A 56,829-nucleotide genomic window follows, 5' to 3' on the forward strand; every position below is an offset into this window, starting at 1 on the left:
ACAAGGACATCCTCGATCATTGCTGTGACGCGTGGAACAGGCTCACCGAGCAGCCCTGGACGATTATGTCCATCGGCTTGCGCGACTGGGCACACGGGTTCTGATCACCAGGACGTGGTATAAGTTCGCACTTCCGGCCATCGCAGCGTAAACTGGTCTGCTAGCAGCACGCTTTAGTCTCGCACTGCCTCACACGGGAAACCTGGCATGCAGCGCCGACTGACCGCGATCATGGTGGCAGATATCGTCGGATATTCCTCCCTGATGGAAGCCGCCGAAGAGCAGATGGCCGACCGTCTATCTGGCTGCCATGAGCTCGTCCGGGAGAAGGTGTCCTGCCTCGACGGCAGGGTATTCAATTCCTCCGGCGATTCATGGCTTGCCGAGTTCTCCAGCCCGATCAACGCCCTGCGCTGCGCGTCCGAGATCCGGAACTCGCTCGCCGGCAGCTCCGTCTCCGAGGGCGACCCGCTGCACCTGAGGTTCGGTCTCCACCTCGCCGATGTGGTCATCCATGGCGAGGATCTGATCGGCGACGGAGTGAATGTCGCGGCGCGCATTCAGCAGGACGCGGAATCGGACACCATCTGCGTCAGCGGCGTGTTCTTCGACAACATCCGCCGGAACTCCCCCTTCGCCTTCGACGATCTGGGTGAGCGACATCTCAAGAATCTGTCCGAACCGATCCGCATCTACCGGCTGCGGGACGAGATCAACCGGTTCCGCCTGCAATCGGCACCGACCCGCGTACAGGCCGCCAGTGAGAAACGACCCTGCTCCATCGCAGTCATGCCCTTCCGCGTCATGGGCGGGGACGCGGACCAGCTCTTCCTCGCGGAGGGCCTGACCGATGAGCTGATCGTCGAACTCGCGCGCTTCCGGCGTCTCTTCGTCAGCTCGCGCACTGCGAGTTTTGCCATCAGCGGGAACGGATTGGACCCTGTCAGGGTCGGCGAACTTCTCGGCGTCCGCTATGTTCTGGAAGGTCAGGTCAGGAAGATCGCGGACCAGATCCGGATCAATCTCACGCTCACGGAGACCGAAGGCGGTTCGGTGGTATGGAGCGACAAGATCGCCCGGCCTTTTGCCGAGCTCCTGGATTGGGTCGACAAGACGGTGGCGACGATTGCGGCAACGGTGTTCGGGCGCATGGAAGATGCGAGCATGATCACGACCCGACGCAAGCTTCCCGAGAACATGAACGCCTTCGAGTGTCTGCTGCGTGGGATCGACTGTCATCGGCTCGGCGGTGTGCTCGAGGGGTATTCCCGCGAGGCGGTGAAATGGTTCACCCGGGCCATCGAGCTCGATCCGAATTACGCGGCTGCCTATGCCTGGCGGGTCTGCGCCGCATCGGATCTTCCGGAGTTCAGCTTTCCCGAAAGCGAGCCCGATATCCGTCACGCTCTCGAACTGGACCCCTGCGACGCCGAAGCGAACCGGATCGCCTCCTTCTTCGAACTCCTCAAGGGCGATTTCGATCATGCGGCGACGCTGATGCGACGCGCCATGGAGTTGAACCCGTCGGACGCCTATATCAAGGCGCGCTGCGCTGCCGTCTCGACCTTCATCGGCGAGGCCGAGGGATCTTTAAAGCTGCTCGACGAAGCCGAGGCCCTCGATCCGCTCCTTCCCGTGTGGTGCATCGAAGAGCGCGGCATCGCCCATTACTCGCTGGGGAGCTACGACGAGGCGCTCGCCGCCCTAGGCAAGCTCGTCTTCCAGACCTTCCGCTCCCGCCTCTACCGCGCAGCCGCACTGATGGCGCTCGACAGGCCGGACGATGCGGCTCCACTCGTGAAGGAGGCCATTGCGAGCAAGCCGAGCCTGACCGTGTCCCGATTTCTGTTCCAGGAGCGTTATCGCGACCCGGCGCTGCGCCAGCAATTGCGCCGGCGGCTGGAAGATGCCGGTCTCCCTTCGTGAAGCTCAAGGCCCGATTACGGCCCCTGCAGACTCGACCAGATCTCTTCCAGATGGCGCGGGCCCAGCACGGCGCCGGAGGCGGCCCGGATGACCGTCTCCATGCCGGCGGGCGGCTCATTGTTCATGGCCCAGTGAACGGCCTCGCGGAGGGTGGTAAATTCCCTTACGTCACTCGGATGGCCCTGGCCGGCCGTGCCGATCGGTTCGTATTGCAGATGGGCCGGGGCATCCAATTCGGCTTTGGTGAGCATGTCGCGGTCCTGCCTCGTTCGGGATGTCTTGAGCAGGACAACGTTCTTCAGGCTTCAGACGTTTCAGCCCTGTGCTCCTCGCGCGCCGCCTCCCAAACCTCGCGCGCGGCATCGGCATTCATCGCCGCTATGGCAAGACCGACGATCAGGTCCGGCCAGGCCGAGAGCGTGGCGGCCGTGACCAGTCCCGCTCCAACGATGGCGGCATTGGCGATGGCATCGTTGCGGGCGGACAAGAAGGCCGCCTTCGTCAAGCTGCCGCTGTGGTGGCGGTAACGGGCGAGAAGAAAGGCGCAGGTGAGGTTGACGATCAAGGCCCCTGCCCCGGCGAGCGTCAGCGGCACCGGATCGGGCGCGACCGGTTCCCAGAACTTCTCCCAGGCTGTCCAGAGGGTGGCAAGGCCCGGTACGAGGATGATCCCCGCCAGCACCATCCCGACCCGTGCCCGCATCCTCGGTCCCCAGCCGAGGGCCGCGAGAATGAGAAGGTTGATCGAGGCATCCTCCAGGAAATCGACGCTGTCGGCGAAGAGCGACACCGAACCGATGGCGAGCGCGACCGCGAACTCGATCCCGAAATAGCCCAGGTTCAGGACCGCCACGATGGCAACGGTTCGCCGGAGGGCTTGGTCATGAGGCGGATGGTCCATGGCATTCCTGTCTTCAGGGCTGGTCGCGTCGAGCCCGTTTATCGGCAATTCCATTGCGGCAAAGCAGGCGCGACCACAAGGAATGGCAAATTTTCTTGCAACTCGCGCAATTTCAGTTGAACAAGGCCCCAAAGCTCAAGGGGAAACCATGCCAGCCTATCGTTCTCGCACCACCACCCACGGCCGCAACATGGCGGGCGCTCGCGGCCTCTGGCGCGCCACGGGCATGAAGGATTCCGATTTCGGCAAGCCGATCATCGCCGTCGTGAACTCTTTCACCCAGTTCGTGCCGGGCCACGTCCACCTCAAGGATCTGGGCCAGCTGGTGGCGCGGGAGATCGAGAAGGCAGGCGGCGTCGCTAAGGAATTCAACACCATCGCGGTGGATGATGGCATCGCCATGGGCCATGACGGCATGCTCTATTCCCTACCCTCGCGGGAGCTGATTGCGGATTCTGTCGAGTACATGGTCAACGCCCATTGCGCGGACGCGATGGTCTGCATCTCCAACTGCGACAAGATCACCCCCGGCATGCTGATGGCCGCCATGCGCCTCAACATCCCGGTGGTCTTCGTCTCGGGCGGGCCGATGGAAGCGGGCAAGGTCGTGCTCAACGGCGTGACCAAGAAGCTCGACCTCGTGGACGCCATGGTGGCCGCCGCCGACGACAAGATCGCGGACGAGGACATCAAGGTCATCGAGCGTTCCGCCTGCCCCACCTGCGGCTCGTGCTCGGGCATGTTCACGGCCAATTCCATGAACTGCCTTACCGAAGCGCTCGGTCTGTCACTGCCCGGCAACGGCTCGACGCTCGCGACCCATGCCGACCGCCGCCGCCTCTTCGTGGAAGCCGGCCACCTCATCGTCGATCTCGCCCGCCGCTATTACGAGCAGGACGACGAGACCGTTCTGCCGCGCTCCATCGCCTCCTTCGCGGCCTTCGAGAACGCCATGACCCTCGACATCGCCATGGGCGGCTCGAGCAACACGGTGCTGCATCTCTTGGCCGCGGCATATGAGGCGGAAGTCAATTTCACCATGGCCGATATCGACCGCCTGTCGCGCCGCGTGCCTGTGCTCTGCAAGGTCGCGCCTGCCGTTGCCAACGTGCACATGGAAGACGTGCACCGCGCCGGCGGCATCATGGGCATCCTCGGCGAGCTCGACCGCGCGGGCCTTCTCGACACCTCGGTGCCGACTGTCCATGCCAAGACCATGAAGACGGCGCTCGAGCGCTGGGACGTACGCCGCACCAACTCCCACGCTGTGCATGAATTCTTCAGCGCCGCTCCCGGCGGCGTGCCGACGCAGGAGGCCTTCAGCCAGGAGAGCCGCTACGACAGCGTCGACACGGACCGCGCCGCCGGCACGATCCGCGACGCAGAGCATGCCTTCTCGAAGGATGGCGGCCTCGCCGTGCTGTCCGGCAATCTCGCGCTCGACGGCTGCATCGTGAAGACCGCCGGTGTGGACGAAAGCATCCTGGTGTTCTCCGGCCCGGCCATCGTCTTCGAGAGCCAGGACGACGCCGTCAGCGGCATCCTCAACGGCAAGGTCAAGGCCGGCGACGTGGTCGTCATCCGATACGAGGGACCGCGCGGCGGGCCCGGCATGCAGGAGATGCTCTATCCGACCAGCTACCTGAAGTCGAAGGGTCTCGGAAAGGCCTGCGCACTCATCACCGACGGACGCTTCTCCGGCGGCACCTCGGGTCTCTCCATCGGCCACGTCTCGCCGGAAGCGGCGGAGGGCGGCACCATCGGCCTCGTACAGGACGGCGACCGAGTCGAAATCGACATACCGAACCGCCGCATCCACCTCGCCGTGGCCGAGGCCGAGCTGGAGCGCCGCCGCGCCAAGCAGCAGGCCAAGGGCTGGCAGCCGACCGCGCCGCGCAAGCGTAAGGTCTCGGCGGCCCTGAAGGCTTATGCGATGCTCGCCACCAGCGCCGCCAAGGGCGCCGTTCGGCAGATCTGATCTTAAGTTTATTGAAAGACAAGCAGGGGCCGGGGAGGTATGAGCCTTCCTGGCCCTGTTTTCATTCCAGCCCGGCCTATTCGCACCTCTCTTCAGCAAGAAGAAGAAACCTATACTTGCCTTAGTCAAGTATAATTTGACGCGCGAATAAGACTCGTCCGTTCGTTATCAAGGGCATGTCGAGCAAAATATTTCTTCTTTGCTTTGCCATTTCCCCTCTAAACGTAGAGTAGCCCGCCAGCCCGCCCTTCCTAACTCGAAACGTTATCCTGTTTCGAACAGGGAGGAAGCGCCATGCATAGTAATCATTTCAAGAATGGTTTTATTGCGGTTCGGCCGGACAGTCCTGGCAGTCGCACGGGTCATCTGCGGATCCCATCGTTTCAGTTCCGGCCGATTTCCGCCATCCTGGCTCTCGCGATTGTCGCGACCATCTCCCTTCTCGGCACTGCCCGTGCGGATTGCACGTCGAGCATCTCCGGCGGTCAGACACGGGTAGTCTGCTCAGGACCGACGACCAATCATTACTGGTCGCGGGAAAACACACCATCCTCGGTCGATGTCCAGGCGGGCACCACCATGCAGACAAGCGGCGCGGCGATCCGTGTAGAGGGCGACAGCAGCGTCACGATCGCAAACGGCGCCACAATCACCGTGACCGGCGGCAATGCGGATCAAGCCTATAACGCGATCTATGCCGAAGATGATGGAAGCACCCTCACCAATAACGGCTCGGTCTCGACGCGGCAGAACTCCGTCGACGGATTGGAAGCGACGGGCAGCAGGAACACGCTCGTCAACAACGGAAATGTCTCGACACAAGGGACTTCGTCGGAAGCGCTGATCGCGCGCGGCCACAACAACACGCTGCGCAACAGCGGCACCATCGAAACATCGGGCTCCTCCGCCCGCGGCATGATCGCAGAAGGCAACAACAACAGCTTCGTGAACACAGGCGCGATCCGTACCACGGGTGCTGGCGGTGAAGGTATCCGCGCCGATGGGGGCGGCACGACGAACCCCGCCTTGAACGCTACGATCACCAACAGCGGCACGATCACGACGAGCGGCTATACCGCTGACGGCATCCGTCTGATCGGGAACGATGGTACGATTACGAATGACGGAACGATCACCGCCTCAGGCCTCGAAGGGCGCGGCATCAAGGTGGAAGGCAACGGGAACCGGGTGGAGAATCGCGGCACCGTGCAAGGCACAGGGAGCGAAGGCGAAGGGCTCTACATCATCAGCAATGCGGGCCAGACCAACAGCGTCATCAACCGGGAAGGCGGTAGCATCATCGGCCGCGACGAGGTGGCGATCCGCGGTCGCTTCGGTTCGGAAGCGATCGAGAATTTCGGACTGATCCAAACCCATATGGCTGGCGGTGCCGCCGTCGATCTTGGAAGCGGCAACGATTCCTTCCTCATCGGAGCAAGCTCGAACATCCAGGGCTTCGTCAATGCCGGGGCCGGTGCGGATACGTTCAAGCTCGGTGGCTCGACGAACGCCACCTTCGATGTGAGAGAGATCGGCACGAGCGCCAAATACCGCTCGTTCGAGCAGTTCGAAAAGGTCGGAACCTCCACCTGGACCACGGAGAACGACAACAACGGCACCATGCCCTGGGCTGTGCGCGAGGGCACGCTCCTGGTAACAGGAAGCATGGGCGGCTCGGACATGACGGTGTATCGCGGCGCCACTCTCGGCGGCACAGGCACCGTCGGCAGCATCGATGCGCTCTCGGGCAGCATTCTCTCTCCCGGCATCGACGGAGCCTCGAACCGTGCAGGTGTCGGAGACATACGGACCCTCAACGTCAGGGGCGATGTGAACATCGCCGCCGGCACCACGTATCGGGTCGATCTCAACAACAGGTTCGAGAGCGACCGGATCGTCGCCGGGGGGCAAGCGACCATTCGTGGCGGTACGGTCGAGGTCCACGCAGAGCAGGCCACCTATGCGCCAGGCCGCTGGACCATCCTGACCGCTCAGCGGGGCGTGACCGGCCAGTTCAGTGATGTGGACGATCTGATCTTCTTCCAGCCGATCCTGACCAAGGACAGCAACAACGTCTATCTCGAATTGCTGCCTATCTTTCCGGAAACAGATCCGGATCAGGATCCGATAGATCCTGGAACGGATCCGAGGCCGAGACCTGTGCCTCCCCTGCAACCCGAGACCACGCCACCGGTCACGATCCTGCATCACGAGAATCTGTTCCGGGCCGCGATCCTCTGCCGTCTGCGCTGCTCGTCCTCTGATGCCATGGGCGCCGTGCCCTCCTTCGTGGCGATCGATTCCGTGCCTGTGTCATCCGCGGCGGATCATCCGGCACGTCGCGCAGCGGCTGCTCCCGTCGAGGCGGCACCCTCCACTCAAGGAACCGGCTGGGGGATCTGGGGGAAGGTCCTCGGCTCCATCGGGCGCACCGATGCCACGCCGACCTCAGCGGCCATGGAGCGGAACACGGGCGGCATCGTGGTCGGCGTCGATGGCGGCCTCGGCACGCCCTATCGCCTCGGCATCGCGGCCGGCTATCTGGCGACCGCCTTCGACATCGATGCGGTGGCCGCATCCGGCGACATCGACAGCTTCCACATCGGCGCCTATGGCTCGGCCGCCTTCGGAGCCTGGAATTTTCGCGGTGGCGTGGCCTATGGCCATCACGAGATCGACCTCTCCCGCGGCTTCGTCGCCGGGCGCTTCCGCGGCGGCGATACGAACACGTCGGCCGATTCACTCCAGGTCTTCGGAGAAATCGGCTACACGTTCCTGCTCTCGGAGCGTGTCACCCTGGAGCCTTTCGTCGGGCTGGCTCATGTGCATGTGAGCGGCCACGACGTAGTGGAGAACGCCTCGCCGTTCCAGGCGACCGGCGAAGTCGCCTCGTTCGACACCACCTACTCCACCCTCGGCGCCCGCCTCGTCGCATCGATGCCGACCGAGGCCGGTCTCATCACCTTCAAGGGCGTGCTCGGCTGGCGCCATGCCTTCGGGGACGTGGCGCCCGAGGCGCGCTTCACGGTCAACGGCTTCCCAGCCCCATTCCTCGTGGTTGGTGCCCCCATCGACCGCGACAGCCTCGTGGTGGAAGCAGGCGTGAACTGGCAGGTCAGCGAAAAGGTGACCATCGGCCTCATGTATGACGGGGCCATCGGGCAACGGGACCAGGAACACACCCTTCGCGGCAGTCTGAGCGTTCGGTTCTGAACGGCCAGAGCATTAGATGGAAAACCGGGTCCATTTTTCGCACGATGTGCCAGCGCCGCAGCGGCAGGCAAAAAAATCTGCCGCTGCCAAAGGTCCCAGCCGGGCTGTCAAGCCTTGACGAAACACTGTCTCCTGGAGTCCAGTCGGGGAAAGCCCAAATCAACCACAGGATCCTTGATGCCCCGCTTCGCCTTGACCGTCAGCTTCCTTCTCCTTGCCAGCCCGGGTTTCGCTCAAGGAACCCCGGAGGGCAAGGCTCTCCAGCTGACCGTCCGGCCGTCCGGCTACGAGGCACAGGCCAACGAAGCCACGGAGCGGCAGCAGAAGCTGCTCAAGCGGCTTGAGCAGAGCAATCACATGATGCGGTCGATCTGCATCAATTGCGGCGACGGGTGGAAGCACCAGATCTACGCCCCCTTCAATCCCCTCGCGTCGCTGGGGCGCTCCGGCCAGCCCTCGGAAGAAGCCGGTAACTAAGCCGACAAACAGACTTTTGGCCGCGCCTGCCGCATATTGAGAAGCTTTTCCGCTCCCTCTATATTCAGAGGGGTGAGGACGACCTCGCGCCTTCATGACACCCGGTAGGGACGGCCCTGCCAATGACGGAGGTCCTGTCATGGCATGGACTTGGCTCGGTCTTGCCGGCTTGTTCGAGATCGGCTGGGCAATAGGCCTGAAATACACCGACGGTTTCACCCGCCCCATTCCTTCGCTTCTGACCGTCTTAAGCATGGTCGTCAGCATCGTGCTGCTCGGCCTGGCTCTGAAAACCTTGCCCGTGGGAACGGGGTATGCGGTCTGGACCGGGATCGGCACGGTCGGTACGGCGCTCTTGGGAATTTATCTCTTCAGCGAACCGGCAACCGCGATGCGCCTCACCTGCATCGGGTTGATCGTATCCGGAATCCTTGGCCTGAAGTTAGCCTCAGGCTAGCCCCGGCAGTTATGGTTGGGGGGTCATGACTGCATTCGCTCACATCAGGCCGAAATCCGCGGCACGAGGGCTCAAGGCCTTCGTCGTCGTGGTCTGCCTCGTCATCCTCGGCCTGGGGGGCTGGCGTGACTGGAACGAGCGGAAGCAGGAGATCGCCAGGATCAACGCCGAAACGCTGAACCTGGCGAAATCTCTCGTCCAGCATGCGGAAGATACCTTCGAGGTGGCGGACGCCCTTCTGGTGGATGTGGTGGACAGGGTCGAGATGGGCGGCATTGTCCCCGACGCTGCGAGACGACTCGACGCCTTCCTCGTCGAGCGGGTGCAATCCCTGCAGCGCATAAAGTCCATCTCGGTCTATGAAGAGGATGGATTTCTCCTGACGAGTTCCCTGCCCGGCCACCGAGGCAAGGTGAACGCCAAGAACCTGGCTTTCTTCCAACACCATAAAACATCCCCCAGCGGCGACTGGTTTTTCGGCCCCCTGATCCGAGATCCGCTGGGCGGCGATTGGGTTCTCACCCTCTCCCGCCGCATCGACAAGCCGGACGGAAGTTTCGGCGGTGTCGCTCAGGCCAGCATCCCGCCTCGCTATTTCGCCAATTTCTTTGGCCGCTTCGATGTTGGAACCCAGGGCAGCATCACGCTCATTCACAAGAATGGGACACTCCTGTCACGCTACCCTTACATCGAGCGCGCCATTGGGGCCGATATCTCGAATGAACCAAGCTACCAGAGCGGAAGAGGCTCGGGCTCCTATGAATACCTCTCCCCCGTCGACCAGGTGGCGCGTATGGGCGGCTACCATCGCAATCATATCTTTCCCATCGGGGTTCTTGCATCCGTAGGCCGGGACGAAACACTGGCGGATTGGAATAGGGGGTTTGTCTTCCGCACAGTGGTCATGAGCCTGCTCGTCGCCACGATCGCCGCTTTGGGCTGGATCCTGTCGGCGGAGTTGCGCCGTCGTGAGGAAGCGGAGGCCGAACTTTCGGTGCTCGCCGTCATCGATGGCCTGACGGGTCTCGCCAACCGGCGCCTGTTCGACAAGCAGCTCGAGACGGAATGGCTCCGGGCTTCTCGGGAGAAATCACCGGTTTCCCTGCTCCTCGTCGACGTGGATCAGTTCAAGGCTTACAACGACATCTATGGGCATCAGGCCGGCGACGAATGCCTGCGTACCATCGCCAAGACGATTGCGAGCGCGGCCCGCAGACCGGGCGATCTGGTGGCGCGCTATGGCGGCGAGGAGCTTGTAATTCTTCTGCCGGATCTCGACGAGGTCGGCGCGGCGGCCGTAGCCGAGAACATCCGCGCGAAAGTTGAAGCGCTCTGCGTGCAGCACGAAGCCAACATTCCCTCGCGCACCCTGACCGTCAGCATCGGCAGCGCAACCTGCATTCCGAGCTTGGACCGATCCCGCAATGGCCCGGAGAGCCTGATCACGCTCGCCGATGCGGCCCTTTATCGGGCGAAACAGGGCGGCCGCAACCGGGTTGCGGCCGCTAAAGCTGCCTGAGCCGGAACAGATCCCGCCCAAGCAGCCAAGATTCAGAACGCGTATTCCTTGAAAACGGGCATCACCGAGCCGTTCCATCGCCCGTGATAGAGTTCCAGCAAACGCTCTGCAGGTGCCCGGCCTGAGGCGACGATCTCCTCCGCATAGGCGAGATGCACCGTCTCATCGCGGCCTGTCTCGTCGCGATACGCGCGGCCCGCGAGACCGGCCCGCGAGAGGGCCAGCACATCGCGGGCGATATCCTGCACGGAACGGCCTGCGATGCCGGCCCTGAGCGCCTGCTTCGGCACGTCGGCGCGCAGCTGCTCGCGCTGTTCGGCGCTCCAGTTCTTGACGAGCTCCCAGGCACCATCGAGCGCCGTCTCGTCATAGAGCAATCCGGTCCAGAACGCGGAGAGAGCGACGATGTGTTCGAGATTGCCCACATCCGCGCCGCGCATTTCGAGATAGCGCTTCAGGCGCACTTCCGGAAAGACGGTGGAAACGTGGTTCGCCCAATCCGAGCGCGTGGCGCGCTCACCCGGCAATCGAGGATGCTTGCCGGCAAAGAGGTCGCGGAAGGAGGAGCCCGCCACGTCATGATAGGTCGAGTCGCGCTTGACGAAATACATGGGCACGTCGAGCACCCAGTCCACATAACGCTCGTAGCCGAAACCATCCTCGAAGGCGAAAGCCATCATGCCCGTGCGGTCGCGATCCGTGTCGCGCCAGATCTCCGAGCGCATGGAGAGATAGCCGTTGGGCCTGCCTTCGGTGAAGGGCGAGTTGGCGAAGATCGCAGTGGCGACCGGCTGCAACGCGAGAGACACGCGCAGCTTCTTCACCATGTCGGCTTCGGACCCGTAATCCATGTTCACCTGCACGGTCGACGTGCGATACATCATGTCGAGGCCGAGCGAGCCGACCTTCGGCATGTAGTTCGTCATGATGCGATACCGTGCCTTCGGCATCACGGGCGTTTCGGCCTGCGTCCAGAGCGGGCTCATGCCGAGCGTGAGGAAGCCGAGCCCGAGCTTTTCACCAACCGCCTTTGCATCAGCGAGGTGCTGCGCCGTCTCGCGGGCGGTCTCGTGCAGTGTCTTGAGCGGCGCGCCCGAGAGCTCGAACTGTCCGCCTGGTTCGAGCGAAATCGCTCCGCCACCGGTCTCGTCCGCAAGACCGATGGGATGGTCGCCCTCCATGATCGGCGCCCAGCCGGTGCGCTCCTGTAATCCCTCTAAGAGCGCACGAATGCCCCTGCCCCCGTCGTAGGGAACGGGCGAGGCATCAGCCTTGTAGAACGGAATCTTCTCGTGTTCGGTGCCGAGCCGCCAAGTCTCGCGCGGCTTCTCGCCGGAGGCGATCCAATCCACGAGCTCCGACCGTGCACCGATGGGGGTCGTATCGGATACGTCCCGCGCCATGCATCACCTCATCAAAAAGCGCGTTCAAGGCGCGCCGACTCAGGGTCGGGACTCAATAAGGGGCTTAAGGCCAAGGCGCAATGAGGACGAAGCTACAAAACGGTGGGGCGTTGCCATCTCCCTTCAGTGCCGGATCGCCGTTTCTCCCATCGTCTCCGCACTGAGCCAGTCGACCACGCCGGCCAGGGCATCCCGGTTCGGCAGGCCGCGGCCGACCGCTTCAGTATAGAGCGTCAGCTGCTGATCGGCACTGGTGCCGCGGGCCACGATCCAACGGGCCAGATCCAGCTCCCGCTGGCAGCCGAGGACCTTGGCGTCGTCAGCGACGAGATCCAGGGTCTCGGCGAGGAGTTCCCGCACCGGCTTGGCGGTGCGCGTCTTCTCGTCGACGAAGCTCCCATGGATGCCATAACGCTGCGCCCGCCAGCCATTCTCATCGTTGATGGCACGCGAGGCGCCGGTCTGCCCGGCATTGAGCGTGGTGTCCAGGCTGAGGCGGCGGACGAGGCAGCGATAAAGGGCTGCGATTGCGATGGTGTCGTCGAGCCGGGTGCAGCTATCGGCCACGCGCAGCTCAAGGGTCGGGTGCTTCAGCGATGGCCTGATCACCCACCAGACATAGCTCGAATTCTCGATGGCGCGGGCGGCCACGAGGGTGTCGATGTAGCGCTGATAATCCTGCGCGCTCTCAAACAGATCGGGGAAACCGGTACGCGGCAGCTCGCGATAAGCCGCAAGGCGATAACCGAGAAGACCCGTGCGCTGCGCCTGCCAGAAGGGTGAGGAGGTCGAGAGTGCGAGCAGCAGCGGCAGATAGGGCTGGATCCGGTTCATGATGTCGACGCGCATGTCCAGATCCGGCACCTCCACATGGACATGCATGCCGCACAGCACATTGCGGCTGCCCAGCATCTGCAGATCGTGCATGACCTTGCCGTAGCGCGGCTGCGCCGTGGGACGCACGCGCGACCAAACGGCGAGCGGATGGGTGCCCGAGGCCATGATCGACAGGTCGTAGTCGCGCGCGACGGCTCCCACCGAAGAGCGCAGCTCGGCGAGCTGCGCACGGGCGTCGGAGAATTCAACTGCCGGCTTACTCGCGATCTCGATCTGCGGCTCGAGCATTTCGGGCTGGATATCGCCTGAAACCTTGTCCCGGCAGGAGGCAAAGAATTCCTTGATTTTCCCCTTGGCGATATCCCGTTTCAGCGCATCGTTGACGAAGTACTCTTCCTCGATGCCGAACTTGAAGTCCCAGCTCATTTCCCTGTCCCTTTTCTTATTCAGAAATGGCCCTTCGCACATGCGGACCGGCCTGCAGCGACCGGGCCCAAACTCCGGCTCAATGGGGCCAGAATGGGGCGAATCGACGCGAAACTGCTAAGCTTTTGAAGCTAATGGTGGATCGGCTTAAGTCGCTGTCGGGCGCTGAGGTCAGTTCCAATCGCCGAGCACGGACTGAACGACCGCCAACGCGGCCACAGCGGCTGTGTCAGCTCGCAGGATTCGCGGACCCAACGATACGCAAACACATCCTTCGCGGGCAGCGACAAGCGCTCTCTCCTGATCGGTGAACCCCCCTTCGGGGCCCACGATAACGGCCAGACCAGCTTGTTTGTTCCCAAGCTCGGCCAGAGCCTTCACCGGGTTGGAAACGGGCGCATCCTCGTCGCAGAAAACGACCAGGCGATCTTTCTCCAACCCCTTGAGAAAGCGCTCCAAATTCTCTTCTTCGCGCACCTCCGGGATCGACAGGATCCCGCATTGCTCCGCGGCCTCTATGGCGTTGCTGCGCATGCGCTCGAGGTTGACCCGGGAGGCCTGGGTCCGGCGCGTCAGGATGGGCTGGAGAACGCCCGCCCCCATCTCCACTGCCTTCTGAACCATATAGTCGAGGCGGGCATGCTTGAGCGGCGCAAAAGCATAGACGATGTCGGGCGCGGCTGTCTGCTCGCGGGTCCGCTCCACGCAGACGAGATCGGCGGCCTTGCGCCCTTCGACCGAGATCTCGGCCCGCCATTCGCCGTCCCGCCCGTTGAAGATCAGCACGGACTCCCCTGCCTTCAGGCGCAGGACATTCAGCAGGTAATTGGCCTGTCCTCGGTCGAGGACGATCCTGGTTCCAGCCTGGAGGGGCGCATCGACGAAGAGGCGGGGAGCGTTGAAGTCGTATTCGGCCATAGCAACCTTCTGAATGGCCTCCCCTGTAACAAGTTCCTCCGCCCCGAGGGAGAGGGTCAGCCATCTTGGTCACGTGAAATTCAGGTGCGATAAGGCACAGCTTATGCTTAAGGCGACTATTCGCCTCTTGGCCTCAAGGCTCTGAACCTGTTAACAGAACGCAGGCGCGCGAGACGTCGCGTGCTTTATGAGGGAATTTGGGCATGACGCATATCCGTTCGCACATCCTGGCTGCGTTTGCCATCGCGGGCATTTTCGTGACGGCTCCTGCCTTTGCGCAGTCGAGCGCCTGCCAGGAAGGACAGAAGATTCTGCAGGAGCGGCAAGGCCTGATCCAGCAGGTCAACAAGCTCACCAATGGCGGCAAGAACAAGCAGATCGACCCACGTGCGGCCTGCGCCATCTTCACCAAGCTCGTGACGAACGGCTCGGCCGGTCAGAAGTGGATGACCGACAACAAGGATTGGTGCCAGGTTCCCGATCAGCTGGTCGAGAGCTTTGCCGAAGACCACAAGCGTTCCCAGCAGTTCAAGGGCCAGGCCTGCGGCGCGGCCGCGAAGATGGCCGAGATGGAAAAGCGGGCTAAGCAGCAGGCTCAGCAGGGTGGCCCAGCCGGCAAGATGGGCGGAGGTTTGACCGGCACCCTGAGCGTTCCGAAGGGCGCCCTCTAAGCCAGGCCATTTGAGCGATGGAGCGTCCTGCAGCGCCGTCTCTGCCCGATGCCGTCAAGGGCCATTGGGCTGAGCGATGGGCGCCGGCCGGTCTCAAGCCTTACCTGCGCCTCGCCCGTATCGAGCGACCCATCGGCTGGTGGCTGCTCCTGCTGCCCTGCTGGTGGTCGGCGGCGCTCGCCGCCATTGCAGCGGGACAGCCCTGGCCGAACCCGATTCATTGCCTTCTCTTCCTGGTCGGCGCCGTGGCCATGCGCGGGGCCGGATGCACCTATAACGACATCGTCGATCGGGACCTCGACACCCGCGTCGAGCGCACCCGGCAGCGCCCCCTGCCCTCAGGCCAGATCACGCTGAAAGGAGCCCTGGCCTTTCTCACGCTCCAAGGCATAGTCGGTCTTCTGGTCCTGCTCCAGTTCAACGCCTTCGCGATCGCGACTGGCTTCGCCTCGCTGGGCGTCGTTGCGCTCTATCCCTTCATGAAGCGCTTCTTCTGGATGCCGCAGATCGTGCTCGGCCTCGCCTTCGCCTGGGGGGCCCTGATGGGCTGGGCAGCCGCCTTCGGGTCTTTGGGCTGGGCCGCCATCCTTCTCTATCTCGGCAGCATCGCCTGGGTGGTGGGCTACGACACGATCTATGCTCTGCAGGATATCGAGGATGACGAGATCGCCGGGATCAAATCTTCGGCCCGTTTCTTCGGCGAGAACGTGAGGGTCGGCGTCGGCATCTGCTACGCCCTTACCATCGTCTTCATTACAGCATCTCTGGTTCTGGCAGGAGCAGGCTTGCCATCCTTTGTGGGCTTAGGCCTCTTTGCCCTTCACCTGGGCTGGCAGGTGGCACGCATCGACCGGGCAGACGGCGCCGGAGCGCTGCGTCTTTTCCGCTCGAATCGGGATGCGGGCCTGATCCTGTTTGCGGCCATGGCGCTCGATTGCTTCATCTAGAAAGGCCGGTCTTTCATAAAACGAGGTTTAGGCCTGAGGGATATGGTATCTCCTCCCAATGGCCCCCATCTCACATTCGATGCTGTCACCTTCATCCGCCCCAGTCGCCGCCCTCGCACCTGCCGTGCATGATGCCGCTCGCCGAGCAGGAGAATTGGCCCTGCCCTATTTCCGCGCCGGAGCGCAGACGGCGGCCAAGCTCTGGTACAAGGGGCATAGCTCCCCTGTGACGGAGGCAGATATCGCCCTCGACATCTTCCTGAAAAGCCATCTCTCCGCGTTGTTTCCGCAAGCCGGCTGGCTCTCCGAGGAGACAGCGGACGATCCGGCACGGCTTGAACAGAGCTATGTCTGGATCGTCGATCCCATTGACGGCACCCGAGCTTTTGCCTCGGGCCATCCGGATTGGGCGATTTCCATTGCACTGGTGAAGGACGGAAGGCCTGTTCTCGGCATCCTCCATGCCCCGATCCACGAGCGACTTTATGAAGCAAGAATCGGTGAAGGCGCCTGGTGCAACGGCGAAAGACTGCAGGTATCCGAGGCCGAAGATGTCCCTCACGCCCGGGTTGCGGGTCCCAAGCCCCTCATCGACCGGCTCGAGCGCCACATGGGTCCGGTCGAGCGCCTACCCAAGGTGCCATCCCTGGCGCTCAGACTAGCGCGAGTGGCGGAAGGCTCCATCGATATCGGCCTCGTCTCCGCCCATTCCCAGGATTGGGACATCGCCGCTGCCGACCTCATTCTGCACGAGGCGGGCGGCCGCCTGACCGGGCTCGACGGTTCGACCCCGACTTACAACAAACCACAACCGTCCCATGATGAGATGATTGCCGTTGCGTCACGGTTGCATCCTCGTGCTATTGGAGCCATGAGAGCCTGAACACAGTTGGCTCGCATCAGCACCGACCCTTCCAACCCTCTTCAGAAGAGCCCTATCATCATGACCGATACGCCTGGCAAGCAACTCCTTCATCTGGTTTTCGGCGGCGAGCTTAGCAGCCTCGAATCCGTCGATTTCAAGGATCTTTCCAAGCTCGATATCGTCGGAATCTTCCCGAACTATGCCAGCGCTCATGCGGCCTGGAAAGGCAAGGCTCAGGCCACCGTGGACAATGCGCAGATGCGCTATTTCATCGTCCACCTTCACCGCCTGCTGGATCCGCAGAACGGCTGATTCTTTAAGTCACGATGGGTCTCATAAAGCGCATCACCCGATCGCGAGCGGTCCAGGAAACCTTGGGCTTTCTTGTCGCGGGCTATCTCAAATTCGTGCAGCGCACGAACCGGTTCGTCATGGAACCGGCGGAGGCCTATGAGCGGATCGAGATGCCGGTGATTGCCGCCATGTGGCACGGGCAGCATTTCATGATCCATTTCGCCAAGAGACCGCAGGATCGGGCCGCAAGCCTTGTCTCCCGCTCGGGAGACGGAGAGTTCAATGCCATCGCGCTACGCCATCTGGGGGTGCGGGCCATCCGCGGCTCAGGTGCGCGCGGCCGTGACATCCGCAAGAAGGGCGGCGCCCAAGCCATGCGGGCCATGTTGCGGGCCTTGAGCGATGGCGAGATGGTGGTGATGACCGCCGACATCCCGAAGATTTCGCGGATCTGCGGCCAGGGCATCGTCACCCTGGCTCAGCTGTCCGGCCGGCCCATCGTGCCCGTTGCCGTGGTCACGAACCGCCGGATCGACTTCGACAGCTGGGACAAGGCCAGCATCGGGCTGCCTTTCGGCCGTGGGGCGATGGTCCTCGGCGAGCCGATCCATGTGCCTCGCGAAGCGGACAACTCGATCCTGGAATCCTTGAGGAAGACCGTCGAGCGGGAACTCGACCGGGTGCACGAGCGGGCCTATGCTCTGGTCGGATCGAGGGATCCGGGCGCCAAGCCCAGCCCCGTGCTCATGGGAGGCTCCCGGGCATGAGCTTCCCAATCATCTTCAAGACTTATCGCACGGTTGTGTCCGTGCTGGAGCCGGCCGTGCTCGGCCTTCTCTACTGGCGCCAGCACAAGGGGCGCGAGGACAAGACCCGTCTCGGTGAGCGGCAGGGCTATCCGAGCCGGCAGCGGCCCAAGGGCCACCTGATCTGGGTCCATGGCGCCAGCATCGGCGAGACCCTGTCCCTGCTGCCGGTGGTGGAGCGCATGACTCAGCGCGGCCTCGCGGTCCTGGTGACGTCGGGCACGAAGACGTCCGCCTCTCTGATCGCCCGCCGGCTGCCTCCCGGCGCAGTCCACCAGTTTGTCCCACTCGATGTGCCACGTTATATAAAGCGCTTCCTCGAGCACTGGCAGCCTGATTTGGCCCTCATCGCGGAATCGGAGATCTGGCCGAACACCATCATGGCATTGGCCGAGCGCGACATCCCGCTGGTCATGGTCAATGGCCGCATGTCAGATCGCTCGTATCAGCGCTGGCAGAAGATGCCTGGGATCATCAGGGGCCTTCTCGAACGTTTCGCCCTCTGCCTCGCGCAAACCTCGGAGGATGCCGAACGGCTGGCGCGGCTCGGTGCCCCCCGGGTGATCGTGACAGGCAACATCAAGTTCGACGCGGCTCCCCCGCCGGCCGATCCACGGGTGGTGGCGCATCTCTCGGGACTGATCGCGGGGCGCCCGGTCTGGCTTGCCGCCAGCACGCACCCCGGCGAGGAGAGTGCGATCATCGCCGTGCATCGCGCCCTGACAAAGCGTTACCCTCATCTGCTTACCATCATTGCCCCCCGGCATCCGCACCGCGGGCCGGAGGTCGCTGCCCTTGCCGGGCAGGCTGGCCTGCGTGCCAGCCGCCGCTCCGAGGGCATCCATCCGGACCGGGCGACGGACATCTATGTGGTCGATACGGTGGGCGAGATGGGCCTGTTCTATCGCCTCTCCCCCATCGTCCTGATGGGCGGCACGCTCGTCGCGATCGGAGGGCATAACCCCATCGAGCCGGCCAAGCTGGGAGCCGCCATCCTGCATGGACCGCACGTCCATACCGCGACCGAGATCTACGATGCTCTCGACCGGTCGCGCGGTGCCGTGATGGTGAAGGACAGCGCTACCCTGGCGCGCGCGGTCAATGAATTGCTGAACAACGCAGCTCTCACCCGCGACATGGCCCGCAAGGCGGGAGAGGCGGTGCAGGCGCTGGGAGGCGCTGTGGATCGCACCATGCAATCGGTCGAGCCATTCATCGTGCAGGCGAAACTGGGGGCGCGCCGCTGATGCGCGCGCCGCGCTTCTGGTGGGAGCCTTCGCCGTCGCTGCAGGCGAGCCTGCTGCGTCCGGCCGGCATCCTCTACACCTCCATCGCCGCGCAACGGATGCGGCGACAGGGCGAGAAGGCCGACCTTCCCATCATCTGCATCGGCAATTTCACCGTGGGCGGCGCCGGCAAGACGCCGACCGCTCTTGCCGTCGCCAAAATGCTCGAGGCGGCGGGGGAGAGCCCGGCCTTCCTGTCGCGAGGCTATGGCGGCCGCCTGCGCGGCCCGGTGCAGGTGCGGTCGAAGCACACAGCCTTCGATGTGGGCGACGAGCCCATCCTCCTCTCGAAAACTGCTCGGACCATCGTCTCCCGCGACCGTCCGGCCGGAGCGCGACTGGCCTACGAGATGGGATCCACCATCGTCATCATGGATGACGGTCTTCAGAATCCTTCGTTGATCAAGGATTGCGCCATTGCGGTCGTGGATGGGGGAACCGGGATCGGCAATAGGCTGTCCTTGCCAGCAGGTCCCTTGCGAGCCCCCATGGAGGCACAATGGCCGACCGTCGATGCAGTGATCGTCATCGGTAACGGCGAACCGGGACGGCAGATGGCCGAGGAAGCAGCACGGCACGGCAAGCGTGTGTTCGAGGCCAGGCTGGAACCGCCCGTGGAGGCCGCGAAAGCCCTCGAGGGCAAGAAGGTCCTGGCCTTCGCAGGCATCGGACGGCCGGAAAAATTCTTCGACAGCCTGCGCGCCTGTGGCGCCGTCATCGAAGCGACACACGCTTTCCCCGACCACCATCGCTACAAGACCGCCGAGCTCACGACCTTGCGACAGGAAGCCGAGACACGCGGGCTTCTGGCTATGACGACGGAAAAGGATCTTGCAAGGGTCGCAGCGGTGGAGGATGCGCAGCCCTGGTCGGACCTGACGGTATTGCCCGTGCGACTTCGGATCGAGAACGAGGCGGGCTTACGCAACCTGCTCCTGCGCCGCATCAACGAAAGGCGACTGCGCGTCGCCTGAACAAGGACCTTACTTTCCGGGTACGCTCTGTCCCGTAATGCGCATCATCACCGCCTCGGGCGAGGCATAGGCCTCCTGCCTTTCGACGCTCCAGTATTTCAACTCGTCAAGCGGAATCTCGACGCCGGTGACGGCGCAGCGCACATAAGCCCCGGGCTTCACGACCCGGAGATTGCTGTCGAGATATTGCACGACGGCTTCGCCGCCGCTGCGATCGATCTTGTTCAACATAGATGACATCAATGAATGCGTTGCCCTGCCCTTCACATAAGCCGGCTAGATGAGGATTTCCAATCCTCAATCAAAACAAGGCACCCTGCTCTTCCGCCGCCACAAGCTTCGGCTTGGCCACCCTGGGCCGCGTCCCGATCCGTCCGCCGGTCGCATCCGCCTTGCCATCGGCGAACTCGAGCACGAGGGCTTGGCCATCGAGCACCGCCTCGGCCGAGTTGAGCGGTTGCCCATCCGCATCGCGGACGAGAGCAAAGCCACGCTTGAGGACGGATTTGTAGTTCAGGCTGTCGAAGAGCTTGGCTACCGCGTCCAGCCTGTCGGCCTTGCGGGCGAGCTGACCCTGCAGCGCCGGCACAAGGCGCTCGGCCACGCGCTTCGTGAGTTCATGTCCTTGAGCAATGCGCGTCCGCTCGGCACGCAGCAGCGTCTCGCGTGACACCACCAGCCGGCGACCAATCTGCTTCAGGCTCTCCTCGCGCAGCAGGACGGAACGGCAGACCGCATTGTAGGGCCGCGGCCCCACCGCATCGAGCCTTGCGCGCATGCGGGCGACATTCGCCACCGGCGACACATGGGCGAGCTGGCGCGCCACCTTGAGCAACCGCTCCTCATGGCCACGGGCGTTGCGGGCGAGCGCCGGGTAGAGCTTGGTGGCGGCAAGATCGAGGCGCTGCCGCTTAGGCGAGAACAAGGCCTCCGGGCTCGGCAGGGCGCGGGCCGTGGCGCGCAGGTCAGACCGGCGGCGCTCCACGAGGCGAAGAGTGGCTTCCATATGGCGGCGAGAGAGATCGTTGACGGCCGCCATGAGCTCGACCCGCACCGGCACCACCATCTCGGCGGCACCTGTGGGCGTGGGAGCCCGCCGGTCGGAAGCATAATCGATGAGCGTCGTGTCGGTCTCGTGCCCGACCGCCGAGACGAGCGGGATCACGCTCTCGGCGGCAGCCCGCACCACGATCTCCTCGTTGAAGCCCCACAGATCCTCGATGGAGCCGCCACCGCGGGCGACGATGAGCACATCCGGACGCGGGATCCGACCACCCGGCTCAAGGGCATTGAAGCCCCGGATGGCGGCAGCGACCTCCGCCGCACAGGTCTCACCCTGCACGCGCACGGGCCACACCAGCACCCGGCGCGGGAACCGATCCTCCAGGCGGTGGAGGATGTCGCGGATCACGGCTCCGGTCGGCGAGGTGACGACGCCAATGACCTGGGGCAGGAAGGGCAGAGGCCGCTTGCGCTCCTGGGCGAACAGCCCCTCCGCATTGAGCTTGCGGCGGCGCTCCTCGAGCAGCGCCATGAGCGCCCCGATGCCGGCAGGCTCGAGCGTATCGATGACGATCTGATATTTGGACGAGCCCGGGAAGGTGGTGATGCGCCCGGTGGCGATGACCTCCATCCCCTCCTCGGGGCGGATCTTCAGCTTGGCGAAGGCCCCTTTCCAGATCACCGCATCGATGCGGGCATTCTGGTCCTTCAGGGAGAAATAGGCGTGCCCCGACGAATGAGGCCCGCGATAGCCCGACACCTCACCGCGCAGGCGCACATGGCCGAACGCATCCTCCAGGGTACGCTTGAGAGCGCCCGCGAGATCGGACACCGACCATTCGGGAGCATTCGAAGGAGCTTTTTCTGCGAACATGAGGTGAACCTAATCCGCTCAGCCACGCCCTGCCAAGGGCGGCGGCGCAACAGGCGGCAAGTTCGGCAAGCTATCCCCTGTGCATTTCGCCGCGGCTCCCGGGGAACGCGTTCCGCTCAATTTTCCGGTAGGCGCAAAAGCTCATAGCCGCTAAGAGCCCAGGCAGCACAGGGAGGCTTTGCTATGAACATTCTTCTCATCGGGTCCGGCGGACGGGAACATGCTCTGGCGCGGAGCCTCTCGGCGAGTGCCCTGTGCGACAAGCTTCTCATCGCTCCCGGCAATCCCGGCACGGCGCAGCATGGCACCAATGTGGTGCTCGACGTGACGGATCATCAGGCAGTGATCGATCTCTGCCGGGTAATGAAAGTCGATTTCGTCGTGGTCGGGCCGGAAGCACCCTTGGTGGCGGGCCTCGTAGACGATCTCACGGCCGCGGGAATCAAGGCCTTTGGGCCCAGCAAGGCCGCCGCCCAACTCGAAGGCTCGAAGGCCTTCACCAAGGATCTCTGCGCCGAGTTTAACATTCCGACCGCCGCCTACCGGCGCTTCACCGATGCGGAAGCGGCCAAAACCTACGTGCGCAATTACGGCGTGCCGATCGTCGTCAAGGCGGATGGTCTTGCCGCCGGCAAGGGCGTGGTGGTCGCCACCTCCTTCGAGGAAGCGGAGGTAGCGATCGACATGATGATCGGCGGCGGCCTGGGTGCTGCCGGCGCCGAGGTGGTGATCGAGGCCTTTCTCGAAGGCGAGGAAGCGAGCTTCTTTGCCCTCTGCGACGGTACGCATGCGATCCCCTTCGGCACGGCGCAGGACCACAAGCGCGTGTTCGACGGCGACCAGGGTCCGAACACCGGCGGCATGGGCGCCTATTCCCCCGCCGCCGTGATGACGCCCGACCTCCAGGCCCGCGCCATGCGGGAGATCATCGAGCCGACGCTCGCCGGCATGAGGGCGCGGGGCACGCCCTATACGGGCATCCTCTATGCAGGACTGATGCTCACCAAGGACGGGCCGCAGCTCATCGAATACAATGCCCGCCTCGGCGATCCGGAAACGCAAGTTCTTCTGCCGCGCCTGAAATCCGACCTCGTGACGGCGCTGCTCGCCGCCTGCGACGGCGTTCTGAACAGCATCTCCCTGCAATGGTCGGAACAGGCGGCCCTCACCGTCGTCATGGCCGCGAAGGGCTATCCCGGAGCGGTCGAGAAGGGATCCGAGATCAAAGGCATCGACAGGGCCGAAGCGCTGGACGATGTCATCGTCTTCCACGCCGGCACGAAACAGGACGGCGACAGGATCGTTGCCAATGGCGGACGCGTGCTCAATGTCACGGCCTTGGGACGCACGATCTCCGAGGCGCAAAGGAAGGCCTATGAGGCTGTTGCCAGGATCGATTGGCCGGAGGGATTCTGCCGGAAGGATATCGGCTGGCGTGCAGTGGAGCGCGAGCGGAGCTGAGCATCGTGTACTTCCATCGAATGATGACGTAACGGAAGAAATTTCTCGTTTGAGTTGCACCGCATTTTCCTGAAGGGCCTGATCCACTTTGGGAAGAAATGCTCTACCTTCGTGAGGCGTCCTTTCTACAACCAGCGAGCGGCCGTCGATGAGCGACGATCTCTTTCCCGATTTCGAAAGCCACTGGATCGACACGGAGGTTGGGCGCGTCTTCGCCCGTTCGAAGGGCGATGGGCCGCCATTGGTCCTGCTACACGGTTTTCCGCAAACCCACGCCATGTGGCACCACCTCGCACCGACGCTCGCAGAAACCCACAAGGTCGTGTGCATGGACCTGCGCGGCTATGGTTGGTCCACGGCGCCTAAGGGCGATCCGAAGCACGAGATCTATTCCAAGCGCGCCATGGGCCGTGACGTGATCCAGGTCATGGGAGCGCTGGGCCATGTGCAATTTGCCGTCGTCGGACATGATCGCGGCGCGCGGGTCGGCTACCGACTTGCCCTCGACCATCCCGGCCGGGTGGAGCGACTGGCTCTTCTCGACATTCTGCCGACCTACCATGTGTGGGAGCAGATGAAATCGGGAAAGATCCCGGAGGTTCACTGGGGCTATCTTTCGCAAGTCTATCCGAAACCGGAGGAAGAGATCGGCCGCGATCCCATTCCCTATTTCGAGGGCCTGATGCGGCAATGGTCGGCGGCCGGCGACCTCAGCGCCTTCGATTACCGAGCGCTTCATTCCTACTGGCAGAGTTGCAACGAACCCAGCCGCATCCATGCCTTCTGTGAGGATTACCGGGCTGGCGCGACCCGCGACATCGAGGCCGACGAGGCGGATCTTGCTGCCGGCAAGACGATCCTGTGCCCGACCTATGTGATCTGGAGCGATTATTACCTCGTCAGCGGACCGGTCGGCGACCGCAAGCAGCCGCTCGAGGTCTGGCACCAGAGCTTCGCCCCCAAGGCAACCGGCATCGGCGTCACATCAGGGCACTTCGTGGCGGAAGAAAACCCGAGCGCGACGCTGGAGGCGCTGCAGGCATTCTTGAAATCATAAGCGTCATCCCGGGGCTGCGCCCCGTCCGGGATGACGGAATTCCTTACCGCCTCTCCTCAAAAAACTCCTTCAGCAGCGCTGCCGCCTCGCTCTCGCGAATGCCGCCATAAACCTCGGGAGCGTGGTGGCAGGTGGGCTGGTCGAAGAAGCGCACGCCATTGTCGACCGCGCCGCCTTTCGGATCGTAGGCCGCGTAATAGACCCGTCGGATACGGGCGAAGGAAATCGCCGCCGCGCACATGGTGCAGGGCTCCAGCGTCACGTAGAGATCGCAGCCGGAGAGACGTTCGTCGTCCAAAGCCTCGCAGGCAAGGCGGATGGCGAGCATCTCGGCATGGGCGGAGGGATCACGCAGCTCGCGCGGGCAATTGCCCGCAGAGGCGACGACTTGCCCGTCCTTGACAATGGCGGCGCCGACCGGCACCTCCCCGCGCGCGGCGGCGGCGCGGGCCTCGTCGAAGGCCACGCTCATGGGATCCTGCCGGCCCGGATCAAGCGGCTCTTGATTGGCGTTATCCGTCAATCGGTTCGTTCCTTAATCCTCGCTTCTCTGACACTCCTCTGCTATCAGGCTCCCATGACCGACAGCAACGACGATAATCGTAGGGGCCGTTCCTCCGGACGCTCCGACCGTGGCCGCACCTCTGGTGACAGGCCCTTCCGCAAATCCCGCGAGGGCAGCGAGCGCCCCTTCCGCGCCCGAGGCGACGACGACCGCCCGCGCAAGCCGCGTGAGGCAGGCGACCAGCCTTTCCGTAGCCGCGATGGTGATAAGCCGTTCCGCCCGCGCGGAGAAGGTGGCGAGCGCCCCTTCCGCAGCCGGGACAAGGATGAGCGCCCTCGCCGCTTCGAGGGTAGTGAAAAGAAATCCTTCCGCCCCCGCGGCGAGGGTGGCGATAAGCCATTCCGCGCCCGCAGCACAGGCGACAAGCCGTTCCGTGGCCGCTCGGGCGACGAGCGCCCGCGCCGCTTCGACCGCTCGGCCGAGGATCGTCCGCGCCGCGCCCGCGAGGAGCGCCCTGAGGTCCAGGCCGAGCCGCTGGAGCCCGCCGAGGACCGGATCGCCAAGGTGATCGCCCGTGCGGGCGTTGCCTCCCGCCGCGATGCGGAGGTGCTGATCGCGGAAGGCCGCGTGACCCTCAACGGCAAGGTGCTGGACAGCCCCGCCATCAACGTGACGGCGGCCGACACGATCACCGTGGACGGCGAGCCTCTGCCCGCCAAGGAACGCACGCGCCTGTGGCTCTTCCACAAGCCGCGCGGTCTCGTGACCACCGCCAAGGACCCGGAGGGACGCCCCACCGTGTTCGAGAGCCTGCCCGAGGACCTGCCGCGCGTGGTGGCCGTGGGCCGGCTCGACATTAATACGGAAGGTCTGCTGCTGCTCACCAACGACGGCGGGCTTGCCCGCGTCATCGCTCATCCGGATACCGGCTGGCTGCGCCGCTATAAAGTCCGCGCCCATGGCGAGGTGAACCAGGCCGATCTCGACAAGCTCCGCGACGGCATCAGCATCGACGGAATCGATTATGGTCCCATCGAGGCGCGCCTCGACCGGCTGCAGGGCGATAATGCTTGGATCACCATGGGTCTGCGCGAAGGCAAGAACCGCGAGATCAAGCGCATCCTCGAGCACATGGGCCTGCAGGTGAACCGCCTGATCCGCATGTCCTTCGGCCCGTTCCAGCTCGGCGACCTCGAAGTCGGCCTCGTGGAAGAAGTGCGCACCAAGGTGCTGAAGGATCAGCTCGGCGAAGCGCTCGCGCTTGAAGCCGGCGTCGATTTCGAAAGCCCCGTGCGCGAGCCCATCGCGCCCTTCGGCTCGTCGAAGAAGCAGGATCGCGACGAGCGCGAAGAGCGCCCCTCGCGCTTCGGCCGCGACCGTGATGGGGACCGCCCACGCCACCGCCGTAGCGATGACGATAAGCCCTTCCGCGGCCGTGGCGCCGAGCGCTTCGAGCGCGAAGAGGAGGAACCCAGGAAGCGCCCCTCGCGCCTCGATGTGAAGACAAGCGTGTGGCGCGCCGGAGAGACCGATGAGGATGCGCCGCGCCGCAGGTCTCCCCGCCGCGGTACCGATCCGAAGGAAGCGCGTGTGGCGAGCGGGGAACGCCAGCGCGAGCGCGTCGGCGCGATCTCGTCGAGCGAGGGTCGCAAGGTCGTGGTGGAGCGCCTTGTGCGCCAGCCCCAGGAAGAAGAAGCGCCTGCACCACGCGGGCGCCGTGGCGCTGCTAGTGGCGAGGATCGTCCGCGCCGTCGCGATGATCGCGATGCGGCTCCGGCCCGCCGTGGCCGCGAGGGCGGAGAACGTCCGCGCCGTGATGACGAGCGCCCGCGTCGCGCGACCGGTGATAGGCCGTTCCGCGCTCGTAGCGGAGAAGGCGAGGATCGCCCGCGCAGGCCCCAAGGAGACCGTCCTTTCCGCTCCCGCGAAGGAAGCGACGACCGCCCACGCAAGTCACAAGGGGATCGCCCCTTCCGGGCCCGTGGCGACGATGATCGGCCCCGTCGCGGCCCCCCACGCGGCGATGGTCCGTCCCGCGGTGGCCCGAAGGGCAGCGGTTTCAAGGGTGGTCCCAGGGGTGCCTCCAAGGGCGGAGCCTCGAAGGGCGGCTTCAAAGGCGGTTCCAAGGGCGGCCCGCGCGGCCGCCGTTGATAGGAGCTAATCCATGAGAATCGTGGGCGGGCGCTGGCGCGGCCGCTCGCTCAAGGGGCCAAGCTCGGACGCGATCCGTCCGACCTCGGATCGCCTGCGCGAGACGCTCTTCAACATCCTCCAGCACGGCTATGACGATCCCATCGAGGGCGCACGCGTGCTCGATCTCTTCGCCGGCACCGGCGCCTTGGGATTGGAAGCTCTTTCGCGCGGCGCCGCCTTCGCGCTCTTCGTCGACGACGGCGCGCAATCCCGCGGCATCATCCGCGAGAACGTGGAAGCCCTCGGCGCCGGCGGCGCCACCCGCCTCTTCCGCCGCGACGCCACCCGCATGGGCGAGGCTGCACCGAACGCCCCCTTCTCCGTCGTGTTCTGCGATCCTCCCTATGGCAAGGATCTCGCCCCCAAAGCCCTGCGCTCCTGCGCCGAAGGCGGTTGGCTCACGCCCGATGCCCTCGTGATCGTGGAAGAGGCGCAAGGCGTCGAGGTCACGCTGCCGGAACGCTTCGAGGAGATCGAGCGGCGGGATTACGGGGAAACGAAGGTGGTGTTCGGGCGGTATCGATCCTAATTCTTCTTCGATCCTCAGGTGCCGCCTACGATTGATCCCCCATCACCCGCCCGCTATACCGCCCCTTCCCTGTCGGTCCTGAAGGTAGACTCCCATGAAAGCGGTTCTCTTCGAGCAGTTCGGTCAGCCGCCGCGCGTGCAGAACGTGCCGGACCCATCACCTTCCTCGGAAGGCGTGGTGATCAAGGTCGAGGCGACGGGCCTGTGCCGGAGCGATTGGCATGGCTGGATGGGACATGACCCCGATGTGGTCCTGCCGCATGTACCGGGGCATGAGCTCGCGGGCACGGTTCTCGCAACCGGAAAACAGGTGACGCGCTGGAAGAAGGGCGATCGCGTCACGGTGCCGTTCGTCGGCGGCTGCGGGCATTGCCATGAATGCCATTCCGGCAACCATCAGGTCTGCGAGCAGCAGTTCCAGCCTGGATTCACAGCCTGGGGATCGTTTGCGGAATATGTGGCGGTCGATTACGCGGACACCAATCTCGTTGCGCTTCCCGACGAACTCGACTTCGCCACCGCCGCGAGCCTCGGCTGCCGCTTTGTCACCTCGTTCCGCGCCATCGTCGACCAAGGCCGCGTGAAGCCCGGAGAATGGGTGGCGGTGCATGGATGCGGCGGTGTGGGATTGTCAGCAATCATGATTGCAAGCGCCATGGGCGCGAATGTGATCGCCATCGATCTCACCGATGAGAAGCTCGCATTCGCGAAAGCGATGGGCGCCGTGGCGACGGTCAATGCACGCGACGCTGCCGATGTGGCCGGCGCGGTGAAGGAGATCACCCAGGGCGGCGCGCATGTCTCCATCGATGCGCTCGGCCATCCTGCGACCTGCTTCAACTCCATCGCAAATTTGCGCCGCCGCGGGCGTCACGTGCAGGTCGGCCTGATGGTGGGCGAGCATGCCCGCGCACAAGTGCCGATGGCACAGATCATCGCGCATGAGCTGGAAATCTACGGCAGCCACGGCATGCAGGCCTTCCGCTACCAGGACATGATGGCGATGATCCGCACCGGAAAGCTTGCGCCGCAAAGGCTCGTCGGTAAGCATATCAGCCTTGACGAGGCGCCCGTCGCTCTCATGGCCATGGACCGGTTCGAGGGTCTTGGCATCAGCGTCATTACGCGCTTTGCTTGATGGACTGGATTTGGCCGCGCATCCAGCGCCGACAATAATCTCCGGAGGAAAAGATGGCCTACCTGCCCGCTGAGAACCGCTATGACGAGATGATCTACAACCGATGCGGCCACAGCGGATTGCTGCTGCCGGCGATCTCGCTCGGGCTCTGGCACAATTTCGGCGAGGACAAGTCGGCGGCGACCGCGCGGGAGATCTGCCGCACCGCCTTCGATCTTGGCATCACCCATTTCGATCTCGCCAACAATTACGGCCCACCTCCCGGCTCGGCGGAAACATTATTCGGCGAGATCCTGCGTAACGATTTCCACGGCCTGCGCGACGAGCTGGTGATCTCCACCAAGGCCGGCTACCGCATGTGGCCGGGCCCATATGGCGAATGGGGCAGCCGCAAATATCTCCTCTCCAGCCTCGACCAGAGCCTCAAGCGGATGGGGCTCGATTATGTCGACATCTTCTATTCCCACCGCTTCGATCCGAACACGCCGCTGGAAGAGACCATGACGGCGCTGGACTCCGCCGTGCGGCAGGGCAAGGCGCTCTATGTCGGCCTCTCCTCCTATAACAGCCAGCGAACCCGCGAGGCGCTGGCCATCCTGCGCGAACTGAAGACGCCCTGCATCATCCACCAGCCGAGCTATTCCATGCTCAATCGCTGGGTCGAGGAGGACGGGCTGCTCGATGCCCTTGAGGATCTGGGCCTCGGCTCCATCGTGTTCTCACCCTTGGCGCAGGGCATGCTGACGACGAAGTATCTCGACGGCATTCCCGGCGAGAGCCGCGCGGCCCAGGGCAAGTCCCTGCGCACGAGCTTCCTCAGCGAGGAGAATATCACCCGCATCCGCAGCCTCAACGGCCTCGCAGAGCGGCGCGGCCAGACCCTGGCCCAGATGGCCTTGGCATGGGTTCTGCGCGGCGGACGCGTTACCTCGGCGCTCATCGGCGCGAGCCGCCCGGAGCAGGTCGTCGACTGCGTCGGCGCGCTCAAGAACCTGTCTTTCACGGCCGAGGAACTTGCCGAGATCGACCACTTCGCCGGCGAAGGCAACCTGAACATCTGGGCAGCCTCGGCGGAGCGGAAGGGCCCTTCCCGGTAAATCACGGGAAAAGCCTTAGCTTTTAGGCGAATACTCCTTCGGAGGGACTTGAGAAGTCGGTTAACAAGTGGTTAATGCCAAGCTTGAGTGCTATCTGACCCAAGGTCATCTCCATGGTTTCCGTCACCACCAGCGACAATCGTCGGCAAGCCAGGCGTTTTCCCACGCATCACCCGGCACAGATCATGCTGGGTCCGGAGGCGATGATCTCTTGCACGGTAAAGGATATCTCAACCGGCGGGGCCAAGATCGCGGTCAAGCGGCACATGGACCTGCCGGAAAGCTTCGAGCTGTATATTGCAGCCCACGACCTGCAGGTTCGCCGCGCACGGGTATGCTGGCGCCATGGCGACTTCGCAGGCGTGGCGTTCAGCGCCGAGGAGACAGACTCGACCCCGGCCATGCCTGTGCCCGAATTACTGCAGTTCGAGGATTGCCTCGCCCAGGCCGCCATGCCGGCCCATCTTGCGGCAACTCCGGCGCGCAAGAACCTCAAGCTCTATCGCACCACCGTCTGATCGATCGCCGTTCGCATCGTCCCGGCGGGTGAGTTTGCTGCGCTCTCGTATCGAGTCGGCGCTTCACGGCAACAACTGACCGTCCGCTGACGATCAGTTGCTTGCGATGCCGTTCAAGTGACCGGCGTGATGTCGATCTTGAACCACTTCTCGGACAGCTTCTTGACGGTCCCATCCGCGATGGCAGCCGCAATCGCGTCGTTGAACATGGCCTTCAGGTCGGTGTCTTCCTTGCGAAGACCGGTACCGACGCCGGGGCCGAGCAGGCCGCCGGTAATCGAAGGACCGACAAGCACGAAGTCCTTGAACTCGGGCTTGCGCAGGGTTCCGCTCAACGCCGTCGCATCCGCCAGAACTGCATCGATGCGTCCGGCGGCGAGATCGAGATCATGCTGCTCCGTCGTCTTGTACTCGCGGATTTCGGCGACGTCCTTGAGGTACTTGTCGGCGAAGTTCGAATGGATCGTCGAGGTCTGCACGCCGATGGTCTTGCCCTTCAGGAGTGGCTTCAGGTCGGCGATGGCCTTCTCGGCTGCGGCCTGCTGGGTCGACAGATTGAAGGCCTGGCCCGTGCCCGGCATCTTGGCGAGGGGCGAATCCTTGGGAACGAGGAAGCCGTTGGGACCGGCGGCGTAAGGACCGGCGAAGTCGATGGTCTTCTTGCGCTCGTCGGTGATGCTCATGCCGGCCATGATGGCATCATATTTCTTGGCAGTGAGCGCCGGGATGATGCCATCCCAGTCCTGAGCCACGATCTCGCAGGTGACGTTCATGCGCTTGCACAGATCGTTGGCGAGGTCGATTTCGAAGCCCTCGAGCTTGCCGCCCGCACCCGTGAAGTTCCACGGCTCATACGCACCTTCCGTGGCAATCTTGACGGTTTCCCACTTCTTGCCTTGGGCTGCTGCGCCGCCAACCGCCAGCGCGGCGCCGAGGAGAGATATACCAACCATCGTCGAGATCTTCATCGCCATTCTCCTGCTTTCAGGGGTTGGTCTGAGTTCCGGTCCCGCTGTCTGCAATAGCCGAAGCGCATCGGCACAGGCCCCGAGAGGAAGACAGACAGCACGGCCCGGGAGCAACGCCCAGTGAAAGTCAATTAGCGCACCGTACTGAGAAGTGGACCCGTTCTTCCTGTTCCGAACGACGCGCTGCGACCTCACGCAGTGGCGGCCCAATGGACCTGAAAAGCAAAGGTAGTTGACGAAATTACATTACCATGATTGCTTTTTGCTTAAGGCCAAGGGGGAAAATAAAATGTCTTATCTTCGAAAGATTTTGCTTCTCTTCGCCGCCCTTGGAGTCTTGCAGCTTGCCCCCGTAACCGCGTCATCCGGAGCCGAGAAGGCGATCAGGAAGCAATCCGATTGCACGCGGGTTGGTGGGAAGCTAAGGCCCAGCGGCTTCAAACCCAGCGACAATCTTCCCTTTGTCTGCACCTATTCCGATACATATGACCGAAGGTGCCAACAGCAGCTGAAAGACCCACTGGCCTACTACGATATCGCGGAGAAGAAGTGCACTGCCTGCGATATGGATGAAGACGCCTTCTGTTGGTGACATCGACCTGGGTCTAGTTTGCTAGAGCATCGTACGGAACCAGAGATCCGCATGAGCATGGATCCAGTTCGCCTTTCACCGCCGCCCGAACAGGCGCTCGATATCCGTCAGCTTGAGCTCGACATAAGTGGGCCGACCATGATTGCACTGGCCGGAAAGCGGTGTCGCTTCCATCTCGCGCAACAGAGCGTTCATCTCTTCGGGCCGCATGCGCCGTCCGGCGCGGATGGAGCCGTGGCAGGACATGCGCGAGAGCACGGCATCGAGCCGCTCTTCCAGCGGATTTGACGCCCCCTGCCCCCATTCGGCCAGGGCATCGGCCACATCCTGCACCAGCGCCTTGATGCGCCCGCCTGCAAGCGCGGACGGCACCTCGCGCACAAGCAATGCGCCATGGCCGAAAGGCTCAACCACGAGGCCAAGGCTTTCCAGCGAAGAAGCTTCCGCCAGCACGCGATCCGCATCGACGGGATCGAGATCGACCACCTCGGGGATCAGCAGCAATTGCCGCGCAATGCCGGATGATGCCCGCTCGCGCTTCAGGCGCTCATAGACGAGCCGCTCATGGGCCGCATGCTGATCGACGATAACGATGCCGTCCTGCGTCTGTGCGACGATATAGGTGCCATGCAGCTGCGCGCGGGCGGCACCGAGAGGCGCCTCTTCCGTTTCCGGTTCGATCTCGTGCAGCGTCGCGCGGCTGTCGGCGGAGGGCGCCGCGAGATCGGGAAGATGCGCCTGTCGCTCGGCGAGACCGGATGCCGGCGCATAGGATCGCTCCGGCGCATCGAGCGGTGCCTGCCAATTGGCGAAGGCGCTGGTCGGGCGGATCGCATGCGTGCGGTGCGGATAGGCCGGGCGCGACAGCAACGCTCCTTGCGGACGCAGGCTTTCCAGCGTGCGCGTACCGCCGGTCGACGAGGCGCGGAAGGCATAGCGGGTGATCGCCTCCTTCAGCGCTCCCACCACGAATCCGCGCACGAAAGCGGGATCACGGAAGCGCACTTCGGTCTTCGCCGGATGCACATTCACGTCGACGCTGCGCGGATCGAGATCGATCATGATGGCAAGCACCGGATGCCGGTCGGACGCCATCACATCGGCATAGGCGCCGCGCACGGCGCCGAGCAGCAGCTTGTCGCGCACGGGCCGTCCGTTGACGACGAAGTGGATCGCAGTTCCGGTGCCGCGATGATAGGTCGGCAGGCTGGCAAAGCCGGTCAGCCGCACGCCCTCGCGCTCGACGCCGATGGACATGGCGTTCTCATGGAATTCCGCCCCCAGCACCCGCGAGAGACGGCGCAGGAAGCCATGCTCTCCAGGCTCCTCCGGCGGATAGGTGAAGGCGGTGATGTGCTCTCCCGACAAAGTGAAACGAATGGTCGGATGTGCAATGGCCAGCCGCTTGACGATCTCGGTCACGGCCTGTGCTTCCGAGCGGTCGCTCTTCAAAAATTTCAGACGCGCGGGTGTGGCGGCAAAGAGATCCGTTACCTCGACGCGGGTGCCCTTCGGCGCAGGCGCCGGACGCACGGGACCTTTCACGCCGGCTTCGACGACGATGGACGAGCCGGTCTCGGCCTCTGCCGTGCGGGTGACGATGGACAGGCGCGCGACCGCGCCGATGGACGGCAGCGCTTCGCCACGGAAACCCAGCGTGTTGATCGAGAACAGGTCGCCGTCGGGAAGCTTCGAGGTGGCGTGGCGCTCGACCGCCAGTTCCAGATCCTCCGGCGTCATGCCCCTTCCGTCATCGACGATGCGGATCAGGCGCCGCCCACCGGCCTCGACCGCGATCTCGATGGAGGAGGCACCCGCATCGACAGCATTCTCGACCAGTTCCTTCACCGCCGCCGCCGGGCGCTCGACGACCTCGCCCGCAGCGATGCGGTCGACGAGGATAGGATCGAGGCGGCGAACATGCATGAGGGTGTCGGACCTTCAGATTCGGAGAGAAGAAGATAGGGGCTGAAGGCGGCGGAAACCAGAACGCGCGACGTTATTCCCCTGCTCAGTTGGGATGCCGTCCCGGACGCCTCGGGCGATCCGGGATCGTCGGCAGAATAAAGCACTGGAACCTCGACACCATCATCCCCGCGCAGGCGGGAATCCATAACCACGACGGTGGGAGAAAGGTGCAGCGGCCTCCCCTTCGCTTGCTCCGGAGCGTCAGCGTTTATGGATCCCGGGCTCCGCTGCGCGGCCCCGGGATGACAGTGACGGACCGGATTTCGCGATCCCGGATCGTCTTGCGGTTTCCGAGATGACGTCCAGAGACTTCACCCCTGCGCCAGATATTCCTTCGCCAGGATCTTGGCTTCTTCCACGGCGGGCTGATCGAACGGGTCGACGCCCGTGGCGTAGCCGGCCAGGATCGTCTCCAGCATGAAATGCATGAGAAGCTCGCCCAGAGCCCGCTCGTTCAGGGTCTCGATATGGATCTGACGGGTCGGGCGGCTGTTCTTGGCGAAGGTATCAGCCATGGCCCGGCCCTGAGCGGCCACGAGGTCACCGATGGTCTTGCCCGCAAAGCCCGGCTGGCCGGCGCGCTTGGCCAGCGCCTCATTCATGACAGGGCCCTTTCCGGCAACGCCGGTGGTCAGCACGGTGAAGAGCTTGTCGTTGGGGCCCGCGAGATAAAGCTGCTGCTGGCTGTGCTGGTCTACGGGGCCGATGGCGGCGACGGGCTGCGTGCCCTTACCGTCCTTGCCCACGCTCTCGGCCCAGAGCTGCACCCACCAGCGGGTGAAGCGCTCCAACCGATCCGCATAGGCCATGGCGACTGCGATGCCCTTGCCGGCCTTTGCCGCCGCGACGTTGAGCGCAGCACCCAGGGCGGCCGGTGCGTCCTTGGCTGCAGCGCCCTTGCGGAAGGGCTCGTAGGCGTCCGCCGCACCTTGCCGGATGGCCTCGATGTCGAGACCGAGCACGGCGGCCGGCAAAAGACCCACATTGGTCAGCACCGAATAGCGCCCGCCGATGCCGGTGTGATGCTCCAGGAAGCGCACGCCTTCGGGCTCCAGGAGATCGCGCAGGGCATTCTTGCTGCCGTCCTTGCGCGGCTCGGACAGACCGAGGAACAGATCGTTGGGATGGGAGCGCAAGCCCGCCTTCTCCAGGGCTGTGAGAACGGCAATGGTCTGCATCAGGGTCTCGCCCGTGCCGCCGGATTTCGAGATTGCCACGAACTTGGTCGAGGAGAGCGGCAGCTTGTGCAGGACGCGGTCGAAGGTGATCGGGTCGAGATTGTCGAGGAAGTGGATGCGCGGGCTCTCGGTGAAACGACCAGTGCCCGGCACCGCATAATCCTTCAGCTGCGCCAGAGTCTGCCCGCCGAGGCTCGATCCACCGACGCCAAGAATAACCACATCCGTCGCATCATCGCGCAGAAAGGCCGCCGCCTTGTGGATGATCGCAAGGTCGTCGGTGGTGCGAGGCATGTGAAGCAGCGGGAGCCGGCCCGAGGCATCGTCCTCAGCCAAGCGCTTCATGGCATCGCCGACAGACTTCAGCGCCTCGTCGAGCGCCGCCTGCGGCAGACCGCCTCCCCCGATATTGGCTTCAAGGGCAAGATCGATCGATTGCTGCAGGGCCATAAGCTTACTCCGACTCGTTCAAAGTGGGAGCGGAAGATTAGGGCAGAGAGGGACGCGCGGCTAGGGTCGCGGCTTCGAACCTGAATCTCTGCCCTCAGGATATGTTGGCCATCCGGAGTGAAAGCCGGATCAAAGTCCCGTCGGACGTCCCGCAATCACGGTCAGCATCTTGCCGTCACCGAAGATACGCTCGGCGGCATTGCGGATGTCAGCCTGCGTCACGGCAGAGACCAAGGCATTGCGACGGGCGATGTAGTCGATGCCCAGCCCCTCGAAGGCGATCTGCGCCAACGTGTGGGCGATCTTGGTCGAGGTATCAAAGCCGAGCGCATAAGAGCCGATGAGGTAGTCCTTCGCCTTCTGCAACTCGTCGTCGGATGGGCCTTCGCTCGTCAGCTTCGCCATCTCGTCGGCGATGACATCGAGGGCCTCGACCACACGCTCGTTCTTGGTAGCGGTGTAGCCCCAGGTCATGCTCGCCGAGCGATAGCTTACCAGCGAAGTGCCGACGCTGTAGGCAAGGCCGCGCTTCTCGCGCACTTCCTGGAACAGGCGCGAAGTGAAGGCGCCTCCGCCGAGGATGTGATTGAGCACGTAAGCCGGAATGAAGCCCGGATCGCGCCACGCGATGCCGTTCATGCCGAAGCGGATCACGGATTGCGGCACATCGAGATCGACCACGATGCGTGAACCAAGCTTTTGCAGCGTCGCGGGCTCGATGATGCTGAGCGGCTTGGCTTCCGGCAGAGAGCCGAACACCTTGTCGAGCAGAGCTGAAAGATTGTCGCTGCTGATCGCGCCGACGACGGCGATCTTCACGCGGCCGCGAGAAATGATCGCTTTATGCATGGCGACGAGATCGTCCCGCGTGATCGCCGCGACGCTCTCAGGGGTACCGGAGGTCGGGCGGCCATAGGGGTGGCCGGCAAAGCCTTCCTCGAAGAAGCGGCGCGTCGCCATCACGCCGGGATCGTTCTGCTGGTACTTCAGGCCCGCGATGGTCTGGGCGCGCACGCGCTCGATGGAATCCTGATCGAAACGCGGCTCGGCCAGTGCGAGGCGCAAGAGCTCGAAGGCTTCGTCCGCATGCTTGACCAGCGTCTTGAGCGAACCGCCGAGGGCATCGTTGCCCGCATTGAAGGAGAGCTCGATGGCGCGCGCCGCCAGACGCTCCTGGAACGCATCGGAATCGTACCCGCCCGCACCTTCGTCGAGCAGGCGTGCCAGCATCTGCGCCACGCCAGGCTTATGCACCGGATCGTGGGCCGAACCGCCTTCGAAAATGAAGGAGACGGCGATCAGCGGCACCACATCGGATTCGACATGCCAGGCCTCGACGCCACTGGCTGAGGTTAGCGCCTTCACCGTGGTCGGAGACGAGGACATGGTTTCGACAGAAGCTGTCATTGTTACCTCGGTTCTTATGCAGGCGCTTAAGAAGCGGATTTCTGCAGATAGCCCGTCACGGAACGGCGGGGGATGAGATAGCGCTCGGCGGCAGAGGCGAGATCGTCCTTCATGACGGCCTCGATCTCGACCGGCCAGCGACCGACCTCCTCGATGGTCTCGCCGATGGCGAGCGCCGAGCCGTAGATGCGGGCGAGCGAGGACTGGCTGTCGGTGGAATAGATCGTCTCGGCGACGAGGCGCGTCTTGGCGCGCTCGATGGAATCCGCGTCCAGCGCCTCGGCGGGAATCGTCTTGAGCACCTGATCGACGGCCTCTTCGAGCGCCTGCAGCGAAACGCCCTCGGCCGGCACCGCATAGACGCAGAAGCGGGTGTCCTCCATGGCGGAGGACATATACCAGGCGCCCGCATTCACGGCGATGCCGCGCTCCATCACGAGCTTGCGATAGAGGTAGGAAGTCGGACCGCCGCCGATCACTTCGGCGAGAAGCTCGAGCGAATAGCAGTCGCGCTGCGAGGCCGTGCGGCAGGACGGCACGAGATAGAGCCGCTGCATGGTCGGCTGCTCGACCTTCGGATCGGCCACGGTGATGTGGCGTGCCGCGACAGGCTCGGGCTCGCGCGGACGTACTCGCAGCGGACGCTTGCCCTGCGGCGCGATGCGGCCATAGGTGGCATCGGCGAGACGGCGTACCTCATCCTCGCCGACATCGCCGGCGACAACCAGGATACCGTTCTCGGGCGTATAGAAGCGACGATAGTAGTCGAGTGCGTTGTCGCGATTAAGTGTCTCGATCTCGTGCATCCAGCCGATGATCGGAATGCCGTAAGGGTGATGCACGAAAAGCGAGGCCGCCATCGCTTCCGAGAGCTGTGCCGACGGATCGGTTTCGACGCGCATGCGACGCTCTTCCAGCACCACGTCGCGCTCTGGGCCGATGACGGATTCTTCCAGGAGGAGGTTCGTCATGCGATCCGCCTCGAACTCCATCATGGTCTTGAGGTGTTCGCGGGCGACACGCTGGAAATAGGCCGTGTAGTCGAAGGAGGTGAAGGCATTCTCCTGGCCGCCGAGCCCGGAGACGACCTTTGAGAATTCGCCCGCCGGATGCTTCTCCGTGCCCTTGAACATCAGATGCTCGAGGAAATGCGCGATGCCTGACTGCCCGAGCGGATCATCCGCCGACCCGTTGCGATACCAGATCATATGCGTGACAACGGGAACGCGGCGATCCGGAATAACGACGACATCGAGGCCGTTATCGAGCGTGAACGAAGACAGGTTCGGACCACTGCCTTCCGTCCGCCCGAAGGAGGCGGCATCGGCACGAAGAAGAGGCTTTGAGGCGGTGTCCATGATGTTTCAACCTTGCCGACATCAAATCGTTTCGCAGGATGTTTCCTACGGGATAGTCAAATTAGGAGGCTATGCAAGCGAGGCCGCGGATCTTTTCTGTGCGGCGTTCCCTTGCGAAGTAGATGGAAACAGGCTTGGCATTTCGATACCCCCATAACGTTTTCAGGCGAAGCGGGGGAACCCGTTCGCCTGAAGAAAGAATGGAGAGACAAAGCTTACTGCCTGCTCTGCTGCTGGCGGAGATAGGCCGATGGGCTGTCGGGATCGCCTTGCGGGATCGGATCGGCCGAGGCCTTGAGCTTGCCGCCACCCTGGGCCTTGAGCAGATCGCCCGGAGGATCGCTGAGATAACGGCGATCGATGCCGTTACCCTGCAGTTCCGGCTTGTCGTCCTTGGCAAAGGCGCGCAGTTCGTCAGGCGTCATGCGGCTGATATCGGCCTGCCGGCCGACGGGGTAGTTCGGACCGGTTGAAGCGTTGGGATTACGTCCGGCACGCATCTCCTCGATGGAGAGGCGCTTGCCTTCCGTGTTCTTGTAATACTCGGAGCTGGTATAGGGCGTGCGAGCCTCAGCTGCATCCTTGCGGCGGGCGGCCACGTCCGGATCCTTGGGCCAGTTGCCGTTGCGCGCCTCGGCGCCGCCACCCGGAGCTGGAGCCGGCAGATCCATCTTGGGCGGAAGCACGAGCGGAGCGCGCTCGTTGTAGGTGATGGGCGCCTTTTCCTTGGGAATGATGCCGATGGCGCCGAGGATGCTCTTCACGGCCTCACCTTCTTGGGCCGAAGCTCCAGTGGCGGCGATCAGAAGCGCCAGGGCCCCCGCACGGGCTATGATCTGCAATCCCTTCATGGCAACCCACCATTGTTTCTCGTTGTGGCCGGAAGGCCTGATCGCTCATTCTGGCGAACATATGGCAGCAGGCGCCATAAAATATCGTTATTTTGCCCGCCGCCCTTCAAGGACGAAGGAGTCATAAAGCAAACCGACCACCCCCGCAACGATGGCTGCGTCCGCCACGTTGAAGACGTACCAGGACCACGACCCGAAGTGGATCTGAATGAAATCGAACACGGCCCCATAGGCCAGCCGGTCGATAACATTGCCGATTGCCCCGCCCACGATGAGGCCGAGGGAGACGGCGAGAAGCTTGGCCGTGGTGCGACGGATCCAGACGGACAGGCCGATGGCGGCCAGGATCGAGATAATGATCAGCCCCCAGCGGCCGATCTCCGAATTCTGCTGGAACAGGCCGTACGAAATGCCCCGGTTCCAGACCACGATCAGATTGACGAACGGGGCGAACTCCACAGGCTCCTTCACCGGCAGGTCGAAGACGAACAGGGTGTAGATCTTCGTGACCTGATCGAGGATCAAGGTAACCAGGGCAGTCGAGAAGCCCAGGATCGCAGCGACGGACAGGCCCTTTTGGGCCGCGCGCGCCCTGCCCGAACCTTTCGAGGCTCGCTGTCGGCTCGCTGCGCGCGGACGCGGCGAGCCGGGTTGAGACGTCAAGCCTGCATCGGCAAGCGGAGCGCCGGTATCCTCGGACTTGCTCATTCCGCCGCCGCCCTCAGCTGGTCCCATTCACGCAGGGCCGCCGCATCGCGCGGCGTCACGTCCGGATAGTCGGAATCGGTGCCAACCTCGGGCGTGACCCTCCAAGAGCGGGCGCATTTGCGGCCTTGAGCCAGAGCCGGCACGACGGCGACGCCCTTCACATCTTCGAGACGGAAGGCCTCGGCCGGGCCTTCGCCCTGCAGGACCTGGATGCCGGACGTGATGCAGATCTCGGCGAGGTCGAGACCCTGCACGGCCTTGAACAGGCTCTCATCGGCGATGTGCACCACAGGTGCTGCCTCGAGGCTGGCACCGATGCGCTTCTGCGCGCGCTCGATCTCCAGCGCGCCGGTAACGACACGGCGCACGCGGCGGATCTTCGCCCACCGTTCGGCAAGCGCATCATCGCGCCATTCAGCCGGCACCTGCGGGAAGGTTTCGAGATGCACGGACTCGGCTTCCGGATAGCGTGCGAGCCATGCCTCTTCCGCCGTGAAGGCGAGGATCGGCGCGATCCAGGTCGCCACGCAGCGGAAGGTCTCGTCGATCACGGTGAGCGCGCTCTTGCGCACCTTGCCCGAGATCGGATCGCAATAGAGCGAGTCCTTGCGGATGTCGAAATAGAAGGCCGACAGATCCGTCGTCATGAACGAGTTGAGAAGCGCGATTACCCGCTTGTAGTCGAAGGTGCTGTAGGCTTCGCGCATCTCGCCATCGAGCTCGGCGAGGCGATGGAGCACGAAGCGCTCCAGCTCCGGCATCTCGCTCACGGCGACCTTGTCGGCATCGCGGAAATGCGCCAGCGAACCCAGCATCCAGCGGATCGTGTTGCGCAGCTTGCGATAGGTTTCGACGAAGGTTTTGAGGATCTCCGGGCCAATGCGCAGATCGTCCGAGTAATCGGAGGCCGCCACCCAGAGGCGGAGGATGTCGGCGCCGGAATCCTGGATCACCTTCTGCGGCGCGACCACGTTGCCGAGCGACTTCGACATCTTCTGCCCCTTTTCGTCGAGGACGAAGCCGTGGGTCAGAACGATGTCATAAGGGGCGCGGCCGCGCGTGCCGCAGCTTTCGAGCAGCGACGAGTGAAACCAGCCGCGATGCTGGTCCGAGCCTTCGAGATACATGACCTGATCAGGCCCGCCATCCACCTTGCGCGTGACCTTCAGGTCCTCGCGCTTTTCGAGCGCGAAGGCGTGCGTGCAGCCGGAATCGAACCACACATCGAGGATATCGTTGACCTTGTCGAAATCAGCGAGGTCGTAGCCACCCGCTTTGAGGAAGCGCGATCCATCATCCGCATACCACGCATCGGCGCCCTCCTTCTCGAAGGCCTCCGCGATGGTGTCGTTGACGCGTTCGTCCTTGAGGATCTCGTTGCTGCCCTTCTTCACGAAGACGGCGATCGGCACGCCCCAGGCGCGCTGGCGCGAGACCACCCAGTCGGGCCGGTTCTCGATCATGCCGGTGATGCGGTTCTCGCCCGTCTCCGGCACCCACTCGACGGTCTTGATGCCATGAAGCGCGCGCTGACGCAGGGTGTCGCCCTTGTCATCGAGCGGCTTGTCCATCGAGATGAACCATTGCGGCGTGTTGCGGAAGATCAGCGGACCTTTCGAGCGCCAGGAATGCGGATACTGGTGCTTGAGACGCCCGCGCGCGATGAGCGCACCGACCTCGACGAGCTTCTTGATCACCGCCTCGTTGGCGCCCGCATCCTTGCCCTTGTCGTCGTAGATGCGCTCGCCCGCGAAGAACGGCACGTCCGGGAAGTAGGACGAATCCGGCGAGACCGTGTGCGGCACTTCCTTCGTGCCGCAGGCGGCGAACACATCGCGATGCTTCACATACGTGTTGTAGTCGTCCGCGCCATGGCCGGGAGCCGTGTGCACAAAGCCCGTGCCCGCATCGTCGGTCACGTAATCGGCCGGTAGCACCGGCACGCCGAAATCCCAGTATCCGTTCGCACCTTCGAGTCCGCGGAATGGATGCGCGCAGCGCTCGAGCATCACCGGCAGCACGTCCTTCACGCGCTCGTATTCGGCGACGCGCGCCGCCGCGAACACGTCGGCTGCCAGCTTGTCGGCAAGGACGAAGCGGTCGCCGACCTTGGCCCAATTGTCCTCAGCGGCTTCCGTGACCTTGTAAAGGCCATAGGCTACATGCTCGCCATAGGCGATGGCGCGGTTGGCCGGGATCGTCCAGGGAGTCGTCGTCCAGATGACCACGGACGCGCCATCGAGATCGCCGTCCAGCGTGTTGGTGATCTTGAACTTCACCCAGATCGTGGTGGAGGTCTTCTCGTGATACTCGACCTCGGCCTCGGCGAGCGCGGTCTTTTCGACGGAAGACCACATCACCGGCTTCGAGCCGCGATAGAGCTGGTCGCTCACCGCGAACTTCATGATCTCGCGGGCGATCTGCGCTTCCGCGTCGTAGGACATGGTCTGGTACGGGTTCGTCCAGTCGCCCTCGACGCCGAGGCGCTTGAACTCCTCGCGTTGCACGTCGATCCATTTCTCGGCGAAGGCGCGGCATTCGCGGCGGAACTCGACGATGTTCACATCGTCCTTGTTCTTGCCCTTGGCGCGATACTCTTCCTCGATCTTCCACTCGATCGGCAGGCCGTGGCAGTCCCAGCCCGGCACGTAGTTGGAATCGAAGCCGAGCATGCCCTGCGAGCGGACCACCATGTCCTTCAGGATCTTGTTGAGGGCGTGCCCGATATGGATGTTGCCGTTGGCGTAGGGAGGACCATCGTGCAGCACGAAGCGCGGACGGCCCTTCTGGACCTCGCGCAGGCGCTCGTAGAGCTTGTGCTCGTTCCAGCGCTGCAGGAGAAGCGGCTCCCGTTGCGGCAGGCCGGCCCGCATGGGGAACTCGGTCTGGGGCAGGAACAGGGTTTCGGAATAGTCGCGGGCGGCGCTTTCAGGCTTATCGGTCATAACGGTCAATCGGTCTTGTGTGGCCCGCGATCCAGCGGGCGCATCAGGCTGCTCTCAGGGCGAACGGCAAAGATCCCGGACCTTCGCAGATCATGCGAAAGCCGGGCCGATAATTCGCGCAGCGCCTATGCGGGCCGCCAGCAGATCCTGAGAAACCATGGGCATGGTGAGCCTTTTAGCAGCGCCGGGCCGGATAATAAAGCGTGGTGATTGCCGGGGCGGCTCCCTATTTAAGGGCAGAAAGCAGCCTTATAGTCTCCCAAGCAATGCGACGGGCAGGAAGGATTGACCCATGGCAGACTCGACCACCACAGCCGAGCGGCGCTCGAAAGCCGGTTTCGACCTCGCCCCGCCCACCTCCGAGCAATTGCACGCCCTCGTGGCCAATCTCGACGACGAGGAGCGCCGGGTTCTTCTGGAGCACGGCACGGAGCGGCCCTTCTGCGGCATCTTCAACGAAGCCAAGGAGAAGGGCACCTATTGCTGCCGCCTCTGCGGGCTGCCCCTGTTCAACGCGGGGACGAAGTTCGAATCCGGCACCGGCTGGCCGAGCTTCTTCGATCCGATCGATCGCGATCATATCGCCTTCGTGCGCGACACCAGCTACGGCATGATCCGCACCGAGATCCGCTGCGCCCGCTGCAAGGGCCATCTCGGCCATGTGTTCAACGACGGCCCACCTCCCACGGGTGAGCGGTACTGCATGAACTCCGTCTCCATGCGTTTCGTCGCCGAGGGCGATCCGCTGCCGGACGAACTGGGCCGAGGAGCACCGGAAGGCGAAGTCGCAGGCTGAGCCGGACCATGGAAGCCGGCCTACAGGGGATAAGCAACAGGGAAGGTGCGGATTTCTATGCGCGCCTGCCCGTCTTCGACCATTTCTCCCAGCTGACCGATCCCGGGCTCTACATGCCTGTTCCGGACGATTGGGTGCTGGGCCTCAGCGACATCGTGCGCTCGACCGCAGCCATCGCAGCCGGACGCTACAAGGAGGTCAACACGGCCGCCGCCTCCGTCATCGCGGCGGTCTCCAACAAGCTCGGCACGAGCGAGTTTCCCTTCGTGTTCGGTGGGGACGGGGCGAGCTTCGCCCTGCCCGCCTCGCAATCCGGTCTCGCCCAGGAGGTCCTTGCTGCTGTGGCGGCCTGGGTCAGGGATTCATTCGATTTCGAGCTGCGCATCGCCATCGTCCCGGTTTCAGAAATCCGCGCCAAGGGCCATGACGTGCGCATCGCCCGCTTCGCGGCCTCGCCGGACGTATCCTACGCCATGTTCTCCGGCGGCGGCCTTGCCTATGCCGAGAGGCGGATGAAGGAGGGAGCCTTCGCCATCCCGCCGGCCGCGCCGGGGACCCTGCCCGACCTGACAGGCCTCACCTGCCGCTTCGATGAGATCATACCGCAGCGGGGAGTCGTCCTGTCCCTGATCATCCTGCCGGATCCGAGAGCGAGCGCAGAAACTTTCAATGCCCTCGTCGGGCAGGTGCTGGACTTGGCTGAAGGTCCGGAAGCCGGGCGCCCCTTCCCTGATGACGGGCCGCCCGTACCCACACCGTTCAAGGGCTTCGCCATCGAGGCCAAAACCTACGGAAAAGACGGGCCGGGTTTCAGGAAGCTCGCGGAGATGGTGTTCATGCGTCTGGTCGCCTTCCTGATCTTCCGGTTCGGCCTGACGGTCGGCCGGTTCGATCCGGCTCGCTACCGGCACCAGCTCGTCGAGAACACGGATTTCCGCAAATTCGACGACGGCCTGCGCATGACGCTGGATTGTACGCCCACCCTCGCCGATCACCTTGAGGCGTTGCTACAGGACGCAGAGAAGAAAGGGATCGCCCGTTCCGGGCTGCACCGGCAAGACGCCGCCCTTATGACCTGCTTCGTGCCCTCTGCTACCCGACCCGACCATATCCATTTCGTCGACGGCGCCATGGGTGGCTACGCCGTGGCGGCACAGGCGCTGAAGGCGGCGGTGTGAGAAGGGTGCCATCCCGGACGAGCAAGGTGAAATCCGGGATCACTTTCAGAACAACGCACGAGAACCTCAACATTGTCATCCCCGCGGAGGCGGGGATCCATAACCGCTGACGGTGCAGAGTAGCGCGTAGCGGCGGCCGCTCTCCTTTCGCTGCAATGTCGTGGCTATGGATCCCGGGCTCCGCTACGCGGCCCCGGGATGACAGTGCAGGCTGGTTTAAGCGATCCCGGATCGGCTTCGCCGTCTGGGATGACACCACACAAGATCAATCGATCATCGAAATCGTCTTGTCCTCGGAGAGCATCCGCTTCGCCTCGACCGAGTCCCGGTCCATCTGAGCGATCAGCGCCTCGATGCCGTCGAAGCGTTCCTCGCCCCGGATCCAGCCGACGAATTCTACGTCAAGCGTCTGCCCATAAAGATCCCCGGCAAAGTCGAAAAGATGCACCTCGAGCAGCGGAGCGCCATTGTCGAAGGTCGGTCTGCGGCCGAAGCTCGCGACGCCGTCAACCGGATTGCCGGCCATCGAAGCCCTGACCGCGTAAATGCCATGCTGAAGACGGCAATCGTCCGGCAGGCGCATATTGGCTGTAGGATAGCCGAGCACCCGGCCGCGCTTGTCGCCGTGACGCACCTCCGCCTGGACGAACCAGCGATAGCCGAGGAGCCGGTTGGCCGTGGCGATATCGCCTGCCTCCAGAGCGGCGCGAATGGCGCTGGAGGAAACGGGCTCCGTTCCCTCGACGATGGCCGGTGCAATGACGCATTCGAGTCCCCTCGTCCGGCAGAGTTCCGCCATGCGCGCGGGATTACCCTCACGGGCACGGCCGAAATGGAAATCGTGACCGATCACCACGCCTGAGAGCTGCAGCTCCTGCGCCAGCAGATTGACGAAATCCGCTGCCGTCAGGGCCGCAAGACTCCCGTTGAAGCGCCGTTGGAAGACGCCATCGAGACCGAGGTGCGCGAAGATCTTGAGCTTCACGGGTTCGGGCGTCAGGCGAAACAGCGGACGATCAGGCTGGAAGAAGGTGCGCGGATGCGGCTCGAAAGTGACGACTGCTGCCGGTTTCCCGGAAGTCCGAACCATGTTCAGAAGGTGCTGGTGTCCGCGATGCACACCATCGAAATTGCCGATGGCCGCCATGGCTCCCTTGAGGCGCTTGGGCACGGGCTCGCCATCGCGGCAGATCGCGAACGTGGGGGGCGTCAGGGGAGGAATCTCGGAACTCATCTGGCAGATATCGGTGCGGGCGCGACCCTGTCGAAATCCGGCCCTTGGGTCAAGAGAGAGCGCCGGGCTACCCTTGTCATTCCCGGCCGGAAATGGCGAAGCCATCGGAGGGGAAGGGGATCCATAGCGCTGCGCCTGATCATGGATCCCCTTCCCTCACTTCGTTCGCCGGGGATGACATACCGAATCCCAGGAGGGCTTCACCAGGACAGCACTTCCGTAAAAGCGGTCGGCTGCGCCGGCTGCCGGTCCACCCAATCCTGAACGTGGTCCGACACCAAGTCCCCTTCGTGAAGACCCAGCTCCTCCGCATGGATGCCGCGCGCGATCATCAAGGAGTCGATGCCGAAGCCCACAGCGCCGGCGATATCGGTGCGGATCGCATCGCCGATTGCGAGCACGCGCTCCTTCGCGATGGTCCTGCCGCCCAACCCGGCTGCGACCGCGAGAGCCCGATCATAGACGGGACCATGGGGCTTTCCGGCGTAAAAGACCTTGCCGCCCATCTCCTCGTAGGCGAGCGCAATCGTTCCCGCGCAGGGGAGGATCATGTGGCCACGCTCGACGATGAGATCGGGATTGGCACAGACCATCAGCAGATCGCGTCGGCGCATGGCTTCGAGCCGAGCCCGGTAATCCTCGACCGTCTCCTCTTCATCGTTGTCGAAACCGGAGCAGACCACGTAGTCGGCCTCGTCGATGGAGCCGAAACGGACATCGAGATCGTTATAGATCGGCATGTCGCGAGGCGGTCCGATATGGTGGACGATCCTGTCGATCCGTTCCTCGATAGCGAGTCGCGTCAGATCGCCGGATGTGACGATGGCATCATAGGCGGTGCGAGGCACGCCGAAGCCGTCGAGCTGCGTTCCCACGGAAGCGCCGGGGCGCGGCGCGTTGGAGACAAGGACCACCCGCCCGCCTTTCGCGCGGAAGCGCGTGAGCGCGTCGCTTGCCGCCTCGTAGGCCTTGACACCGTTGTGCAGCACGCCCCAGACGTCGCAGAGGACGAGATCGTAGCGTTCGGCGAGAGATTGCAAGCCCTCGACGTGAGCAGGGCGGGACAAAACAGTCATGGGTTCTCACTTGTAATGAACCCGGGCGGGTAGGCCCTTGCGCCGCTCAAGTCAACCGGCGCGCCGCAGAAGGGTCGGAGCATCCTCCAGGCCGAAAGGCCGCGAAGCCGTCTGTTCACCGGCAATCTCCGGCTTGACCGGGCGTGCGGCCGCGAAGACGAAGCCTTGCGCCAGCGGCACGCCGAGATCGCAGAGCTTGGGCACCATTTCATCTTCCTCCACCCGCTCGGCAATGAGCCGGATGCCCTTGCGGCGCAGGGCCGAGGCGAAATCGCGCACGTCGAGTTCCGGCCCGGCATAGCGACCGTCCGACTGCTCGGCCACCGAGATCAAGAGATCGGCCGGTAACTTCATGAACCGGACGCCGAGATCGGCCAACGCCTCGGGATCGAACCGAAGATCCGCGGCGCGGTCGAGGGAGAACGGCACGCCCCGCTCACGCAATGTTGCGAGCGCCGCCCTGTGATCCGCATCGAGGTGGCGCCAGCTGTGCTGGGTCATTTCCAGGACGATCTTGCCGAGAAGATCGGGGCTGGTGTCGAACAGGCCGGCCAGCGACCATAGGAAGCCGGGCTCGGCGATGGAATGGGCCGTGAGATTCACGCTCACGATGGCCTCGCTGCCGCGGGCGACGAGATGGCGGGCGATAGCCATGGAGCGGATCAGCACCCGGCGATCGAAATCCGACGCGCGGCCCGAACATTCGAGGATGGGCAGGAATTCGGACGGGCTGAGCAGCGTTTCGTCCGTCAGGCGCAACCGGGCCAGTGCCTCGTAGAAGCGAATCTTGCCTTGCGGCAGCGAAACCACAGGCTGCAGGTGCAACTCGATCCGATCAGCCTCAAAGGCCTGGGTGACCAGCCTCATGCGGCTGACCTCTTCGGCCGACGACCGGCGCATGGAGGGCAACAGCGAAGGTTCGGGAAAGCGAGCCGGCTGGACCCGCTCGGTCGGGGCCAGGACCATCTCCGCGCCAACCTCTTGCGCACTGGCGGAAACTGCCAGCTCGCGCAGAACAGTCATGGGACTGCCAACAATGACGGGCGGCCGGAGAACTAGCGGAGCCGTCGGAACCCGCTCTTCCTGCTCAAGACCCGCAAGCTGCATGGCCAGCGTCTGCCGCTCCGTCTCGGTCTGCCACCACAGGACGACGAGACCGAAGAAGACAGCCATGATCGTGAAGCCGAGAACCGGCAGGACGAGACCCGCCTCCATCGGCACATAGGCCGAAGCGGCGGCCATGAGAAAGGCCGGCATGAAGGCGAGCAAAGCCGCCTTCCGGTCCCGCAGGGCCGGAATTTTGTTCTTGTTGGTGACCATGGGTGCCCCCGCTCCCCTGGCTCGGCGCATCTGCGCGAATCAGTGTGTTAACAGACAATGAATCAGGGCGATTCGCCGGGCAAGTTTCGCATTCCCGTAATGGACATTTTTTCGCAGTTCTGCGTTGCCTGCGCAGAATAAAGCAAGATTTCAAAGAGGTTATTGATGGAAGAGACCCGCAAGGATCTGCTGATGCAGGTCGATGGCATGACCTGCCAGGGTTGTGTCACTTCGGTCACCAAGGCCATTCAGCGCCTCGACCCTGGCGCCAGGGTCGAGGTGGATCTGGAGCATGGTCGCGTTCACGTCACGACATGCGCCCAGAGCGTCGAAGTGGCGCGTGCTCTCGATGCGGCCGGCTATGAGGCCCGCGCTATGACCGGCTAAGGGCGTGGGTTGCGCCCGGCTCATGGCTTTCCCCAAAGTTCCTTTTGCGACACCGGAAAACGGGGCGCATCGTGCGGAAAAGTGGTCCCGGTTTTCCACCTCCAACGATGCGCTACTTAAGCGACTACGCATCGGATTGATCCCAAAAGTGGTTTCCACTTTTGGGTCCGATGCTTTAGGTTCCCTACCGCCAGCCACTTTCGGGGAACATGATGACTGCCCAGACATCCAGAGCCGCCAACGACCTCATTGCGCCCAACGACCTGGAGGCCTGGTGGCTTCCGTTCACGGCCAACCGTTCCTTCAAACAGCGCCCCCGAATGATCGCCCGCGCTAAGGGCATGTACTACTACACTCCGGATGGTCGCGAGGTGATCGACGGTGCCGCCGGCCTCTGGTGCTGCAATGCCGGCCATAACCGCGACGAGATCACCGCCGCCATCCAGGCCCAGGCGCAGGAACTCGACTACTCGCCGGCCTTCCAGTACGGCCATGCGGGCGGCTTCGCCCTCGCCTCGCGTCTCGCTCAACTCGCGCCGGGCGACCTCAACCACGTCTTCTTCTGCAACTCGGGCTCCGAGGCGGTGGATACGGCGCTCAAGATCGCCCTCGCCTATTGGAACGCGAAGGGCCAGGGCAGCAAGACGCGCCTCATCGGCCGCGAGCGCGGCTATCACGGCGTCGGCTTCGGCGGCATCTCGGTCGGCGGCATCGTCAAGAATCGCCAGTTCTTCGGCACGCTGCTGGCGGGCGTCGACCACCTGCCCCACACCTATAACCGCGACGAACAGGCCTTCTCCCGCGGCGAACCAGAATGGGGCGCTCATCTCGCCGACGATCTGGAGCGTATCGTGGCACTCCATGACGCCTCGACCATCGCGGCCGTGATCGTCGAGCCGATGGCGGGCTCGACCGGAGTGCTGCCGCCGCCGAAGGGTTATCTCAAGCGCCTGCGCGAGATCTGCGACAAGCATGGCATCCTGCTCATCTTCGACGAGGTCATCACGGGCTTCGGCCGTCTCGGCACGGCCTTCGCCGCCGAGCGCTATGGCGTCGTTCCGGACATGATCACCTTCGCCAAGGGCGTGAATTCCGGCACCGTGCCGATGGGCGGCGTGATGGTGCGTCAGGGGATCTACGATGCCTTCATGAAGGGTCCGGAGCACGTGATTGAGCTGTTCCACGGCTACACCTATTCCGCCCATCCGCTCGCCTGCGCGGCAGCGCTCGCGACCCAGGACATCTACCGGGACGAAAAGCTGTTCGAGCGGGCCAAGACCCTGGAGCCGATCTGGGCCGATGCGATCCATTCGCTGAAGGGCCTGCCGAACGTGCTCGACATCCGTACCATCGGCCTTGTCGGCGCCATCGACCTCGCCTCGCGCCCCGACGCCGTCGGCAAGCGCGCCTTCGAGGCCATGGACCGCGGCTTCCAGGAATTCGGCCTGATGATGCGCATCACCGGCGACACCATCGCCCTCTCCCCGCCGCTGATTGTCACCGAAGAGCAGATCGGCGAAATCGTCGACAAGCTGACCAAGGTGATCAAGGCGGTCGCCTAAGGCTCATTTCCAGCACTGTCATCCCGGACGGCGCAAGCCGATCCGGGATCGTGCGTAGAATGAAACTCATGTTTCCTCCCCCTTATGGGGAGGGCCAGGGTGGGGGCGTAGGCGCCTTACCTTCATAGGCTATCGCTCACACCCTCACCTCCAACTCCTCCCCACAAGGGGGAGTAGGGCTCCCTGCCGCCACACGCGTCACGCGATCCCGGATCTCCGCTACGCTTCGTCCGGGATGACGGTTGATGTTGCGGAAATCGCTACACCACCTTGCCCCTCCCGGCCGCAGGGAGTAGGACCGCAGCACGTTTTCCAATCCAACGGCTGCAGTAAAAACCATGTCCAAGGCCGACAAGATCAAGGCCCGCGCACCGCGCGGCTTTGCCGACCGCACCCCTGCCGATCTTTCCGCCACCGAGCGCATGATCGCGGCGATCCGTGACTCTTATGAGCTCTACGGCTTCGAGGGCGTCGAAACGCCCTTCGTCGAGTACACCGACTCCCTCGGCAAGTTCCTGCCCGATCAGGACCGCCCCAACGAGGGTGTGTTCTCGTTCCAGGACGACGACGAGCAATGGCTGTCGCTCCGCTACGACCTGACCGCGCCCCTCGCCCGCTACGTGGCCGAGAACTTCGATGCCCTGCCCAAGCCCTATCGCAGTTACCGGGTCGGCTGGGTGTTCCGCAACGAGAAGCCGGGCCCAGGTCGCTTCCGCCAGTTCATGCAGTTCGACGCCGACACGGTGGGCGCGGCCTCCGTCGCGGCGGATGCGGAAATCTGCATGATGGCCGCCGATACGATGGAGAGGCTCGGCCTCAAGCGCGGCGACTTCATCATCAAGATCAACAACCGCAAGGTTCTCGACGGACTAATGGAGGCCATCGGCCTCGGCGGCGAGGACAAGGCTGGACAGCGACTCTCGGTACTACGCGCCATTGACAAGCTCGATCGCCTCGGGGCTGATGCCGTGATGCAGCTCTTAGGAGAAGGTCGCAGGGATGAGAGTGGTGACTTCACAAAGGGGGCAGGCCTACCTCCAGATGCCATCAACAGAGTGATCAATTTTACGGGCTGGGGTGAACAGGGTTCAGGCTCTAAGAGCACCCAAAATGCTAATACCGTGACGCTCGCGAATTTCGAGGACGCAGTTTCATCATCCCAGATTGGCTTGGAAGGGGTGCAAGAGCTTAGGACAATTGCTGAATTAGTTGAGGCTGCAGGCTACAGCGACCGTGTGATCATCGACCCCTCCGTGGTGCGGGGCCTCGAATACTACACCGGTCCCGTCTACGAGGCCGAGCTGACCTTCCAGGTGCAGGACGAGGACGGGCGCCCCGTCCGCTTCGGCTCGGTCGGCGGCGGCGGGCGGTATGACGGCCTCGTGGGCCGTTTCCGCTCCGAGCCCGTTCCGGCGACCGGCTTCTCCATCGGCGTGTCGCGCCTTCTCTCGGCCCTGCAGATGGTCAAGAGTCCCATCGTGTCCGGTGCCGAAAAGCCCGGACCGGTGGTCGTTCTGGTGATGGACAAGGACCAGATCGCCGCCTACCAGCGCATGGTCTCGACCCTGCGCCAGGCCGGGATCCGCGCCGAGCTCTATCTCGGCTCCTCTGGCATGAAGGCGCAGATGAAATATGCCGACCGGCGGCAGAGCCCCTGCGTCGTGATCCAGGGCTCGAACGAGCGCGAGCGCGGCGAGGTCGAGATCAAGGACCTGATCGAAGGCGCCAAGGCCGCCCAGGCTATCGCCTCGAACGAGGAATGGAAGGCCGCCCGCCCGGCACAGTTCTCCGTGCCGGAGAGCGATCTCGTCAAGGCCGTCCGCGAGGTTCTGGCCCGCCATTTCGGATAACCTTGGCCTTTTGGGAACCCCTACGGTTTCATAGGGGTTGTCCCTCAAGCTTGACCATCAGGAGATGAATATGGCGAAGGACAAGGACAAGAAGAGTACGGCGAAATCGAAGAAGAGCTCCGGGAAGGGCTCTGGCGCGAAGCTGGCGAAGTCCGTGAAGAAATCCGGCTTGATGGATCTGATCAATTCCGATCTCGGCCGCGAGATTCTCGCAGACGCCCTGATCGCCGCTGCAGCCGCCCTCACCAAGACCCGCACAGCGAAGAAGGCCGGCTCTGCGGCAGCCAATGCAGGCGCGCAGAGCGTTGAACTGACCCAGACCGCCGCTGGCGCCGTCGCCAATGTCGTGACCGAAGCTGCCCGCCACTTCCTGCCCGCCAGCCTCGTGGGCGAGGATAGCGGAACCGAGAAGAGCGCCAAGTCGGAGCCCAAGAAGGTCAAATACGTCAACCGTTCAAGCGATCACAGCAAGCGCAAGACGACCAAGGCCAAGAGCGCGAAGAGCGACACCGCCGAGAAGGCCTGAGGTTTTCGTTCTCTCGCCCGTCATCCTGGACGAAGCGCAGCGGAGATCCGGGATCGTTTGATGAGGATAGCCCGGGTGTTTCCCTCCCCCTTGCGGGGAGGGATGAAGGGTGGGGGTCGAAAAGTCGGAACGCGGCGCTTCATCCTTTGAACGCTCACCCAGTCAGACCACCCCCACCCCTGCCCTTCCCCGCAAGGGAGAGGGAAAATTGCACCATACCGTCTCGCGATCCCGGATCGGCTTCGCCGTCCGGGATGACCACCCTGCGCAACCCCATTCACCCTTCCCGTCAAAAACAATCGCCATCTTGGCCCGGCATTGCTAGAGAGCATGCCGATACAAGGATTGGGCAAGGCCAGTGACGGAGACGGATGCCATTGTTGCGCTGATCGCGCTGTTCGAGCGAGAGGGTTATGCGCGGATCGAGCCGCCGGTGCTGCAGCCGGCGGACGTGTTCATCGACCTCTCGGGCGAGGATATCCGGCGGCGCATGTTCGTGACGCAGGATGCCGCGGGCAACGAGCTGTGCCTGAGGCCCGAATACACGATCCCCGTCTGCCTCCAGCACCTCGCCCGCCATGGCGCGCAGCCCTCCGGCTATTCCTATGGCGGGCCGGTCTTCCGCATGCGGGCCGGCGAAAGCGGCGAGTTTCTCCAGGCCGGCCTGGAATCCATCGGGCGCCTCGATGTCTCGGCGGTGGACGCCGAGATTCTCGCCCTCGCCCTGGACGGCTTGAAGCAGTTCGGTGGCCCAGCCCCCATCGTGCGGCTCGGCGACATGGGGCTTCTCCATGCCCTGATCGACGCCCTCGGGATCGCGCCCGCGGCCAAACGGCGCGTGATCCGCGCCATCGTCTCGGGACAGGGGCTAGCAAGCCTCGCCGAGCCTGATGGGCTGGGCGCCCAGGAGCATGCCGGCCTGCTCGGCGCCATCGAAGGCCAAGCGCCTCAGGCGGCCAAGGCTTTCGTTGAAGACATCCTCTCGATCGCGGGCATCGCCCGCGTCGGCGGACGCAGCGCCGGCGAGATCGCCGAACGTTTCCTGGCCCGCGCCGCAAACCGCACCGGCCTGCCCGACGAGGCGCGGCAGGTGCTGGAGCGCTATCTCACCATCGCCGGCGACCCTGACCAGGCAGGCCATGCGATCCGGACCCTGGCCAAGGATGCAGGGCTCGATCTCAATGGGGCGCTGGCCGCCTTCGAGGAGCGCACGGGCTTCATGGCCGCGCGCGGGCTCGACGTGGGCAGCTTCTCCTTCTCCGCCACCTTCGCCCGCAATCTCGACTACTACACGGGTTTCATCTTCGAGGTGCAGGACCCGCGCCGGGGCGACGGCAAGCCGGTCGTGGGTGGCGGCCGCTATGACCGCCTCCTCGAACATCTTGGCGCAGAGACTCCGATCCCGGCAGTCGGCTGCTCCTTCTGGCTCGACCGCATCGTGGGGAGGCTCTGATGACCGATTCCCCTCTCATCCTGGCCGTTCCCTCCAAGGGGCGCCTGCAGGAGAACGCGGCCGCGTTCTTCGCCCGCGCCGGCCTCATCTTCACCCAGTCCCGCGGCGCGCGCGACTATCGCGGCACGCTCGCCGGCGTTCCCGACGTGGAGGTTGCGTTCCTCTCGGCCTCCGAGATCGTAAGCCAGCTCGCCAGCGGCACGGCTCATCTCGGCATCACCGGCGAGGACCTGATCCGCGAGCAGATCGCCGATGCCGACGAGGCGGTGGAAATGCTCACCCCGCTCGGCTTCGGCCATGCCAATGTGGTTGTCGCCGTGCCGCAGGCCTGGATCGACGTGCGCAACATGGCCGATCTCGATGAGGTCGCGGCCGATCTTCGCGCGCGCCACGGCACTAAGATGCGGGTCGCGACCAAGTACGTGAACCTCACCCGCCGCTTCTTCGCCGATCATGGCATTGCGGATTACCGGATCGTCGAGAGCCTGGGCGCCACCGAGGGTGCGCCGGGTGCGGGCTCGGCCGAGCTGATCGTTGATATCACCACAACCGGCGCGACGCTGGCTGCGAATGCCTTAAAAATCCTCGATGACGGCGTGATGCTACGCTCCGAAGCCAATCTTGTGGCCTCCACCCGCGCTCCCTGGCCGGACCGGGCACGGGCCGCCGCGATGGCCGTGCTCACCCGCATCGCCGCCGAGGAAGAGGCGCGCACGAGCCGCGAGGTGCGGGCGGCGCTCGATCCGGCTCGAGCCTCAGCGCTCGTGTCCCTGGCGAAGGACCACGGGGCCGCTCTCCCCTACGGCAATGCGCTCGGCCGTGAGATCGTGCTGCATTGTCGCGCGACGAAGGTGTTCGAGATCGTGGCGGCCCTGCAGGACATCGGCGCGCAGGACATTTCGGTCCGGGCTTTCGACTACCTGTTCCGACCCACCAACGCGCTCACAGAGCGGCTCCTGCGGCGGATCGGCTAGCTAGATCCTTACGCCTCTTTCACCGAGGCTTCAGGTTTTGTGTGATCTGTTATCTGAGACATAAGACAACATCACCTTGGGCGTTGCCTGAATGCTCAAGGCCCCTTATGGTCCCTGCGTTTTTTCGATGAAGAGGTTCCGATGAACGCCCTTCGACTTGCGACACTCCTGGCGGCTCTTGCCACCGTCTCCGTGGCTCATGCCCAGACGGCCGCGACGCTCGGCCGGCCCGCCGGCCCGACCCGCCAGGCGGATACCAAGGTCCCGCAGCCGGGCGAGGGAGGCAAGATCTTCCCGCTGAACTCCTCCTGGGTGGCTGTCAGCCTGAACGGCAAGCCTTTCACCGGCGAGCGTCCAAGCTTCAAGCTCAACGACCAGCTCCGGGCCACGGGTTTCAGCGGCTGCAACACCTATGCCACCGCAGCCTATCCCCTGCGCGAGCAAGGCCTGGCCGTTGGCCCCTTCGCCTTGACGAAGAAGAGCTGCGACAAGAACACCATGGCCCTCGAGCAGGCCTTCCTCGTAGCGCTCCGCTCCTCGGGCAAGTGGGACATCCAGGGCCGCAACCTGATCATCCAGACCCAGAACGGCGGCCAGCTGATCCTGGAGCGCTCGCTTTAAGTTTTCTCTGAGATCGAATGAAAAGGCCGGCGAAAGCCGGCCTTTTTCGTTATGCATGAAGGGAAAGCGTCATCCCGGACGACGCGGAGCGGAGATCCGGGATCGTTCGACGAGTAAAGCACTGTCATCCCGGGGCCGCGCAGCGGAGCCCGGGATCCATAACCGCTGACAATTCAGATTGAGGTAAGACGCTTGTTCGCCCTCTCCTGAGACGTCGTGTTTATGGATTCCCGCCTTCGCGGGAATGACAATGTCGAGGTTTGGATGCCTCATTCTGCATGCGATCCCGGATCGGCTTTGCCGTCCGGGATGACGCGTTGGATTATTCCGCCGGCTCGGCCTCACGCATGTCGACGGGCGTCGACAGGCCGCCTTCGATCTTCTTCATGTCGATGCGCCGGTCGTGATAGGCGGCGAGCGTCGAGCGGTGACCGATGGAGACGACCGTCGTGTTCGGCAGCTTCTCCTTGATGATGCGGTAGATCTCCTCTTCCGTCGGCTCATCGAGCGCGGCCGTCGCCTCGTCCAGGAACAGCCAGTCGGGCTTGGCGAGGAGCGCGCGGGCAACCGCGAGGCGCTGCTGCTCGCCGAGTGACAGGGTCTGCCCCCAGGCCCGCTCCTCGTCGAGCCGATCCGCAATCTGCGGGAGCTTGGCGATGCGAAGCGCCTCCGCCATCTCGGCATCCGTGTAGGCATCGACCTTGCCTGGATAGGTCACGGCATCGCGCAAGGTTCCGATGGGGATGTAGGGACGCTGCGGCAGGAGCATCATGCTCTGCCCCTCCGGCACGAAGATCTGTCCCTCGCCGAAAGGCCAGATGCCCGCGATGGCACGGAAGAGGGTCGATTTGCCCGAGCCCGACGGCCCGGTCATCAGGGTGCGTTCGCCCGGACGAAAGGCAAGCTCGTCCGTGTGCAAGAGAGCGCTGCCGTCAGGCAGGCGCACGTCCAAATCCTCCAGACGCAGCTCTTGGCTCGCCTTCGGGGCGATCGCCAACTTGCTCTCGCCGCCGACGCGCTGAGCGGAGGCAATCGCACCCTCGAACGTGGTGAGACGGTCGAGCACTGCCTTGTAGTCGGCAAGCGTCGTATAGATCGTGATGAAATAGGTGAGCGCCGACTCCACCCGGGAAAACGCACCGACCACCTGCTGCA

49 protein-coding genes (1 of these 49 only partly in view) are annotated in these 56,829 nt (G+C 63.9%); 29 read left to right on the forward strand and 20 right to left on the reverse strand.

Annotated features, from left to right (window positions below):
* The first annotated feature begins 207 nt into the window (after positions 1–207).
* Positions 208–1,926 (forward strand): adenylate/guanylate cyclase domain-containing protein, encoded by a 1,719-nt coding sequence (locus tag ACS5Q1_RS11750; protein WP_473098351.1) that lies wholly within the window; start codon positions 208–210, stop codon positions 1,924–1,926.
* 14 nt (positions 1,927–1,940) lie between these two features.
* Here the strand turns inward: ACS5Q1_RS11750 and ACS5Q1_RS11755 are convergent, their stop codons facing one another.
* Together ACS5Q1_RS11755 and ACS5Q1_RS11760 are read right to left on the reverse strand one after the other, a co-directional pair.
* The gene (locus ACS5Q1_RS11755; protein ID WP_473098352.1) at positions 1,941–2,177 is read right to left on the reverse strand and encodes a hypothetical protein; all 237 of its coding nucleotides are present in this window, start codon (positions 2,175–2,177) and stop codon (positions 1,941–1,943) included.
* A gap of 47 nt (positions 2,178–2,224) precedes the next feature.
* Positions 2,225–2,827, reverse strand: coding sequence for a cation efflux transmembrane domain-containing protein (locus ACS5Q1_RS11760; protein ID WP_473098353.1), 603 nt, complete (start codon positions 2,825–2,827; stop codon positions 2,225–2,227).
* Between the two features lie 148 nt (positions 2,828–2,975).
* Here ACS5Q1_RS11760 and ilvD point away from each other — a divergent pair, with 148 nt between their 5' ends.
* The 5 genes from ilvD to ACS5Q1_RS11785 all read left to right on the forward strand — a co-directional run bounded on the left by ilvD (position 2,976) and on the right by ACS5Q1_RS11785 (position 10,471).
* The gene (gene ilvD / locus ACS5Q1_RS11765; RefSeq protein ID WP_473098354.1) at positions 2,976–4,805 is read left to right on the forward strand and encodes a dihydroxy-acid dehydratase; all 1,830 of its coding nucleotides are present in this window, start codon (positions 2,976–2,978) and stop codon (positions 4,803–4,805) included.
* Positions 4,806–5,099: 294 nt separating this feature from the next.
* Positions 5,100–8,018, forward strand: coding sequence for an autotransporter family protein (locus ACS5Q1_RS11770; protein ID WP_473098355.1), 2,919 nt, complete (start codon positions 5,100–5,102; stop codon positions 8,016–8,018).
* A 177-nt stretch (positions 8,019–8,195) separates the two neighbouring features.
* Complete coding sequence (locus ACS5Q1_RS11775) at positions 8,196–8,495, forward strand: hypothetical protein (protein ID WP_203440838.1); 300 nt, start codon at positions 8,196–8,198, stop codon at positions 8,493–8,495.
* Between the two features lie 139 nt (positions 8,496–8,634).
* Positions 8,635–8,952, forward strand: a complete 318-nt coding sequence (gene sugE, locus ACS5Q1_RS11780) for a quaternary ammonium compound efflux SMR transporter SugE (RefSeq protein WP_473098356.1) — start codon at positions 8,635–8,637, stop codon at positions 8,950–8,952.
* A 25-nt stretch (positions 8,953–8,977) separates the two neighbouring features.
* The gene (locus ACS5Q1_RS11785; RefSeq protein WP_473098357.1) at positions 8,978–10,471 is read left to right on the forward strand and encodes a sensor domain-containing diguanylate cyclase; all 1,494 of its coding nucleotides are present in this window, start codon (positions 8,978–8,980) and stop codon (positions 10,469–10,471) included.
* Between the two features lie 32 nt (positions 10,472–10,503).
* On the opposite strand, the gene ACS5Q1_RS11790 is transcribed toward ACS5Q1_RS11785, so the two are convergent.
* The 3 genes from ACS5Q1_RS11790 to ACS5Q1_RS11800 all read right to left on the reverse strand — a co-directional run bounded on the left by ACS5Q1_RS11790 (position 10,504) and on the right by ACS5Q1_RS11800 (position 14,055).
* Positions 10,504–11,874: a glutamate--cysteine ligase gene (locus tag ACS5Q1_RS11790; RefSeq protein WP_473098358.1), complete on the reverse strand. Its 1,371-nt coding sequence runs from the start codon at positions 11,872–11,874 to the stop codon at positions 10,504–10,506.
* Between the two features lie 123 nt (positions 11,875–11,997).
* The gene (locus ACS5Q1_RS11795) at positions 11,998–13,137 is read right to left on the reverse strand and encodes a carboxylate-amine ligase (RefSeq protein WP_473098359.1); all 1,140 of its coding nucleotides are present in this window, start codon (positions 13,135–13,137) and stop codon (positions 11,998–12,000) included.
* Between the two features lie 171 nt (positions 13,138–13,308).
* A complete protein-coding gene (locus tag ACS5Q1_RS11800) occupies positions 13,309–14,055 on the reverse strand; it encodes a 16S rRNA (uracil(1498)-N(3))-methyltransferase (protein WP_473098360.1) in 747 nt (248 codons plus the stop codon).
* A gap of 203 nt (positions 14,056–14,258) precedes the next feature.
* Between ACS5Q1_RS11800 and ACS5Q1_RS11805 the strand changes: the two genes are divergently transcribed.
* The 7 genes from ACS5Q1_RS11805 (at position 14,259) to lpxK (ending at position 19,898) form a co-directional block, all read left to right on the forward strand.
* Positions 14,259–14,726 (forward strand): hypothetical protein, encoded by a 468-nt coding sequence (locus ACS5Q1_RS11805; protein WP_203440844.1) that lies wholly within the window; start codon positions 14,259–14,261, stop codon positions 14,724–14,726.
* Between the two features lie 17 nt (positions 14,727–14,743).
* A complete protein-coding gene (gene ubiA / locus ACS5Q1_RS11810) occupies positions 14,744–15,673 on the forward strand; it encodes a 4-hydroxybenzoate octaprenyltransferase (protein WP_473098361.1) in 930 nt (309 codons plus the stop codon).
* 79 nt (positions 15,674–15,752) lie between these two features.
* Positions 15,753–16,556: an inositol monophosphatase family protein gene (locus ACS5Q1_RS11815; protein ID WP_473098445.1), complete on the forward strand. Its 804-nt coding sequence runs from the start codon at positions 15,753–15,755 to the stop codon at positions 16,554–16,556.
* 60 nt (positions 16,557–16,616) lie between these two features.
* Positions 16,617–16,850 carry a DUF4170 domain-containing protein gene (locus tag ACS5Q1_RS11820; RefSeq protein WP_203440847.1) on the forward strand — a complete coding sequence of 78 codons (234 nt, stop codon included), beginning with the start codon at positions 16,617–16,619 and terminating at the stop codon, positions 16,848–16,850.
* 14 nt (positions 16,851–16,864) lie between these two features.
* Positions 16,865–17,599, forward strand: a complete 735-nt coding sequence (locus tag ACS5Q1_RS11825; protein ID WP_473098362.1) for a lysophospholipid acyltransferase family protein — start codon at positions 16,865–16,867, stop codon at positions 17,597–17,599.
* A complete protein-coding gene (locus ACS5Q1_RS11830; RefSeq protein ID WP_473098363.1) occupies positions 17,596–18,885 on the forward strand; it encodes a 3-deoxy-D-manno-octulosonic acid transferase in 1,290 nt (429 codons plus the stop codon). The genes ACS5Q1_RS11825 and ACS5Q1_RS11830 overlap by 4 nt, the downstream gene beginning before the upstream one ends.
* A complete protein-coding gene (gene lpxK / locus ACS5Q1_RS11835) occupies positions 18,885–19,898 on the forward strand; it encodes a tetraacyldisaccharide 4'-kinase (protein WP_473098364.1) in 1,014 nt (337 codons plus the stop codon). The genes ACS5Q1_RS11830 and lpxK overlap by 1 nt, the downstream gene beginning before the upstream one ends.
* Positions 19,899–19,907: 9 nt before the next feature.
* Here the strand turns inward: lpxK and ACS5Q1_RS11840 are convergent, their stop codons facing one another.
* Positions 19,908–20,129: a DUF2093 domain-containing protein gene (locus ACS5Q1_RS11840; protein ID WP_203440851.1), complete on the reverse strand. Its 222-nt coding sequence runs from the start codon at positions 20,127–20,129 to the stop codon at positions 19,908–19,910.
* Positions 20,130–20,199: 70 nt separating this feature from the next.
* Positions 20,200–21,774, reverse strand: a complete 1,575-nt coding sequence (gene xseA, locus ACS5Q1_RS11845) for an exodeoxyribonuclease VII large subunit (RefSeq protein ID WP_473098365.1) — start codon at positions 21,772–21,774, stop codon at positions 20,200–20,202.
* Between the two features lie 183 nt (positions 21,775–21,957).
* Between xseA and purD the strand changes: the two genes are divergently transcribed.
* Positions 21,958–23,235: a phosphoribosylamine--glycine ligase gene (gene purD, locus ACS5Q1_RS11850; RefSeq protein ID WP_473098367.1), complete on the forward strand. Its 1,278-nt coding sequence runs from the start codon at positions 21,958–21,960 to the stop codon at positions 23,233–23,235.
* Positions 23,236–23,383: 148 nt separating this feature from the next.
* On the forward strand, positions 23,384–24,292 hold the full coding sequence (locus tag ACS5Q1_RS11855; RefSeq protein ID WP_473098369.1) for an alpha/beta fold hydrolase: 909 nt from the start codon (positions 23,384–23,386) through the stop codon (positions 24,290–24,292).
* Positions 24,293–24,335: 43 nt separating this feature from the next.
* On the opposite strand, the gene ACS5Q1_RS11860 is transcribed toward ACS5Q1_RS11855, so the two are convergent.
* The gene (locus ACS5Q1_RS11860; RefSeq protein WP_473098446.1) at positions 24,336–24,764 is read right to left on the reverse strand and encodes a nucleoside deaminase; all 429 of its coding nucleotides are present in this window, start codon (positions 24,762–24,764) and stop codon (positions 24,336–24,338) included.
* Between the two features lie 105 nt (positions 24,765–24,869).
* Between ACS5Q1_RS11860 and ACS5Q1_RS11865 the strand changes: the two genes are divergently transcribed.
* The 5 genes from ACS5Q1_RS11865 to ACS5Q1_RS11885 all read left to right on the forward strand — a co-directional run bounded on the left by ACS5Q1_RS11865 (position 24,870) and on the right by ACS5Q1_RS11885 (position 30,272).
* Positions 24,870–26,948: a pseudouridine synthase gene (locus ACS5Q1_RS11865; protein ID WP_473098372.1), complete on the forward strand. Its 2,079-nt coding sequence runs from the start codon at positions 24,870–24,872 to the stop codon at positions 26,946–26,948.
* A 13-nt stretch (positions 26,949–26,961) separates the two neighbouring features.
* On the forward strand, positions 26,962–27,519 hold the full coding sequence (rsmD, locus tag ACS5Q1_RS11870) for a 16S rRNA (guanine(966)-N(2))-methyltransferase RsmD (RefSeq protein ID WP_473098374.1): 558 nt from the start codon (positions 26,962–26,964) through the stop codon (positions 27,517–27,519).
* Positions 27,520–27,613: 94 nt separating this feature from the next.
* On the forward strand, positions 27,614–28,657 hold the full coding sequence (locus ACS5Q1_RS11875; RefSeq protein WP_473098377.1) for a zinc-dependent alcohol dehydrogenase family protein: 1,044 nt from the start codon (positions 27,614–27,616) through the stop codon (positions 28,655–28,657).
* 53 nt (positions 28,658–28,710) lie between these two features.
* Positions 28,711–29,754, forward strand: a complete 1,044-nt coding sequence (mgrA, locus tag ACS5Q1_RS11880) for an L-glyceraldehyde 3-phosphate reductase (RefSeq protein WP_473098378.1) — start codon at positions 28,711–28,713, stop codon at positions 29,752–29,754.
* Positions 29,755–29,867: 113 nt separating this feature from the next.
* Complete coding sequence (locus ACS5Q1_RS11885) at positions 29,868–30,272, forward strand: PilZ domain-containing protein (RefSeq protein ID WP_473098380.1); 405 nt, start codon at positions 29,868–29,870, stop codon at positions 30,270–30,272.
* 113 nt (positions 30,273–30,385) lie between these two features.
* Here the strand turns inward: ACS5Q1_RS11885 and ACS5Q1_RS11890 are convergent, their stop codons facing one another.
* The 8 genes from ACS5Q1_RS11890 to ileS form a co-directional block, all read right to left on the reverse strand.
* Complete coding sequence (locus ACS5Q1_RS11890) at positions 30,386–31,240, reverse strand: transporter substrate-binding domain-containing protein (protein ID WP_473098383.1); 855 nt, start codon at positions 31,238–31,240, stop codon at positions 30,386–30,388.
* A gap of 667 nt (positions 31,241–31,907) precedes the next feature.
* Positions 31,908–33,758 (reverse strand): DNA mismatch repair endonuclease MutL, encoded by a 1,851-nt coding sequence (gene mutL / locus ACS5Q1_RS11895; RefSeq protein ID WP_473098385.1) that lies wholly within the window; start codon positions 33,756–33,758, stop codon positions 31,908–31,910.
* A 353-nt stretch (positions 33,759–34,111) separates the two neighbouring features.
* The gene (locus ACS5Q1_RS11900) at positions 34,112–35,428 is read right to left on the reverse strand and encodes a glucose-6-phosphate isomerase (protein ID WP_203440863.1); all 1,317 of its coding nucleotides are present in this window, start codon (positions 35,426–35,428) and stop codon (positions 34,112–34,114) included.
* A 129-nt stretch (positions 35,429–35,557) separates the two neighbouring features.
* A complete protein-coding gene (locus ACS5Q1_RS11905) occupies positions 35,558–36,835 on the reverse strand; it encodes a M16 family metallopeptidase (RefSeq protein ID WP_473098389.1) in 1,278 nt (425 codons plus the stop codon).
* Positions 36,836–36,861: 26 nt separating this feature from the next.
* On the reverse strand, positions 36,862–38,193 hold the full coding sequence (locus ACS5Q1_RS11910; protein ID WP_473098393.1) for a M16 family metallopeptidase: 1,332 nt from the start codon (positions 38,191–38,193) through the stop codon (positions 36,862–36,864).
* Positions 38,194–38,408: 215 nt separating this feature from the next.
* A complete protein-coding gene (locus ACS5Q1_RS11915; protein ID WP_473098395.1) occupies positions 38,409–39,044 on the reverse strand; it encodes a hypothetical protein in 636 nt (211 codons plus the stop codon).
* Positions 39,045–39,131: 87 nt separating this feature from the next.
* Positions 39,132–39,599, reverse strand: a complete 468-nt coding sequence (gene lspA / locus ACS5Q1_RS11920) for a signal peptidase II (protein WP_473098447.1) — start codon at positions 39,597–39,599, stop codon at positions 39,132–39,134.
* A 149-nt stretch (positions 39,600–39,748) separates the two neighbouring features.
* Entirely contained in the window at positions 39,749–42,697 is a 2,949-nt protein-coding gene (gene ileS / locus ACS5Q1_RS11925) for an isoleucine--tRNA ligase (RefSeq protein ID WP_473098397.1), read from the reverse strand.
* 292 nt (positions 42,698–42,989) lie between these two features.
* On the opposite strand from ileS, the gene msrB reads away from it, so the two are divergent.
* Positions 42,990–43,493: a peptide-methionine (R)-S-oxide reductase MsrB gene (gene msrB / locus ACS5Q1_RS11930; RefSeq protein WP_473098399.1), complete on the forward strand. Its 504-nt coding sequence runs from the start codon at positions 42,990–42,992 to the stop codon at positions 43,491–43,493.
* Between the two features lie 8 nt (positions 43,494–43,501).
* Positions 43,502–44,671, forward strand: coding sequence for a DUF3095 domain-containing protein (locus tag ACS5Q1_RS11935; protein ID WP_473098400.1), 1,170 nt, complete (start codon positions 43,502–43,504; stop codon positions 44,669–44,671).
* Between the two features lie 265 nt (positions 44,672–44,936).
* On the opposite strand, the gene ACS5Q1_RS11940 is transcribed toward ACS5Q1_RS11935, so the two are convergent.
* From ACS5Q1_RS11940 to ACS5Q1_RS11950, 3 genes are all read right to left on the reverse strand, one after another.
* A complete protein-coding gene (locus ACS5Q1_RS11940) occupies positions 44,937–45,905 on the reverse strand; it encodes a bifunctional riboflavin kinase/FAD synthetase (protein WP_473098402.1) in 969 nt (322 codons plus the stop codon).
* Positions 45,906–46,105: 200 nt separating this feature from the next.
* On the reverse strand, positions 46,106–46,981 hold the full coding sequence (locus ACS5Q1_RS11945) for a TIGR01459 family HAD-type hydrolase (protein WP_473098405.1): 876 nt from the start codon (positions 46,979–46,981) through the stop codon (positions 46,106–46,108).
* Positions 46,982–47,032: 51 nt separating this feature from the next.
* Positions 47,033–48,301, reverse strand: coding sequence for an EAL domain-containing protein (locus ACS5Q1_RS11950; RefSeq protein ID WP_473098407.1), 1,269 nt, complete (start codon positions 48,299–48,301; stop codon positions 47,033–47,035).
* A 165-nt stretch (positions 48,302–48,466) separates the two neighbouring features.
* Between ACS5Q1_RS11950 and ACS5Q1_RS11955 the strand changes: the two genes are divergently transcribed.
* The 7 genes from ACS5Q1_RS11955 (at position 48,467) to ACS5Q1_RS11985 (ending at position 55,674) form a co-directional block, all read left to right on the forward strand.
* Positions 48,467–48,688 (forward strand): heavy-metal-associated domain-containing protein, encoded by a 222-nt coding sequence (locus ACS5Q1_RS11955; RefSeq protein WP_473098408.1) that lies wholly within the window; start codon positions 48,467–48,469, stop codon positions 48,686–48,688.
* A gap of 212 nt (positions 48,689–48,900) precedes the next feature.
* Positions 48,901–50,250, forward strand: a complete 1,350-nt coding sequence (gene aptA, locus ACS5Q1_RS11960) for an omega-aminotransferase AptA (RefSeq protein ID WP_473098448.1) — start codon at positions 48,901–48,903, stop codon at positions 50,248–50,250.
* Between the two features lie 338 nt (positions 50,251–50,588).
* Positions 50,589–52,100, forward strand: coding sequence for a histidine--tRNA ligase (gene hisS, locus ACS5Q1_RS11965; protein ID WP_473098409.1), 1,512 nt, complete (start codon positions 50,589–50,591; stop codon positions 52,098–52,100).
* A gap of 70 nt (positions 52,101–52,170) precedes the next feature.
* Positions 52,171–52,626 (forward strand): hypothetical protein, encoded by a 456-nt coding sequence (locus ACS5Q1_RS11970; RefSeq protein ID WP_473098410.1) that lies wholly within the window; start codon positions 52,171–52,173, stop codon positions 52,624–52,626.
* 358 nt (positions 52,627–52,984) lie between these two features.
* Positions 52,985–54,079: an ATP phosphoribosyltransferase regulatory subunit gene (locus tag ACS5Q1_RS11975; RefSeq protein ID WP_473098411.1), complete on the forward strand. Its 1,095-nt coding sequence runs from the start codon at positions 52,985–52,987 to the stop codon at positions 54,077–54,079.
* Positions 54,079–55,053 (forward strand): ATP phosphoribosyltransferase, encoded by a 975-nt coding sequence (hisG, locus tag ACS5Q1_RS11980; protein WP_473098413.1) that lies wholly within the window; start codon positions 54,079–54,081, stop codon positions 55,051–55,053. The genes ACS5Q1_RS11975 and hisG overlap by 1 nt, the downstream gene beginning before the upstream one ends.
* Positions 55,054–55,194: 141 nt before the next feature.
* Complete coding sequence (locus tag ACS5Q1_RS11985) at positions 55,195–55,674, forward strand: META domain-containing protein (protein WP_203440879.1); 480 nt, start codon at positions 55,195–55,197, stop codon at positions 55,672–55,674.
* A gap of 322 nt (positions 55,675–55,996) precedes the next feature.
* Here the strand turns inward: ACS5Q1_RS11985 and ACS5Q1_RS11990 are convergent, their stop codons facing one another.
* A protein-coding gene (locus ACS5Q1_RS11990) for an ABC transporter ATP-binding protein/permease (RefSeq protein ID WP_473098414.1) crosses the window boundary here: on the reverse strand, positions 55,997–56,829 show its 3' portion. It continues 1,264 nt past the right edge of the window; the window shows 833 of its 2,097 coding nt (coding positions 1,265–2,097); its start codon lies off the right edge, out of view; it ends in the stop codon at positions 55,997–55,999.

Source organism: Microvirga sp. GN3 (genome assembly GCF_055792825.1).

What these genes read in the sequence shown, in the direction of transcription:
- ACS5Q1_RS11750 (WP_473098351.1), top strand. Translation starts at nt 208, where the DNA reads ATGCAGCGCCGACTGACCGCGATCATGGTGGCAGATATCGTCGGATAT.
- ACS5Q1_RS11755 (WP_473098352.1), bottom strand. Translation starts at nt 2,177, where the DNA reads ATGCTCACCAAAGCCGAATTGGATGCCCCGGCCCATCTGCAATACGAA.
- ACS5Q1_RS11760 (WP_473098353.1), bottom strand. Translation starts at nt 2,827, where the DNA reads ATGGACCATCCGCCTCATGACCAAGCCCTCCGGCGAACCGTTGCCATC.
- ilvD (WP_473098354.1), top strand. Translation starts at nt 2,976, where the DNA reads ATGCCAGCCTATCGTTCTCGCACCACCACCCACGGCCGCAACATGGCG.
- ACS5Q1_RS11770 (WP_473098355.1), top strand. Translation starts at nt 5,100, where the DNA reads ATGCATAGTAATCATTTCAAGAATGGTTTTATTGCGGTTCGGCCGGAC.
- ACS5Q1_RS11775 (WP_203440838.1), top strand. Translation starts at nt 8,196, where the DNA reads ATGCCCCGCTTCGCCTTGACCGTCAGCTTCCTTCTCCTTGCCAGCCCG.
- sugE (WP_473098356.1), top strand. Translation starts at nt 8,635, where the DNA reads ATGGCATGGACTTGGCTCGGTCTTGCCGGCTTGTTCGAGATCGGCTGG.
- ACS5Q1_RS11785 (WP_473098357.1), top strand. Translation starts at nt 8,978, where the DNA reads ATGACTGCATTCGCTCACATCAGGCCGAAATCCGCGGCACGAGGGCTC.
- ACS5Q1_RS11790 (WP_473098358.1), bottom strand. Translation starts at nt 11,874, where the DNA reads ATGGCGCGGGACGTATCCGATACGACCCCCATCGGTGCACGGTCGGAG.
- ACS5Q1_RS11795 (WP_473098359.1), bottom strand. Translation starts at nt 13,137, where the DNA reads ATGAGCTGGGACTTCAAGTTCGGCATCGAGGAAGAGTACTTCGTCAAC.
- ACS5Q1_RS11800 (WP_473098360.1), bottom strand. Translation starts at nt 14,055, where the DNA reads ATGGCCGAATACGACTTCAACGCTCCCCGCCTCTTCGTCGATGCGCCC.
- ACS5Q1_RS11805 (WP_203440844.1), top strand. Translation starts at nt 14,259, where the DNA reads ATGACGCATATCCGTTCGCACATCCTGGCTGCGTTTGCCATCGCGGGC.
- ubiA (WP_473098361.1), top strand. Translation starts at nt 14,744, where the DNA reads ATGGAGCGTCCTGCAGCGCCGTCTCTGCCCGATGCCGTCAAGGGCCAT.
- ACS5Q1_RS11815 (WP_473098445.1), top strand. Translation starts at nt 15,753, where the DNA reads ATGCTGTCACCTTCATCCGCCCCAGTCGCCGCCCTCGCACCTGCCGTG.
- ACS5Q1_RS11820 (WP_203440847.1), top strand. Translation starts at nt 16,617, where the DNA reads ATGACCGATACGCCTGGCAAGCAACTCCTTCATCTGGTTTTCGGCGGC.
- ACS5Q1_RS11825 (WP_473098362.1), top strand. Translation starts at nt 16,865, where the DNA reads ATGGGTCTCATAAAGCGCATCACCCGATCGCGAGCGGTCCAGGAAACC.
- ACS5Q1_RS11830 (WP_473098363.1), top strand. Translation starts at nt 17,596, where the DNA reads ATGAGCTTCCCAATCATCTTCAAGACTTATCGCACGGTTGTGTCCGTG.
- lpxK (WP_473098364.1), top strand. Translation starts at nt 18,885, where the DNA reads ATGCGCGCGCCGCGCTTCTGGTGGGAGCCTTCGCCGTCGCTGCAGGCG.
- ACS5Q1_RS11840 (WP_203440851.1), bottom strand. Translation starts at nt 20,129, where the DNA reads ATGTTGAACAAGATCGATCGCAGCGGCGGCGAAGCCGTCGTGCAATAT.
- xseA (WP_473098365.1), bottom strand. Translation starts at nt 21,774, where the DNA reads ATGTTCGCAGAAAAAGCTCCTTCGAATGCTCCCGAATGGTCGGTGTCC.
- purD (WP_473098367.1), top strand. Translation starts at nt 21,958, where the DNA reads ATGAACATTCTTCTCATCGGGTCCGGCGGACGGGAACATGCTCTGGCG.
- ACS5Q1_RS11855 (WP_473098369.1), top strand. Translation starts at nt 23,384, where the DNA reads ATGAGCGACGATCTCTTTCCCGATTTCGAAAGCCACTGGATCGACACG.
- ACS5Q1_RS11860 (WP_473098446.1), bottom strand. Translation starts at nt 24,764, where the DNA reads ATGAGCGTGGCCTTCGACGAGGCCCGCGCCGCCGCCGCGCGCGGGGAG.
- ACS5Q1_RS11865 (WP_473098372.1), top strand. Translation starts at nt 24,870, where the DNA reads ATGACCGACAGCAACGACGATAATCGTAGGGGCCGTTCCTCCGGACGC.
- rsmD (WP_473098374.1), top strand. Translation starts at nt 26,962, where the DNA reads ATGAGAATCGTGGGCGGGCGCTGGCGCGGCCGCTCGCTCAAGGGGCCA.
- ACS5Q1_RS11875 (WP_473098377.1), top strand. Translation starts at nt 27,614, where the DNA reads ATGAAAGCGGTTCTCTTCGAGCAGTTCGGTCAGCCGCCGCGCGTGCAG.
- mgrA (WP_473098378.1), top strand. Translation starts at nt 28,711, where the DNA reads ATGGCCTACCTGCCCGCTGAGAACCGCTATGACGAGATGATCTACAAC.
- ACS5Q1_RS11885 (WP_473098380.1), top strand. Translation starts at nt 29,868, where the DNA reads ATGGTTTCCGTCACCACCAGCGACAATCGTCGGCAAGCCAGGCGTTTT.
- ACS5Q1_RS11890 (WP_473098383.1), bottom strand. Translation starts at nt 31,240, where the DNA reads ATGAAGATCTCGACGATGGTTGGTATATCTCTCCTCGGCGCCGCGCTG.
- mutL (WP_473098385.1), bottom strand. Translation starts at nt 33,758, where the DNA reads ATGCATGTTCGCCGCCTCGATCCTATCCTCGTCGACCGCATCGCTGCG.
- ACS5Q1_RS11900 (WP_203440863.1), bottom strand. Translation starts at nt 35,428, where the DNA reads ATGGCCCTGCAGCAATCGATCGATCTTGCCCTTGAAGCCAATATCGGG.
- ACS5Q1_RS11905 (WP_473098389.1), bottom strand. Translation starts at nt 36,835, where the DNA reads ATGACAGCTTCTGTCGAAACCATGTCCTCGTCTCCGACCACGGTGAAG.
- ACS5Q1_RS11910 (WP_473098393.1), bottom strand. Translation starts at nt 38,193, where the DNA reads ATGGACACCGCCTCAAAGCCTCTTCTTCGTGCCGATGCCGCCTCCTTC.
- ACS5Q1_RS11915 (WP_473098395.1), bottom strand. Translation starts at nt 39,044, where the DNA reads ATGAAGGGATTGCAGATCATAGCCCGTGCGGGGGCCCTGGCGCTTCTG.
- ileS (WP_473098397.1), bottom strand. Translation starts at nt 42,697, where the DNA reads ATGACCGATAAGCCTGAAAGCGCCGCCCGCGACTATTCCGAAACCCTG.
- msrB (WP_473098399.1), top strand. Translation starts at nt 42,990, where the DNA reads ATGGCAGACTCGACCACCACAGCCGAGCGGCGCTCGAAAGCCGGTTTC.
- ACS5Q1_RS11935 (WP_473098400.1), top strand. Translation starts at nt 43,502, where the DNA reads ATGGAAGCCGGCCTACAGGGGATAAGCAACAGGGAAGGTGCGGATTTC.
- ACS5Q1_RS11940 (WP_473098402.1), bottom strand. Translation starts at nt 45,905, where the DNA reads ATGAGTTCCGAGATTCCTCCCCTGACGCCCCCCACGTTCGCGATCTGC.
- ACS5Q1_RS11945 (WP_473098405.1), bottom strand. Translation starts at nt 46,981, where the DNA reads ATGACTGTTTTGTCCCGCCCTGCTCACGTCGAGGGCTTGCAATCTCTC.
- ACS5Q1_RS11950 (WP_473098407.1), bottom strand. Translation starts at nt 48,301, where the DNA reads ATGGTCACCAACAAGAACAAAATTCCGGCCCTGCGGGACCGGAAGGCG.
- ACS5Q1_RS11955 (WP_473098408.1), top strand. Translation starts at nt 48,467, where the DNA reads ATGGAAGAGACCCGCAAGGATCTGCTGATGCAGGTCGATGGCATGACC.
- aptA (WP_473098448.1), top strand. Translation starts at nt 48,901, where the DNA reads ATGACTGCCCAGACATCCAGAGCCGCCAACGACCTCATTGCGCCCAAC.
- hisS (WP_473098409.1), top strand. Translation starts at nt 50,589, where the DNA reads ATGTCCAAGGCCGACAAGATCAAGGCCCGCGCACCGCGCGGCTTTGCC.
- ACS5Q1_RS11970 (WP_473098410.1), top strand. Translation starts at nt 52,171, where the DNA reads ATGGCGAAGGACAAGGACAAGAAGAGTACGGCGAAATCGAAGAAGAGC.
- hisG (WP_473098413.1), top strand. Translation starts at nt 54,079, where the DNA reads ATGACCGATTCCCCTCTCATCCTGGCCGTTCCCTCCAAGGGGCGCCTG.
- ACS5Q1_RS11985 (WP_203440879.1), top strand. Translation starts at nt 55,195, where the DNA reads ATGAACGCCCTTCGACTTGCGACACTCCTGGCGGCTCTTGCCACCGTC.